At 33.0% G+C, this 57,671-nt stretch carries 41 protein-coding genes (1 of these 41 running past the window's edge); 7 read left to right on the forward strand and 34 right to left on the reverse strand.

Going from position 1 to position 57,671, the window contains the following annotated elements; translation table 11 throughout:
* The coding region (locus Z053_RS28405) for a T9SS type A sorting domain-containing protein (RefSeq protein ID WP_035095977.1) at nt 1–292 on the forward strand (292 nt) is incomplete at its 5' end.
* 440 nt (nt 293–732) lie between these two features.
* Here the strand turns inward: Z053_RS28405 and Z053_RS0111720 are convergent.
* The 8 genes from Z053_RS0111720 to hemB form a co-directional block, all read right to left on the reverse strand.
* Nucleotides 733–1,446, reverse strand: a complete 714-nt coding sequence (locus Z053_RS0111720) for a 3'-5' exonuclease (RefSeq protein WP_025665200.1) — start codon at nt 1,444–1,446, stop codon at nt 733–735.
* Nucleotides 1,436–2,602: a serine hydrolase domain-containing protein gene (locus Z053_RS0111725; RefSeq protein ID WP_025665201.1), complete on the reverse strand. Its 1,167-nt coding sequence runs from the start codon at nt 2,600–2,602 to the stop codon at nt 1,436–1,438. Before Z053_RS0111725 ends, Z053_RS0111720 begins: the two co-directional genes overlap by 11 nt.
* A 217-nt stretch (nt 2,603–2,819) precedes the next feature.
* Nucleotides 2,820–3,296, reverse strand: a complete 477-nt coding sequence (locus Z053_RS0111730; RefSeq protein WP_025665202.1) for a methylated-DNA--[protein]-cysteine S-methyltransferase — start codon at nt 3,294–3,296, stop codon at nt 2,820–2,822.
* Nucleotides 3,296–4,381: a CNNM domain-containing protein gene (locus tag Z053_RS0111735; RefSeq protein ID WP_025665203.1), complete on the reverse strand. Its 1,086-nt coding sequence runs from the start codon at nt 4,379–4,381 to the stop codon at nt 3,296–3,298. Before Z053_RS0111735 ends, Z053_RS0111730 begins: the two co-directional genes overlap by 1 nt.
* Nucleotides 4,382–4,536: 155 nt before the next feature.
* Nucleotides 4,537–5,055: a DinB family protein gene (locus Z053_RS0111740; RefSeq protein ID WP_035095980.1), complete on the reverse strand. Its 519-nt coding sequence runs from the start codon at nt 5,053–5,055 to the stop codon at nt 4,537–4,539.
* On the reverse strand, nt 5,052–5,453 hold the full coding sequence (locus Z053_RS0111745; RefSeq protein WP_025665205.1) for a c-type cytochrome: 402 nt from the start codon (nt 5,451–5,453) through the stop codon (nt 5,052–5,054). Before Z053_RS0111745 ends, Z053_RS0111740 begins: the two co-directional genes overlap by 4 nt.
* 75 nt (nt 5,454–5,528) lie before the next feature.
* A complete protein-coding gene (locus Z053_RS0111750) occupies nt 5,529–5,915 on the reverse strand; it encodes a tellurite resistance TerB family protein (protein ID WP_025665206.1) in 387 nt (128 codons plus the stop codon).
* Nucleotides 5,916–6,055: 140 nt separating this feature from the next.
* A complete protein-coding gene (gene hemB / locus Z053_RS0111755) occupies nt 6,056–7,030 on the reverse strand; it encodes a porphobilinogen synthase (protein ID WP_025665207.1) in 975 nt (324 codons plus the stop codon).
* 302 nt (nt 7,031–7,332) lie between these two features.
* Between hemB and Z053_RS0111760 the strand changes: the two genes are divergently transcribed.
* The 3 genes from Z053_RS0111760 (at nt 7,333) to Z053_RS0111770 (ending at nt 13,850) form a co-directional block, all read left to right on the forward strand.
* A complete protein-coding gene (locus Z053_RS0111760; protein ID WP_025665208.1) occupies nt 7,333–8,217 on the forward strand; it encodes an ABC transporter ATP-binding protein in 885 nt (294 codons plus the stop codon).
* A complete protein-coding gene (locus tag Z053_RS0111765) occupies nt 8,214–11,816 on the forward strand; it encodes a M1 family aminopeptidase (RefSeq protein ID WP_025665209.1) in 3,603 nt (1,200 codons plus the stop codon). Before Z053_RS0111760 ends, Z053_RS0111765 begins: the two co-directional genes overlap by 4 nt.
* 504 nt (nt 11,817–12,320) lie before the next feature.
* The gene (locus Z053_RS0111770; protein WP_025665210.1) at nt 12,321–13,850 is read left to right on the forward strand and encodes a carboxypeptidase-like regulatory domain-containing protein; all 1,530 of its coding nucleotides are present in this window, start codon (nt 12,321–12,323) and stop codon (nt 13,848–13,850) included.
* 107 nt (nt 13,851–13,957) lie between these two features.
* Here Z053_RS0111770 and Z053_RS0111775 read toward each other — a convergent pair whose 3' ends face one another.
* From Z053_RS0111775 to Z053_RS0111850, 16 genes are all read right to left on the reverse strand, one after another.
* Nucleotides 13,958–14,620, reverse strand: a complete 663-nt coding sequence (locus tag Z053_RS0111775) for an ABC transporter ATP-binding protein (RefSeq protein ID WP_025665211.1) — start codon at nt 14,618–14,620, stop codon at nt 13,958–13,960.
* 263 nt (nt 14,621–14,883) lie between these two features.
* Nucleotides 14,884–17,391 (reverse strand): ABC transporter permease, encoded by a 2,508-nt coding sequence (locus tag Z053_RS0111780; protein WP_025665212.1) that lies wholly within the window; start codon nt 17,389–17,391, stop codon nt 14,884–14,886.
* A gap of 31 nt (nt 17,392–17,422) precedes the next feature.
* Nucleotides 17,423–19,747 carry an ABC transporter permease gene (locus tag Z053_RS0111785; RefSeq protein WP_206539211.1) on the reverse strand — a complete coding sequence of 775 codons (2,325 nt, stop codon included), beginning with the start codon at nt 19,745–19,747 and terminating at the stop codon, nt 17,423–17,425.
* A 73-nt stretch (nt 19,748–19,820) separates the two neighbouring features.
* Nucleotides 19,821–22,226 carry an ABC transporter permease gene (locus Z053_RS0111790; protein WP_025665214.1) on the reverse strand — a complete coding sequence of 802 codons (2,406 nt, stop codon included), beginning with the start codon at nt 22,224–22,226 and terminating at the stop codon, nt 19,821–19,823.
* A gap of 55 nt (nt 22,227–22,281) precedes the next feature.
* Nucleotides 22,282–24,708, reverse strand: coding sequence for an ABC transporter permease (locus Z053_RS0111795; protein WP_025665215.1), 2,427 nt, complete (start codon nt 24,706–24,708; stop codon nt 22,282–22,284).
* Nucleotides 24,709–24,742: 34 nt separating this feature from the next.
* On the reverse strand, nt 24,743–27,163 hold the full coding sequence (locus tag Z053_RS0111800; protein ID WP_025665216.1) for an ABC transporter permease: 2,421 nt from the start codon (nt 27,161–27,163) through the stop codon (nt 24,743–24,745).
* A 60-nt stretch (nt 27,164–27,223) separates the two neighbouring features.
* Nucleotides 27,224–29,653, reverse strand: coding sequence for an ABC transporter permease (locus Z053_RS0111805; RefSeq protein ID WP_025665217.1), 2,430 nt, complete (start codon nt 29,651–29,653; stop codon nt 27,224–27,226).
* Nucleotides 29,654–29,676: 23 nt separating this feature from the next.
* Nucleotides 29,677–32,055: an ABC transporter permease gene (locus Z053_RS0111810; protein ID WP_025665218.1), complete on the reverse strand. Its 2,379-nt coding sequence runs from the start codon at nt 32,053–32,055 to the stop codon at nt 29,677–29,679.
* 49 nt (nt 32,056–32,104) lie between these two features.
* Entirely contained in the window at nt 32,105–34,534 is a 2,430-nt protein-coding gene (locus Z053_RS0111815) for an ABC transporter permease (RefSeq protein WP_025665219.1), read from the reverse strand.
* A gap of 23 nt (nt 34,535–34,557) precedes the next feature.
* Nucleotides 34,558–36,993 carry an ABC transporter permease gene (locus Z053_RS0111820; RefSeq protein ID WP_025665220.1) on the reverse strand — a complete coding sequence of 812 codons (2,436 nt, stop codon included), beginning with the start codon at nt 36,991–36,993 and terminating at the stop codon, nt 34,558–34,560.
* Nucleotides 36,994–37,016: 23 nt separating this feature from the next.
* Nucleotides 37,017–39,419, reverse strand: coding sequence for an ABC transporter permease (locus Z053_RS0111825; protein WP_025665221.1), 2,403 nt, complete (start codon nt 39,417–39,419; stop codon nt 37,017–37,019).
* A 60-nt stretch (nt 39,420–39,479) separates the two neighbouring features.
* Nucleotides 39,480–41,864 carry an ABC transporter permease gene (locus tag Z053_RS0111830; protein WP_025665222.1) on the reverse strand — a complete coding sequence of 795 codons (2,385 nt, stop codon included), beginning with the start codon at nt 41,862–41,864 and terminating at the stop codon, nt 39,480–39,482.
* A gap of 41 nt (nt 41,865–41,905) precedes the next feature.
* Complete coding sequence (locus tag Z053_RS0111835) at nt 41,906–42,655, reverse strand: head GIN domain-containing protein (RefSeq protein WP_035095984.1); 750 nt, start codon at nt 42,653–42,655, stop codon at nt 41,906–41,908.
* Between the two features lie 30 nt (nt 42,656–42,685).
* Nucleotides 42,686–43,381: an ABC transporter ATP-binding protein gene (locus tag Z053_RS0111840; protein ID WP_025665224.1), complete on the reverse strand. Its 696-nt coding sequence runs from the start codon at nt 43,379–43,381 to the stop codon at nt 42,686–42,688.
* Between the two features lie 31 nt (nt 43,382–43,412).
* A complete protein-coding gene (locus tag Z053_RS0111845; RefSeq protein ID WP_025665225.1) occupies nt 43,413–44,663 on the reverse strand; it encodes an efflux RND transporter periplasmic adaptor subunit in 1,251 nt (416 codons plus the stop codon).
* Nucleotide 44,664: 1 nt separating this feature from the next.
* Nucleotides 44,665–45,969: a TolC family protein gene (locus Z053_RS0111850; protein WP_025665226.1), complete on the reverse strand. Its 1,305-nt coding sequence runs from the start codon at nt 45,967–45,969 to the stop codon at nt 44,665–44,667.
* A 273-nt stretch (nt 45,970–46,242) separates the two neighbouring features.
* Between Z053_RS0111850 and Z053_RS0111855 the strand changes: the two genes are divergently transcribed.
* Both Z053_RS0111855 and Z053_RS0111860 read left to right on the forward strand, forming a co-directional pair.
* Nucleotides 46,243–47,607, forward strand: a complete 1,365-nt coding sequence (locus Z053_RS0111855; protein ID WP_025665227.1) for a sigma-54-dependent transcriptional regulator — start codon at nt 46,243–46,245, stop codon at nt 47,605–47,607.
* Nucleotides 47,607–48,959: a sensor histidine kinase gene (locus tag Z053_RS0111860; RefSeq protein WP_025665228.1), complete on the forward strand. Its 1,353-nt coding sequence runs from the start codon at nt 47,607–47,609 to the stop codon at nt 48,957–48,959. Before Z053_RS0111855 ends, Z053_RS0111860 begins: the two co-directional genes overlap by 1 nt.
* 6 nt (nt 48,960–48,965) lie before the next feature.
* Here the strand turns inward: Z053_RS0111860 and Z053_RS0111865 are convergent, their stop codons facing one another.
* The 9 genes from Z053_RS0111865 to hemA form a co-directional block, all read right to left on the reverse strand.
* Nucleotides 48,966–49,373: a hypothetical protein gene (locus Z053_RS0111865; protein ID WP_025665229.1), complete on the reverse strand. Its 408-nt coding sequence runs from the start codon at nt 49,371–49,373 to the stop codon at nt 48,966–48,968.
* A gap of 46 nt (nt 49,374–49,419) precedes the next feature.
* Complete coding sequence (locus Z053_RS0111870) at nt 49,420–50,022, reverse strand: hypothetical protein (RefSeq protein ID WP_025665230.1); 603 nt, start codon at nt 50,020–50,022, stop codon at nt 49,420–49,422.
* Between the two features lie 307 nt (nt 50,023–50,329).
* Entirely contained in the window at nt 50,330–51,232 is a 903-nt protein-coding gene (gene hemF / locus Z053_RS0111875) for an oxygen-dependent coproporphyrinogen oxidase (protein ID WP_025665231.1), read from the reverse strand.
* A 58-nt stretch (nt 51,233–51,290) separates the two neighbouring features.
* Nucleotides 51,291–52,079 carry an EI24 domain-containing protein gene (locus Z053_RS0111880; RefSeq protein ID WP_025665232.1) on the reverse strand — a complete coding sequence of 263 codons (789 nt, stop codon included), beginning with the start codon at nt 52,077–52,079 and terminating at the stop codon, nt 51,291–51,293.
* 85 nt (nt 52,080–52,164) lie between these two features.
* A complete protein-coding gene (locus tag Z053_RS28410; protein WP_051476042.1) occupies nt 52,165–52,662 on the reverse strand; it encodes a DUF6973 domain-containing protein in 498 nt (165 codons plus the stop codon).
* 2 nt (nt 52,663–52,664) lie between these two features.
* The gene (hemE, locus tag Z053_RS0111890; RefSeq protein ID WP_025665234.1) at nt 52,665–53,696 is read right to left on the reverse strand and encodes a uroporphyrinogen decarboxylase; all 1,032 of its coding nucleotides are present in this window, start codon (nt 53,694–53,696) and stop codon (nt 52,665–52,667) included.
* 42 nt (nt 53,697–53,738) lie between these two features.
* Nucleotides 53,739–54,398: a uroporphyrinogen-III synthase gene (locus Z053_RS0111895; protein ID WP_025665235.1), complete on the reverse strand. Its 660-nt coding sequence runs from the start codon at nt 54,396–54,398 to the stop codon at nt 53,739–53,741.
* Nucleotide 54,399: 1 nt separating this feature from the next.
* Complete coding sequence (hemC, locus tag Z053_RS0111900; RefSeq protein WP_025665236.1) at nt 54,400–55,311, reverse strand: hydroxymethylbilane synthase; 912 nt, start codon at nt 55,309–55,311, stop codon at nt 54,400–54,402.
* A gap of 2 nt (nt 55,312–55,313) precedes the next feature.
* Nucleotides 55,314–56,564, reverse strand: coding sequence for a glutamyl-tRNA reductase (gene hemA / locus Z053_RS0111905; protein ID WP_025665237.1), 1,251 nt, complete (start codon nt 56,562–56,564; stop codon nt 55,314–55,316).
* Nucleotides 56,565–56,767: 203 nt separating this feature from the next.
* Here hemA and Z053_RS0111910 point away from each other — a divergent pair, with 203 nt between their 5' ends.
* Entirely contained in the window at nt 56,768–57,658 is an 891-nt protein-coding gene (locus Z053_RS0111910; RefSeq protein WP_025665238.1) for an AraC family transcriptional regulator, read from the forward strand.
* A 7-nt stretch (nt 57,659–57,665) separates the two neighbouring features.
* Here Z053_RS0111910 and Z053_RS0111915 read toward each other — a convergent pair whose 3' ends face one another.
* Nucleotides 57,666–57,671, reverse strand: the final stretch of a protein-coding gene (locus Z053_RS0111915; protein ID WP_025665239.1) for a hypothetical protein. It continues 174 nt past the right edge of the window; the window shows 6 of its 180 coding nt (coding positions 175–180); its start codon lies off the right edge, out of view; the stop codon is at nt 57,666–57,668.

Below are 57,671 nucleotides of genomic sequence, written 5' to 3' on the forward strand. Positions count from 1 at the left end.
AAACTTCTGTGTAGGAAATGCTGCAATGCATAACTTTAATAGAGATGTGAAAACAGATTTAGAAAGCTCTGACATTGTTATTCATCCAATTCCTGCAAAAGATTTCATTATAATCAAAATGAATAATTTTAATGGGTCTACATACAGAATCGTCAACAAGGCAGGTCAAACAGTAAGACGCGGTAAAATGTCTGCAGACAAAATAGAATTGAACAATTTACCATCTGGAATGTATTTTGTATCGGTTAAATCAGATACTAAAACCATAACCAAAAAGCTTATTTTAAAATAGATAAAATCAAATACATTGTACAAAACCACCTTTTACAAGGTGGTTTTTTGTTTACTATTCAGGAGTGCCATCTATATGATCAATTATATGACTTAAAAATAACATAAGAAAAATTTTATCTCAAAAAAGGTTTGCACATATTAATAGAATCTGTATCTTAGATATATACTTCGTAAACACTCTTTTCACCACGTCATAATTAGAGAGAACAATAACATAAAAGATATGTTGCTTTTTTATGTTTTAAAAGTGATTCTGTAGGCTTCAGAAAGATTAAAAATTCAAACCCTGATTAAAATAAATGAGTTGTTACTCCTGTTCGGCTCGACTTTGTAAACGTTTCGTCAAAATTAGTAGTATTATGGAACAAGAAAGGACTCGTTTCCTTTCTTTTCCATATCAGAAAACAAATTGATCAAAAGGCTAAGTTTTTGTCGAAATCATACAGATATAACCTCATCTTCATCTAATAATTCTTCTTGTCGCAACCGAAGTAAGATCTGGGCAACAGCAATTGTATCTTTCTCACAATAAATGATGATACGATCAATATCCTGTTCTTCATAAAAAACTTGTCGTACCTGGCTTCCATCAATATCATCTTTTGGCGATGGAATGCCTAAAATATTGGTAAGTAGTTTTAGAGACGTATAGTGTTTATAGTCTCCAAATTTCCATAAATCCAAAGTATCTAAATGAGGTACTTCCCAGGGTTTTTTACCAAATAAATTCAATTTATGAGGCAATCCTATATTATGAATAATCATTCTACGGGCGATATAAGGAAAATCAAACTCTTTTCCATTATGGGCACAAAGCAAATGATATGGTCTTCCAAAATGGGTTTCGATTAAGTTTTTAAAATCTACCAGTAACTGTTTTTCTTCTCCATAAAAGGATTTGGTCCTAAAGGATCTCGTTTCACCTTTGAATGCAAAATATCCAACAGATATACATACTATTTTACCAAATTCGGCCCATATTCCTGCTCTTTCATAAAACTCTTCGGGAGAGAATTCTTCTTTACGTTGATATTTGGTTTTATCGGCCCACAGATATTTTGTTTCTTCACTAAGGTTTTCAAAATGTTCATGTTCGGGAACAGTTTCTATATCCAGAAACAAGATATGTTCTAGATTAAGTTTATGAAGCATTTTTAAGCATTTTATAAGCTTCTTCAATGAAGACAAAGAAATCCTCTGTAAATGATTCTCCGGGTACAAACTGACCGCGATTATGCCCTAATCGTACAATCATAATATTATCCTCTGGGATACAAATTACATATTGCCCTAAAATACCTCGCATAGCAAAAATTTTCTTATCCAGATGATCCGACAACCAAAAGCCATATCCATACATTTGCCCATCTTCAAATCTTGGTTTTGTTGCTAATTCTGTAAACTCTGCGGGTAGTATTTGTTCGCCTGCAAACATTCCTTTGTTTTTAAACAACATTCCAAAACGAGCAAAGTCCCTGGCATTACTTGCGATACAACAATATGCTTTTTCCATACCACTATCTTCACTATCCAATTGCCATATGGCTTCATGTTCCATCCCCAAAGGTTTCCAAAAACTATCACTTAAATAGGTTGCTAACTTTTTACCGGTAGCTTTTTCAATAACCATCCCTAATAATTGAGTATTTCCGCTTAAGTATTCAAACCTTTGCCCTGGCTCCTCGACAATATCCAGTCCTAACATTACATCTCTGATATTGGGATCATAATAAGCCCTGGCTGTAATAGAAAACGGACTGGTATAATGTTCGGTCCAGTTTAAACCAGAAGACATAGAAGAAAGGTCTCCTACAGTGGTTTTTGCCGCAAGACCTTGCGAAAACTCAGGAAGAAAATCTCCAACTGGCTGATCAAGGTTTTTAATATAACCATCCATAATTGCTTTTCCCAGCATACCAGTTACCATACTTTTTGCCATAGAAAAAGAATTGGTTTTAGAATCGATCCCAAATCCTTCAGCATAGTTTTCGTACCAAATACTATCATTCTTAATAATCATAAAGGCAACAGTACCTAGTTCTTTATTAATAGCATTAAGCCTATCTGTGCTTTGCGTTTTATTATATTCTGGATGAGTAGCCCAGGCAAGGGTGGCATTTCCTTTTTCTATTGTACGATTATCAAAATACGAATAATCATCTATATATGCAGTGGTATGGCCCGTCATATAAACCACTCTAACTCCTTTTAGGATATAATCATAATCAAAAATATACAGTAGTGCTACACAGAGTACAATAATAATAAGTAAACTTTTAAAGAAAAATTTGAGTATCCGTTTTACCATTTCTATGTAAGTTTTGAGTTAATATAATAGTATTACAAACAAATAACTTGTTTAGCTAATGTATGAAAATTAATTACAGATAAATAAAGGGTTTTAAAATTTGATAACTCCTATACTTATCATCACTATTATGATAAAAAAACAATAATAAGATATCTCAGTTTCATTTTTTGAAACTGGAAATTTTAAAATAGATAACTAAGCAATTTTTATGAAATTAAAATAATGATTGTTGTTTTACTGGGTTTTCATGATCGAGCAACCATTTTTTTCGCCATAATCCGCCTGCATATCCGGTAAGTGATCCATCGCTACCAATAACCCGATGGCAAGGTACAATGATCCACAATGGGTTTTTACCATTGGCACTTGCTGCAGCTCGTATTGTTTTTGGATCTCCAAGTTTCTTGGCAATATCAAGATAGGATACGGTTTTTCCAAAAGGAATTTTGAGTAATTCGGCCCAAACTTTTTTCTGAAAATCAGTTCCTGACGGGTTCAAAGTAAGCTCAAAATCGGTACGCTGACCATCAAAATATTCTTTGAGTTGTAAGACTGCATTTTGTAAATGTAAAGGAATAGTTTTTGAAGGAGTATTAGTAGCCTCTTTAGTAACAGAAACGCTTGCAATACCATCTTCATCTCCTGATATAGTGGCGATCCCTAAAGGGGTTTCTACATATACCTCATCCATTATTCTTCTTTTTTGTCATCCAAAATCCCAAGTCGCCTTGCGCGATTTTCCCAATTTTTTCGAGCTAGAATTTGCATATCAGTTTCGGTATCACTTTCATCTACTATCTCCAGACCTAATAATGTCTCTATAACATCTTCCATAGTTACCAGTCCACTTATAGAACCATACTCATCAACTACCAAAGCTAAGTGGTTTTTGGTTTGAATCAGTTCATTAAACAAATCAGGTATTGGCAAATTTCTTGTCGTAAAAAGTATAGGCCTTTTTATTTCTCCAATCTTTTTATGCCCATTCTGATTTGCCATTTCTTTAAAAATATCATCCTTTAATACCTGACCGGTTATATTGTCTGCATTCTCTTTATAGACAGGTATTCTAGAAAAACGAAGATTTTGATTTTCATTAAAAAACTCTTCAAGTGTTGTATCTTCTGAAGCGATTTTCATTACTGTTCTGGGAGTCATCACGTCTTTAGTAAAAACTTCTTTGAAAGATAATAAGTTTTTAATCACCTTAGATTCAGACTCTTCAAAAACGCCCTCCTCATGAGCAATATCTGCCATCGCAGAAAAATCCTCTCTACTCAACACAGATCCATGATGACCTTTGCCTCCTATCAATTTGGTTGTAAGGCGTAATATCCATAGGATACCTGTATATTTTAAAGGTGCTATTAAAATCACAAGTGCTTTGGATGTAAAATTTGCCAATTGTTTCCAAAAGGTTGCTCCAATTGTTTTGGGAATAATTTCTGACAATACGAGAATTAACAGCGTCATAATTGTAGATACAATACCCACCATATTAACACCAAGGATTTCAAGTTTATACGGTAATTGCTCTGCTTGCACACCCACCAGAATTGCACCTACAGTGTGAGCAATTGTATTTAATGTAAGGATTGCAATCAGAGGTTGGTCTACATCTTTTTTTAAGTTTTCTAATGTGGTTGCATATGCTTTGCCCTCTTTTTTCTTGACATTGATAAAAGTTGGAGTCACACTAAGCAAAACTGCTTCTAGTATCGAACATAAAAACGAAAAGAAAATAGAAAGTACGGCGTAAATAATTAATAGAGTCATTGTATTTTAAGTATGGTACTAAAGTACGGAATTTGAAATGTTTTTTTTAATTAAAACTACTACATAAATATTGCTTTATACACCGAAATATTAACAGTAATCTAAAAAGACACTTATGCAATATGGATTTTGATGTAGATCATAGTGTTAAATAATTACCACCCTACATATCGAGGTGGTTCAATATTGTTTAAATTGAGGTAAACAATAAGTTGCCCACGGTGATGGGTAACATGGTCTTGTAATAAATTAAGAATTTGAAGTTTTGATTTTCGCCCTGCAAAAAAATCAACCTCAAACTTCAAGTCCTCTTCATCGGTTTCCTGAATATACGTATCTACTTTATCAAATGCTTTAGTAAGCAAAGTGATGATTTCGGTTTTGGTTTCGGGAAGGTTTTCTTTTAGTTTTTCTCGATCAAATTCTTTTGAAGAAAAATATGTCGTTCCTAACCAGAGCATATTTCCACGAATGTGAAATAATTGTTCCTTAAAACTCATTTCTCGTTCTGTAGGTTTAAATCCAAATTTATCTTCTGGCATCTGCTCTGCAATTTTTAAAAGATAATCTTTAGAGTTTTTCCATTTCTCGAGAAAAGCGTTTTTTGGGGTGTCTTGCTGCGCCATAATTGTACCCGAAATCAAAAAAATAAGTACTAAGAGTCTGTATATCATTCTGCTTTATTGGTCTTTACTTCGGTCATATACACTTCTACAGCTTTAAGCTCTTCTTCTGTAAATGTTTTGATAATCGCAAAATTGGTTTTCATTACAGTAAAGGTTTCTGGATCTACAATAGGATCTGCTTCTTGTTTCAAAAATGAAATCAGGTCTTTATTTTGATCTTTGTAAACCTTCATAATCTCAATAACTCCAGGGCCGATAGATTTTTTATCAATTTTATGGCAAGTATAACATTTTCCTTTACCGTTAAATATCTTTTTCCCTAAATCATATGGAGAGAGTTTTTCTTTCTTGGTTCCTATATTAATGTTAGAGTTTTCCTTTTTTTCAGATTGGCAGCTTGCACATAACAAAACTGTTGCCATAAGGAATAAAACTATTTTTTGCATATAAATAATGAATAGTATTATTAGTCTCTAATTGGAAATATATCATTATTAGATTAGTTTCTTTCTATCCAGAGACTATTTATATTTTTCTTTGATTTTTTCGATATCTTTTTTAAAACGTTCTAGCAAATCCCTAGAGAAATTGGTAATCATTTTTTCTTCCTTAGGATTCATCCCTTCACTAGCATCTGCAATTTTGGCTAATGCATACATCATAAATTCATATTCTTGATCAGGACCGTTATCAGAAAACACTTCGATAATCTTTTTATATAAGGTTTCGACATCATTTTGATTTTCGTTTTCATAATCAAAAGACCACTTGATTTCTTTTGCTTTGGGATGTCCTTTTAAAATATCTTCAAGTGTTTCGACCTCTTTTTTTTGTATCACCCCATCACTCATTGCAATTACATATAGTAACTCTCCAAATGTCTGATATATCCTATCTCTGCTGACCATAAACTTATGATTTTATTAAATTCTATTGTTAAACTAAGATTTTTAGCGTCACTAATACATAAACTTTCTTAATTAAAAGATACTTATATCAATTTAATTATTGTCTTTTTATCATTGCAGATCTTAGTCAGGTTACAAAATTAACTCAAAAGCTTAACCACATCTTTAGCAAAATAGCTTGCAATAATTTGTGCTCCTGCTCTTTTAAAAGCCATTATTTGCTCTAACATTACAGCATCATGATCTAACCATCCTTTTTCTGCAGCTGCTTTTATCATCGCATACTCACCACTTACCTGGTATACGGCAACAGGCACATCTACCGCATCTCTAATATCTCTTACGATATCAAGATAACACAATCCAGGTTTTACCATTACTATATCTGCTCCTTCTTCGATATCTATGAGCGTTTCTTTAATTGCTTCATCACGATTAGCAAAGTCCATCTGGTATGTTTTTTTATCTCCAAATCCTGGAGCAGAATCCAAAGCATCTCTAAAGGGCCCATAAAAAGCAGAAGCATACTTGGCACTATAGCTCATGATACCAGTATTTTTATAGTTTTCTTTTTCGAGCAGTTCCCGCATACTTAAAATTCGACCATCCATCATATCACTAGGCGCTACAAAATCAGCCCCTGCCTGCGCATGTGATAATGACATTTCTGCCAGAATTTTACAGGTTTCATCATTAATAATCTGGCCATCTTCTACAATACCATCATGGCCATATGATGAATACGGATCTAACGCTACATCGGTCATCACTAACATTTCGGGAACAGCTTCTTTAACAGTTTTTATTGCGCGTTGCATCAATCCATCAGAATTTAATGCTTCTGTACCTTTATTATCTTTAAGATGATCGGGTACTTTTACAAAAAGTAGTACCGATTTTAATCCCAACGACCATAGCTCTTTAACTTCGTTACCTAGTAAATCTAAACTATATCTATAGTAATCAGGCATAGAAGATATTTCTTCTTTTACACCTTTTCCTTCCACAATAAAAAGGGGAACCAAAAAATCATGGGGAGTTATTATGTTTTCTCTTACCAAAGAACGAATAGCATCATTTGTTCTTAGTCTTCTGTTTCTTCGAATTTGTTGCATTCTTAATTGTAAAAATTTAATCTCGTAAAGATACTCATATATCTATTACTAACCGATCATTAATAATTAGGTACCTAAAGGTAATTTTACTTAAAAATATATCAAATCATGTAACAAAATCTTAACAAAGATTACTAATATTGAAATGAATTCATCCTGGCTTTTTTTCCTTGTTATTAAGCAGAACAACCATAACACCCTAATAAAGAGGCTATAAAACAATTAAGTAGCAAAGTGATAAATTTGCAACAAATAGAACAGGACAGAAAGAGTTTAATAATTTAACTGGCAAATTTGTAAATATGCTTACCATAAAGAATCTTAATAAAACGTATCCCAATGGGACACAAGCATTAAATGATGTTAATCTCACTTTGGCGAAGGGAATGTTTGGCCTATTAGGTCCCAATGGCGCAGGAAAATCAACATTAATGAGGACCATTGCAACATTACAACTAGCAGATTCGGGAACGATTGATTTTGATGGAATTGATGTTTTTAAACAACCGGGGGAATTAAGAAAAGTATTAGGATATCTACCTCAGGATTTTGGAGTATACCCAAAGGTTTCTGCAGAAATGATGCTTAATCATATCGCAAAAGTAAAAGGTATTACCAATAGCCAGGAACGTAAAGGTTATGTTGCAGATTTATTAAACAAAGTAAATCTATATAAGTTTAGAAATCGCAATCTGGGTGATTTTTCGGGAGGAATGAGACAGCGTTTTGGTATAGCTCAAGCCCTTTTAGGGAACCCTAAACTAATTATTGTTGATGAGCCTACAGCAGGACTGGATCCCCTGGAACGTAACCGTTTTCATAACCTATTAAGTGAGTTAGGTGAGAATGCTGTTGTTATTTTAAGTACGCATATTGTAGACGATGTCACCAATCTATGTCAAAACATGGCTGTATTTAATGAAGGTAAAATCCTGGTACAAGGTAATCCTCAAACATTGTCTGACACTCTAAATGGAAAAGTATATAGAAAACATATCGACAAATCTGAATTAGAGGCTTTTGAAAACGAATTTACTGTGCTATCGAATTACCTAAGAGGCGGGCAATTTTATGTAAACGTATATAGTGATGCTAATCCGGGAGAAGGATTTGAAGCGGTAAATAATGACTTAGAAGATTTCTATTTCTACTGTATTAACAGAAAAGAACAGGAGGCAATGATATGATAGAAATATTCTTATTCGAATTAAAGTATCGTTTAAAACGACCTGCCACCTGGATATATGTTGCTCTGGGATTTACGATAGCTGTTTTAATGTCTGTTTTCGAAAAATCGGTAACTGCTCAATTTGTCAATAGTCCCAATACGATAGCAGAAATCATTGGGCCTATATCGGTTATCTGTATTTTCTTTTATGCTGCGATTATGGGGGTTCCCATTTTTAGAGATAAAGATCACAAAACAGCACAAACGTATTTTACGTTTCCGATTACTCAAAAATCATATGTATTAGGTCGGTTTTTAGGCAGCTATGCTATGGTTACTTTACTCAATCTATCTATTGTATTAGGCACTATGATAGGGTTTGGCTTCGGTGAGTATCTGGCACGTGCCGATTACGGAAATTATACCGATTTTAACCTGTCGTCATATCTTTTACCTTTCATATTCTTATTACAAATCAATGCATTAGTAATTGGCTCTTTGTTTTTTTGCTTAATGGCCTTTTTTAAGAAAATGCCTATTATCTATCTAGGCGGAATTTGCTTGTTTTTGTTATATAGTATTTCGGGAGATTTTGTATCCAGTCTCGACAACCAATGGTTAACTCCTTATCTAGATCCTTTTGGAAACAGAGCTTTTACTTTTGTTAAGAAATACTGGTCAATTAATGAACTGAATACAAACCAACTACCAATATATGGTAGCTTTTTATTAAATAGAATGTTCTGGTTAGCCATAGGCTTACTATTCTTTCTTATTACCCTTTTTAGATTTGACTATAAGAAATTTTTACTTTCTGGTAAAAAAAGTAGTAAAACAGAGAACAGTGAGTATACACCTTCATTAATTGCTTCGGTAAAACAAACTTTTACTAAAAAAACAGAATGGAATAATCTTTTTTCTCTTAGTAAAATTGAATTTCTATCTATTTTTAAAAGCCCAATTTTTATCATACTGCTCATTATAGGAATTATCTTTTCTATATTCAGTATTTATAATCTTAATGAAAAATATGGCACTCCTAATTTACCATTAACCCGATATGTGGTAACTTATATTAATGGAGTTATTTCTTTCTTTTCTATTATAATATTAGTGATCTATTCTGGAGAAGCTGTGCACAGGACAAGAAAAAATAAAACCTTTGTTTTTTATGATGCCTTACCTATTAGTGATTCTAGTTTATATTTTTCAAAAATAATATCGCTTATTGGGATAGCTCTTGTTCTTACCATTGCAAACATTATCATTGGTATTTTGTTCCAAACCTTTAATGGATATTTTCAATATGACCTGGGCATGTATTTTATCTATAATTTTGCTCTGGTATTTCCTGGTTTTTTAATGACTATACTACTCTCTTTCTTTGTTCATGTACTAGTGAATAATAAGTTTCTGGGGCATTTTATTGTTATCTTAATTTATTTTGGATTACCACTTCTGGTGGCACTTGCTTTTAAAAGTACGAATCCAATGTATATGTTTACTGGCACTACACCTGTTTTTTTAAGCGATCTTAATGGTTTTGGTCATTATCTTACAGGAATAACCTGGTTAAATACCTACTGGATCTTATGTACTGCTATTTTAATGATCATAGGAAAAGTATTTTGGACCCGTGGTTTTTTTGCTACTGCCAAAGAACGGTTATCATTGGCAAAACAAAGATTCACTCCCAAAACCATAGGAGTATTTACAGTTATCGTATTAGCCTTTATATCTGTTGCCGGCTACAGCTATTATAATCTTAAAATACTTAATACGATGGTCGACGGGAACCATTCTGAAAAAATAGATGCCGATGCAGAAAAAAAATATGCAAAATATATTGGTCAGGCTCATCCACAAGTAACCGATCTAAAAGCATATATCGATATTTTTCCAGAAAAACGTAATATAAAAGCAAAAGGAGACTTTAAAATCATAAATAATTACGATACTCCTATAGACACCTTATTACTCGAAGTACAATACCCTGGTGCACATACCAATTTACAAAAAGTGATTTATAACGGTAGTCCCCTTACACCAGTAGTTACAGATTCTGTATACAGAATGTACTTTTATAAGCTTCCTAAAGCAATGCAGCCTAATGAGAAAGCTGATCTTACCATAGAAGTGTTTTCAGAAACCAAAGGCTTCTCCAATCATTTAGAATCCGAAGTATTGTATAATGGGTCTTTTCTTAATAATATTATATTCCCCAGGTTTCATTACGAACGAAACCTGGTCGAAAATGGAGTGCGTGTAAAACATGGGTTAAAAAAACTCGATTATCTATACCCTCCTCGAACGGACAGTCTGGCATTAAAGAAAAATCTGTTTAATGAAGATGCCAATTACATTAATTTTGAGGCGATACTTAGTACGTCTGCAAATCAGACTGCTCTCGCTCCTGGTAAATTGGTAAGACAATGGCAGGAAAACAACAGAGCCTATTATCATTATGCTTTAGAGTCAAAGACTGATCTGTTTTTTAATGTAGTATCTGCGAGATATGATGTAGAAAAATCCAGTTGGACTGCACCAAGTGGAAAAAAAGTGAATATCGAGATTTACCATTCTCCAAAACACAAACGCAATCTGGAGCATTTTATCAAAGGGGTTAAGGTAGCTTTAGACTACTGCTCAACTAATTTTTATGAATATCCCAACTCGGTGATCAGAATAGTAGAATTTCCTGCGCATTCGACTTTTGCACAATCTTTTGTAACTACTATTCCTTATTCTGAAGATTTTGGGTTTGCTGCTAATTTTGATAAGGCCGAAGATTTTAACTATGCATTTAGAGTTACCACTCACGAGGTAGCACACCAATGGTGGGGTCACCTCGTTACTCCTAGTAAAACATCTGGTGCCAATATTATTTCTGAGACTTTGGCAGAATATTCCTCTCTTATGACTATGAAACATGAATATGGTGAAAACGGAATCAAAAACTTTCTTAAATATTCTTTAGATCGGTATTTACAAAGTAGAGCTTTTAGTTTTAAACCAGAACGATCTCTAATAAATGTAGAAACGGGGCCACATATCTGGTATGAAAAAGGATCTATGGTGATGTACGAGCTTCAGGATCTTCTTGGTGAAGACAACGTGAATGAAGCCCTTAAAGGTTTTCTTAATGAGTATAGAGAATATAAAAAAGGAGTTTATCCTACTTCAGAAAATCTATATGATGCCATTTATAAAATAGCTCCAGATTCTTTAAAATACGCTGTAGAAGATGGGTTTACAAAAATAGTACTTTATGAAAATCGTGTTACTAGCGCTAAGACCAAAGCACTGGATAACGGCACGTATGAAACCACTTTTACAGTAGATTCAAAAAAAATCTATTATGATGATACGGGCAAAGAAGAACGTACCGATGACACCACTAATTATATCGAGGTTGGATTATTTGGCGAAGATAGTATTGACGAACAGGAAATACCTCTTAAAACCCCGTATTATTTAGAAAGAAAATGGTTGCGACCCGGCGAAAATACGTTTACTATTGTTACCGATAAAAAACCGGTAAAAGCAGGTATTGACCCTTATAATAAATTAATCGACAGAAATTCTGGAGATAACTTAAGGCCGATAGAAGAAGAGTAATCTTTATCTATCTGCTCATTTAAAATCACGATCTGGAAGCGCTGTCTTGATCGTGATTTTTTATTTGAGGCACCTCTTGCTATATTTTTAAATAAAAAAAATGATGCAGTAAATACTGCATCATTTTTGTGTTTACTCCAAGTCCTCCCTTTGACTTTACAATTTTGACATCATAAATTTACGGTTTTACCGTAAATTATGCAAATTAAGCTTATCATTTTTTTAAGAAATATAGTATTCAGGATCTAAAGATGATTAATATAACTCTTACTATACAGGCTTTTAGGGCAATGCAACAAATATCTCCACTTAAGAGTATATTTCAATACTTAAAAAAATCACAATCAAGATACTAGTATCTTGATTGTGATTTTTTTAATTTGTAAATTCCTTTGTAACAAATGGTTCTTGTTTCAGTCTTCCTTTTGTTGGATGTATCAGGCAACTTTATACACCAACATAGCGTCTTATATATAGGAACTTTATTGATCTAAATATCAAATTATGAACTATAATCAGGTAGTAGCAGCTTTACTTTTATTCTTATCCATAGGTACTATGGTAACCGCTCAAACCATTACTTCTAAGGTAGTGGACAAAAAAACTAACGAGCCCATCCCCTATGCCACCATACAACTATCAGAAAATCAAGGAGTTATCACTAACGAAGAAGGAAGATTTAGCCTAAATCTAAATGGTGATCTTGCCAAAATTGACTCTATTTATATTTCCTCTATGGGGTATGAAAAAGTAGGTGTGTCGGTAAAGAATGTAACCGATAGTATCATTTATATTCAACCTAAAGCAATAGAGTTAAAAGGTGTTTTTATTTCAAATAAAAATCTAACCGTAGACGAAATTATTGATAATGTTAAAGAACGAGTAGATCAAAATTATAATTTTGGGCTATCTAAAAGACGATTGTTTTTTAGAGAATCCGAGTTTAATACCGTAAAAAAGTTCGATGTCAAATTTAAAAAATCTACGATCAAAGAGCTTAATAAAAAATTGATCGATAGTGTAACCTCTATTCTTCCCAAAAGAGCAGAATATTACACCGAAATTTTATGCGATCTGTATGGCAATTTCGATAAGAGGAAACTTCACATTATAAAGGCCGCAGAACTCTATGATAAAAATAATAGAGTGTCTATGGAAGCTGTAGCCGAACGTATGGAAACTATATTTAAGAAAAATGTAAAACCCAATTCTTACCTTAAAATAAAATCTGGTCTGTTTGGTACCAAGGTACAGGTAGATTCTTTGCTAGAAAATACAGAAGAAGCGTCGGTTGTTAAAGATGAAATAGATAATCAAAAGAAAAAAGACGACAAGAGTGAATTTTTAACACATCGAAAATCTGGATTAGAAAGTTTGATGTCGAGCCTTTTCTTTAACGAAGATGTGATGTCTAATTTTTTGAACAAATCAGGCAGATATAATTTTGAACTTATCGATTACACCTATATGGATGATAATAGTGTATATATTATTAATTTTTCACCAAAATGGAGAGCAGATTTTAAAGGTACATTATATGTTAACACTGAAGATTTTGCTATTGTTAGAGCCGATTATGAAAATGTAAAAAATCTTAAAAGTTTTAAACTTCTGGGAGTTATGTTTCAGGATAATTTATATCGTAATAAAGTGATTTTTTCTAAAGGACAAAACAACAAATACGACCTGAAATATCTTGAAATGCGTAGAGGAAATCGTTTTGGTTTTGACCGTCCTCTAAAAGTGATCGAGAAAAATAAACATGTAAAAGGAAGACGTAAACAAAATGAGCTGTCTCTGGCACTCGATGTGATCATGGCAAATGTAAGTAAGTTCGAGATTGTTGTTTTTGACTCTAGCCCATTATCCGAAGCTGATTACAAGGCCAGCACCGAAAACAAGGGTATTAAACCACAATACCTATCCAGGTACAATCCAGAATTCTGGAAAGGATACAACATCATAGAACCAAATTCTGCTATAAAACAATTTACAGTTGCTCCTGATGCCGATACAGAAGCTGGACAAGAATAATATATCATATAATATTGTATGTCATTCTAGCCCTTTAGACTTACCCCGTTAAAATTCCAGACCTCACAGGTCTTAGAGATCTGTGAAGTCTGATCAAAATAAAATATTTACTCAATTTTACCATCTAATAAATTGATGACTCGAGAACCATATGCCATATTTTTTTCTGAGTGAGTTACCTGTATAATCGTCACCCCATCTTTATTTAATTGCGTAAAAATTTCCATGATTTCTTCTCCTTGCTTAGAATTAAGATTCCCGGTAGGTTCATCGGCAAGGATTAGTTTTGGACTAGCAATAAGTGCTCTGGCAACACCTACCAATTGTTGTTGTCCTCCACTTAACTGAGATGGAAAAAGATCTTTCTTTCCCACAATATTAAAGCGATCCAACATATCTGCCACCAAAGATTTTCTTTCTGAAGCACTGTGTTTTTTATATAATAATGGCATCTCAAGATTTTCTTTTACTGTTAATTCATCGATCAGATGATAGGCCTGAAATACAAATCCTATATATTGCTTATACAGATTCGCGCGGTGTTTTTCTTTAAGTGAATGTACTTTTTCTTCCAGAAATGTATATTCTCCTTCATTAAAATCATCAAGCATCCCGATGATATTGAGCAAAGTAGATTTTCCTGAACCAGAAGGCCCCATAATTGAGATAAAATCTCCTTCGTTCACCCAAAAATTAATGTCTTTTAGTAAGAACACCTTTTGTCCTCCTGAGTGTACCCACTTTGATACATTTTTTAGTTGTAATAACATGTTTTATTTTTTTAGTTGTTTATGATATTTTAATCTGGATTTAAAATAGGGTATCTAAAAAGTCCTGCTTTTCGTTTCTACAAAGTACAAAGTAATCTGTGTTTTTTAAGAATCAGGCGTTAGAATACTTTGCGCTGTCTATCATTACGTTTTATTGTTCTTTTTAGATACCCAGGTTTTAATTAGATTTATTTTTTAATTTTTAAAATAGTCCTTGCTCTAGACCTCACAGGTCTTAGAGACCTGTGAGGTCTGAAATAATTTTATTCTGCCCTTAAATTTTTTACAGGATTTGTTGATGCTGCTTTAATGGTTTGAAAACTTACTGTTACTAATGTAATTACAAATGCGCTTATCGCTGCTACTATAAACACCCAACTATCTATTGGGGTTCTATACGCAAAATCTTTAAGCCACTCATCTACCAAAAAGTATGCGATAGGTGAAGCAAGAATAATAGAAATAAGAACCAGTTTTGTAAATTCTGAAGAGAACAAAAAAGCTAATTCTGATACCTTGGCACCCAGTACTTTTCTAATACTTAATTCTTTGATACGTTGCTCTGCCGTAAAAGCAGCCAGGCCAAACAACCCAAGACATGCTATAAGCAAAGCCATAATGGTAAATATACTAAGTATTACTCCCATTCTTTGTTCTGACACAAAAGTGTTTTCAAAATCCTGATCCATAAAACTATATTCAAACGGAACCGAAGGATCTATTTGTGCAATATCATTTTTAACTCTATCAATCAATGTTTGAAGTTCACCAGGGTTTTTAACCACTGCAGGATTAAGTTTCATCGAATAATAAGATAAACCTGCACCATAATCCCAAACCTTATCATTTTGATGATGAATGATGACCAATGGTGCTATTTCTTGTTGTACGCTATTAATATTAAAATCTTTAACTACGCCCATCACTTCAAATTCATCTTCACTTCCAGAGGCTAAAGCCAGTATTTTTCCTATAGGAGAATCTGCATTATAAGATTCTTGATTACCCCACCCCAGGGTTTTAACTGCTTTTTCATTTAATATCACTTTATATTTATCATTGGGTCTTGACGAATCAAAATTTCTTCCGGCAACAAATTCTACTCCCAATACATCAAGATAATCTTCTTCTGTTCTTACATTTCTAAGTTGAACCACCTGGTCATTAGCACCCAGTGTTTTGTATCGATCTCCAGACCATATATTTGGTGGTAGCCCAAATGATTTTCCAACTTTTGAGAAAGCAGGATTTGACGAAAGCTTTGTCTTAAGTGCTTCAGTATCAAAACCGATTTGCTCGATATTATGAATTTGTAGAATATTATCTTTTTCGAATCCTAGATCTAACGAAGAAGTATATACCAATTGCTTTTGTACAAATAAGGTACAAATTACCAGAGCAATAGAAATAGTAAACTGAAAGACAACTAATCCATTTCTAATTCCTTTTCCTTTAAATTTTGTGCTTATTTTTCCCTTAAGGGTTTCTATAGGTTGAAACATTGAAAGGTAAAACGCAGGGTAGCTTCCAGAAATTAAACCTAATCCTAATACAAATAATAGCACAATTGCTAGAAATATTGGGTTTCCTAAATATGGAATCAGTTCGAGCTTTACATCTGCAATTGTACTAAATATGCCCAAAGAAAGTTGTACGAATATCAAGGCAAAAACAGTACCTATCAAAACAAAGAGTGTAGATTCTATAACGAACTGTTTGATTAATGCTTTTCGTTTGGATCCCAAAACTTTCCTCACTCCTATTTCTTTTGCTCTCTTTGATGATCTTGCGGTAGAGAGGTTCATGAAATTGATACTGGATAATATAAGTACCAGTACACCTATTGCTCCGAATATTTTAACAAACATTGGATTTCCAGTTGGTCCAAAGGAGTGAATAGCAGGAGCTTCAGATAAGTATATTTCTCTAAGAGGTTGCAGGTATAGTGTCCAATCATGTCCTGCTGTAAATTCTTTAAATGTTTGATTAAAAATACGTTCTGTTGTAGGTGGCGCCCATTTTGGGGGAATAGCCTGAATTTTTTTGGTAAATGCTGCTATATCGGTTCCTTCTTTCACTAATCCATAGGTCGAAAATGCTGTCCAAATCCATTTCCAACCGTTTCTTTGCATCATTTCAGAATAACTTTTTAAGGAAACCAACATATCAAATTGAATATGTGATTTATAAGGAACATCGGCAAGTACTCCTTTTACTGTATAGGTTTTCCATGAGTTATCATAATCTTTTACTTCTACTGTTTTTCCTATTGGGTTTTCTGTACCAAAATAACGTTCTGCCGTTTTTTTTGTCATCACCATACTCATAGGTTCACTAAGTGCTGTATTAGAATCACCTTGTAAAAATTTAAAAGAAAACACGTCAAAAAAGTTTTCTTCGACAGCAAAATATTGCTCTTCGCTATATAAACTTGCCTCTTCGTTATGATTAGATTTTACAATCTGTGTACCGGTCCTTAAAAGTCTTGTTACTTCTTCAAACTCTGGGGCATCTTCTCGTAATGCAATAGCTACATTAGGTCCTGTATTAGAGGCTATTTCATTCCAATCGTCCCAAATATTAGGTTGATTAACTCTATAAATACGATCTGCCTTGTCATGAAAAGTATCATAAGTCATTTCACTATGGATATATAATCCAATAATAAAGCATGTTCCTATCCCAATACTAAGTCCAAGTATATTGAGAATAGTAAATTGTTTTTGTCGAAGAGCATTTCTCCATGCTATTTTGATATAATTTTTAAACATAACTTTTTGTTTTTTGATATTGTGATTCTCCTTATTCTTCTTTTAATCCATTTACAGGGTTTTTATTTGCCGCACCTATTGCTTGTGATCCAACAGTAAGCAAGGCAACAAATAAAGCCATACAACCAGCACCTATAAAATACCATCCTTTTAAAGGAATTCTATATGCAAAACCTGAAAGCCAATTACTCCCCAGTAGATATGCTACTGGGACTGCAATACCTATTGCTATCAAAACTAACTTTGTAAACTCCATAGATAACATCATAGTAATCTGGGAAGCGCTTTGTCCTAATACTTTTCTAATACTAATCTCTTTTCGTCTTCGCTCTGTCATATACCTAGCCAAACCAAACAGACCTAAACAGGAGATTAAAATGGCTAAACCAGCAAAATATTTTGATAAGGAAGCTACCCGTTGTTCTGCTGCATATTGCGCTTGAAAATCTGTATCTAAAAAATTATATTCAAATACATATCCAGGATTAAACTTAGCATAAGAATCTTTAAGTTTAGCTAAGGTTTCTTTTTCTGTTCCACCAGCAATTCGAACTACAAATTCTAAATTGGATCTATTATTATTTAATCTAAAAAACATAGGACGTACTACTTCTCGAAAAGATTGAAAGTGAAAATCATTTAAGATTCCAATAATACTATATTGTGTTGATCCGTAGCGTACCGTTTTTCCAATTGGATTTTTGATACCCATCATCTTTATGGCAGTTTCGTTAAATACTATTGCAGCACTGTCTGCGAGAAACTGTCTAGAAAATGATCTTCCTTCTTTAAGTTTCATATCCATTGTCTCTATAAAATCATGACCAATACGAAGTTCTTTAAAACGAGATCGACGCTCTTCTTCATTCCCTGTCCAAACTAATCCTCCGGTTGTATTAATATTTGTTCCTATGATATTTTGACTAGTCATGGCAGCATTGACTACGTTTGGGACCTCTTTTAATTCTTTTAAAAAAGCCTCTGCATTTTGTCTTAAATGGCCTTCTTGCTTAAAATAAACAACGTTATCCTTATCCATTCCTAGGTTTTTGGATTGTACATAAACCACTTGTTGAGAAACTAATAGGACTGCTATAATTAAAATAATCGATAATGAAAATTGAAATATCACTAAACCTTTTCTAACCCAAATTTCTCCCCATGAATTTTTTAATTGACCTCTTAAAATAGTTACTGGTTTAAAACGTGAAAGGTGTAATGCAGGATAACTTCCTGCCAATATTCCTGTAAAAAGAGCAATCAATAAGAATAAACCAAAAATCAAAGGGTCAAAACTTAAGGATAGTACTTTACCTGTAATTATATTAAATTGTGGGATAAAAAGAAATACTATTAAAAGTGCCAACAATAAAGAAATAAACGCAGTCATCACTGATTCTCCAAAATACTGTGTGATAAGTGTAGTTCTTTTGGACCCTAATGCCCTTTTAACTCCTATTTCTTTTAAACGCCTTGATGCATTTGACGTAGAAAGATTCATAAAATTGATACAGGCTATGATCAAAATAAATAATGCAATACATGAAAACAGGTATACATAATTCATCCGTCCAGAAACTTGCTGTCCATTTTCAAAATTACCGTAGAGATAATTAGATGAATATTTGGTCATTATAAGGTCTGCTGTAACATCTTCGTCCTGTAGCTTCGAGAAGTTTTCTATTTTAGCAGCAAATTCTTCTACATTTGTTTCTTCATTTAATAAAATATACGTTATCGGATTATTATTAACCCAATCATTTTTTCCGCCATTATGTATAATTCCTTTTTTATATGTAGCTAAGGGTAATATAAAATCGAACTGAGTTGTTGAATTAGCAGGGATATCTTTAAAAACACCGCTCACTTGATGTTTTTCTAACATGCCCATTGCATCCCATTCGATTACTTTTCCCACAACTCCATTTAGTGAACCAAAAAGTTGATTCGCCAGAGATTCTGAAATCACAATCGAATTCATCCCTTCAAGTACCTGATCTTTATCTCCTTCTATCAAATGATAGGAAAATATATTGAAGTAGTCTTTGCCTGCAAATACACCATCAGTCTTTATAACTTTGTTATTTACATGAAGTGGTACTTTAGCAAATTGTGCAGGTATTGTTTGAGATACTGCATATTTTACCTCGGGTAATTTATCAGCCATTGTTTCTGCCAAAATACTTGGAGTCCAATTAAGAACTCTAGGACCTTCTTGGCTTTCAAACTTATTCCAAACCTGATACAGATACTCATCATTTTCATGAAATCTATCTACTTGAACCTCATCTAACACCCAAAGTGCAATCAAAAATACACAAGCCAATCCTGAAGACAATCCTATGATGTTAATCAAAAAAGTACTTTTATATTTTTTGATATTTCTAAGAAAGAGTATAAGGTTATGTCTTAACATAGTAGCTTTTTATTTATTCTGTTCTTAAACTTTTTATTGGATTAATTGATGCTGCTTTAATAATTTGAAAACTTACTGTTAATAAGGTTAATAGTAATGCTCCAATAATAGCAACACCATAAATCCACCATGAAATTTCCATTCGATAGTTATAATTTTGCAACCATTGTTCCATGAAATGATGGATAATAGGGATTCCTATCAAACAGGAAAGTAAAACAAGTACTATTGATCCGCTAGATAGGGTTTTCCAAATATTAAATTTAGAAGCACCTAATACTCTGCGAATACCTATTTGCTTAGTACGTCTTTCTACAGCAAAAGAAGTTAAACCAAATAAACCAAGGCAACTTATTAAAATAGCCAATAGTGTAAAAACACTAGCCAGGTTTCCTAAACGTTGTTCAGATCTAAACTTGAGGTTATAATCTTGATTCACAAAACGGTAATCAAAATTTGCAGAAGGGATTACTTTTGCAAACACTCTTTTAGTCTCAGTAATAGCAGTATTTATATCAATATCAGATTTTAATTTTATATGCATAAAATTGACATTGCTATAACTAATGTAATAAATAGCAGGACTAGTAGATTTATAAGGTGATTCCATAACCATATTTTTGGCAACTGCTATGATTTTTAGAGGTTCACTTTTCCCATAGGTAATATAGGTTCCTACGGGCTTCTTCAATTTCATATATTTTACAGCTGCTTCATTAACAATAAGGGCTGACGAATCAGTAGGCATTTCTCTAGAGAAATCCCTTCCTTCTATTAACTTCCATCCTACGGTTTTTCCATAATCATGGGTTATGGCCATAAGACCAAACTCGTCTTCCATTTCTGGATCTTTGCCTGGCCAATTAAACCCTCCGCCTCTATTATATATAGCAGTCTGAGGAGAAAAAGATTGAGCGATTTCCTCAACTACTCCAGCATTTTTTAACTCATCACGAAGTAAATTATATTTTCCAAAATAATCAGGATTGTTCATATTTAAGTATATAAGATCATTCCCATCATACCCAATAGGCCTGTCTTTGGTAAACTGGATCTGTTCAAATACAATAAAAGTACCTACAGCAAGCATAATCGATATACTGAACTGGAATATTACCAAAACTTTTCTAGGAGTTTCTGCATACTTACCTATTCTAAAGGTTCCCTTGATTACTTTTATAGGGTTAAAAGAAGAAAGAATAAAAGCTGGGTAGATTCCAGAAAAAAGACCTGTAAACACTGTAAAAAACAATACGACACTCCAAAACAGCGCATTACCCCAAGGTATACTCATGTCTTTTTGAGAAAGCTCATTGAACCATGGTAACGAAACCGATATCAATATTAACGCAAATAATAGTGCAATAAAAGATACTATAAGGGACTCAATCAAAAATTGATAGACAAGCTGGTTTTTCTTGGATCCCATTGTTTTTCGTACGCCTACTTCTTTAGCTCTCTTATCTGAACGAGCTGTACTAAGGCTTATAAAGTTAATACAGGCAAGTAATAAGACAAATATTGCGATATAAATAAAAAGCCAGACAAAAGTAATACGCCCTTTTGCAGGTATACCTTGCTCAAATTCTGAATACAAATGCCATTTATTCATTGGGTATACAAATGGATAAAGGTTAGATTCTTTATAACTATCTACTAAATCATGCGGCCCATATTGGATATAAAAATTCTGTAAGCTTTTATTTACTTCTTCAATATCAACATCTGGCTTTAATTCTACATACATATTAAAATACCAACCATCCCATACATCTTTTACCCATTCAAATAATTTATCATTTGCTTCAAACAAATTCCAATTTGCAAAAAATTGTACATGACGAAATCTTGTGTTTTTTGGTAAATCTTCAAAGACACCTTTAACAACAGCATCCATCTCATTATTAATCTTTATACTTTTTCCTATAGGATTTTCTTGACCAAAAATGGCTAATGCAGCAGATTCTGACAAAACAATGGCATTCAATTCATCCAAGCTAGCATTCGTTCCCTTTATCATCTGTAATGAAAACATTTCTATAGCGCCACTCTCAATAAATGTTCCTGTTTTTGTAGAAATTTTTCCATCGTTAGAAAGGGTATGATCTTTGACCCAATCTGACCTTAAAACGTATTTGAAATATTCTGGGTATTTTTCTTTTAAGACACTCCCAAATGTATATAACACAGAAGGATCAGTATTAATTTCATTAGTTTCAAAATTCGTCGTGTTATGATAAATCTGTCCTATCCGATCATAATTTTTATGATACTGATTAAAAGTAAAATCATCCAATACCCATAAACCAATTATAATAACGACTGTCATTCCTAAAGCTAGTCCACCAATATTTATGAAAGAAAACCATCCGTTTCTTTTTAGATTTCTCCACGTAATTTTGATATAGTTTCTAATCATGATTTTACTTTTTATATTATCCCTACTAGTTTTTAAAGACCCATAAGGACTTAAATCATTCTGTTCTTAAGCTTTTTATAGGATTCATTGACGCTGCTCTGAAACTTTTCCAACCTATAGTCATAAATGCAACTAATAGAGTTATACAACCGGCCAGAATAAATACCCACCACTGTATTTGTATACGGTAAGCAAAATCTTGAAGCCATGTATTCATGAGATAAAATCCAAGAGGAAATGCTATCAAAAAAGAAATACATACCAGTTTCATAAAATCAAATGAGAGCATAGTGATAATTTGAGGTATTGTAGATCCTAATACTTTACGAATTCCTATTTCCTTAAATCGTTGCTCTGCTGTAAAAGTTACCAGGCCAAATAATCCCAGGCATGCCACAAAAATGGTGAGCAAAGCAAATATTCTAAGGATAGTTCCCATTTTTTGCTCTTTCAGATAGGTTTGATTGTACAACTCATCGAGCAAGGCATAGTTAAAGGGTTCATTTACTTTAAAGTCGTTCCATATATTTTCTGCTGTGGCAATTAACCCTTTCATGTCAGAAGTTTTTGCTCTTACAATAAGCCCCGAACTTGGTTCATTAATCATTATTAGAGGATCTATAGTTTGATGTAATGATTTGAAATGAAAATCTTTTACCACTCCGATCACAGAATATTGTCTTGTACCTCCTTCATTATCTATAGACATTGTTACTGCCTGACCAATTGCATTATCGGTAAATCCTAAAATCCTGGCAGATGTTTCGTTAATAATCAAATTTGTGGTCTCTGATCCTTCGCCTATGGTAAAATTTCTTCCTGCAATCAATTCCATTCCCATCGTTGGGATATAGTGTTCATCAATATTGTATACAACGGTTCTTCTAATAGCATCAGAATCCTGATCTGGATAAATACTCGACATATGATTATAAGATGGTCCTGCAGGAATATGGCCAGACATTGTAATGTTGGATACTCTTGGGTCTTTAAATAACTGTTCCTTAAAAACTTCTTCATTGTTCTTTAACATCCATGAATCCCTTAATACCAGTATTTGATCTTTTTCATAACCTATATCTTTATTTTGAATGAAAGACATCTGTTGATCTACTACTATAGTTGCCAGAATAAGACCTACCGATATCGCAAATTGAAAAATCACCAATCCACTTCTTAATCCCTTACTATTACCTGTGTTGGTAAATTTGTTTTTAAGTGCAGTGATGGGGGCAAATGATGAAAGAAAAAAAGCAGGGTAACCCCCGGCCAAAAAACTAATAATGATTCCTAATATTAATAAATACATTAGTACCTGGGGACGAAGAATATAAGTTATATCTAATGCTTTTGCAGACAGGTCATTAAATAATGGTAATGAAATCATAACCAGAATTAAAGCCAAAACCATAGCTACCATAGTTGCAATAAAAGATTCTATCAAAAATTGTTTAATTAATTGACTTTTTGGTGATCCCAATACCTTTTTTACTCCTACTTCTTTAGCCCTTTTTGATGCTGCTGCTGTAGAAAGGTTCATAAAATTGATACAGGCAATAATTAAGATAAATATGGCTATTGCTCCAAAAATGTATACTGTTTTTATCTCACCACCAGGCTCTAGATTGGTAGCATCTGCAAAATCTGAGTGAAGATGAATATCGGTCAAAGGTTGTAGAAATAATCCAATGTCATTTCCTTTTCCATTAAACTCTTCAAAAGTCATCCCCATAGATTTTTTTATCTGCGGCCCCATATACTTACGCACAATTTTTGGTAGTTTTTCTTCTACATTTTTATAATCTATACGCTTATCAAGAACAAGATAACTATGGTAACCAGATTCTATCCATTTGTGTTCTTTTGCAGCTGCAAATCCTTCCATAGACCCAAAAGCATCAAAATGAAAGTGAGAATTTGCAGGCACATCGTTAATTACTCCTGTAACCGTATAGCGTTGATTCCATTCTTTAAACTCCAAAACTTTTCCCAGAGGGTTTTCATTTCCAAAATACTTTGATGCTAATTTTTGAGTAATAACGACAGTATTAGGTTCTTGTAATGCTGTTACAAGATCTCCTTTAATGAGTGGCAACGTAAATACCTGAAAAAAATTAGGGTCTACATATGCAAACTTTTGATCTCTAAATGTGTTGTTTTTATAGGTAATTTGGGGTGTTCCGCTTGATTTAATACGAGTTGCCTGTAAAACCTCTGGAAACTCTTCTTGTAATGTATATGCAACAGGGCCTGGTGTAACAGCTTCTTTTATTAGTTCGCCATTCATCTTTCCTTTTAGCACTACTCTAACAATTTGATCTGCTTTTTTATAGTGGCGATCATAACTTAATTCGTCTACCACAAAAAGAAATATAACAAGAGCAGTAGCAATCCCTATGGCAAGACCCAGAATATTAATGGTAAACAAACCTTTGTGTTTCAAAAGGGTTCTCCAGGCTACTTTGATATGGTTTTTTAACATAATGGTTGTTTCTTAATTGATTTAAAATCACATATTATTCATCTCTTAGCACATCAACGGGGTTTCCGTTGGCTGCCATAAAACTCTGCCAACTTACCGTAAGCAATGTAATACCAAGTGCCATTATACCTGCAAGTACAAATATCCACCAGCTAAGATTTGTTTTTAATGCAAAGTTTTCTAACCACGAATTCATCGTATACCAGGCCACAGGAATCGCAATTATAAATGCAATCCCAACCCATTTGATAAAATCAATGTTTAATAATTTCAGAATCTTAAAAATACTTGCTCCATTTACTTTTCTAATCCCTATTTCTTTTTTACGTTGTACGCAGGTATACGATGTTAACCCAAACAAGCCTAATGCTGCGATAAATATTGCCAGAAGCGTAAACATCCTGAAAGCAGCACTAAACTCTTTATCATCATTATATTGTGCTTCAAACTTTTTATCTAAAAATGTATAGCCAAAAGTACGTTGTGGTAGTATTTGTTTCCATTTTTCTTCTATCTGGGTAATCGCTTTATTGTATCCCAAAGTAGAAGCAACAGTGTCATCAAATTTTACTAATAAATTATTACTGCTATTACCGTGTAAAATAATCATAGGATGTATTCCTTTTTTTAATCCAAAATGATGGTAATTTTCAATAACCCCAGAAATTACCCATTCTCTTCCAAAAAAGCTTACCGTTTTATTGATTGCATCATCTGGATTAAAAATTTCCATTTCGCGCATACAAGCTTCATTAATTATAACCGTATTGCTATTTCCTTTGGGATTGTTTATAAAGTTATTTCCGGCAAGAAATTGAATATCTAATACATCAAGATAATTACTATCTGCTGTATAATTATAAAATATTTTTTTGCTATCCTCTGTTCCGTTGGGGTATTTCATTCCTATGAATGATGATAAATTATCATAACCATCCCCAGGATAGGTTTGAGTTCTTGCTGTACCGTATACAAAAGGAAATTTTTGTAGCTCTGTTTCAAGAATTTTACATTTTCTTCTAGCCAGAGAATCTGTCATATTGTTTAAAAATTCACCATGAAAAGAAATAGTTTGATTTAATTCTGCGCCAATCGGTTGCTTTTGCATAAAATCTATTTGTTTAGTAATAACTAACGTACCAATAAGCAAAACGATAGTGGCTAGAAATTGCAAAACAATCAATCCTTTTCTAATGTTTAATCCACTGGCAGAAGTGCGTATTTTTCCTTTTAATGCTTTTGAAGGTGAATATCCGCTTAATAAAATAGCTGGATATAGCCCTGCCAGAACTACCCCTATTACAATAAAACCAATGATAGGTAATAACTGAGTAATAGTTGAAGTCTGTATTACCAGTTCTTTTCCTGTAATATTATTATATAACGAAAGCATACTTATAGTAAGTAAAATGGCGATCACAATAGCAATACCATTTAGAACAATCGATTCTGTTAACGATTGTAAGATAAGTTGTAAGCGTTGTGCCCCAGCCACTTTACGAACACCTACTTCTTTGGCACGCTCTAGAGATTTGGTTGTAGATAAGTTAATATAGTTAAGCCATGATAATAACAATACTATAAAAGCGATTGCTGTTAAGAATTTTACTCTGCTGATACTTCCATTGGCTTCAGCTTCATAAGGTTTATTAGAATATAGGTGAATATCTTCTAGAGGTTCTATATTATACCTTTCATCTTCATCATCTTCAAAATCACTAGCAATCACTTTACTTTTCAGAAGGGCTTTATCAGCATTTTTATCAATTTTTAAGTAGGTGAAAAAATTACAATGTCCCCAGTTTAATTCTTTTTCTGCATCTGATGCAAACCAGGTTGCATAAGTATTTAAAGAAATCAGGAAATTGGTTTTCATATGGGTATTTTCGGGAATATCTTTTAAGACCCCGGTTACCGTTAATAGCACTTCTTCACCCGCATAAAATCCTGATAACGTATTTTTTATAGGGTTTTGTGTTCCAAATATTTTTTTAGCAAAAGACTCTGTAAGTACAATGGTATTAGGTTCTTTTAATACATTTTGTTTATCTCCTTTTAAAAGTGGGTAATTAAATACTTCAAAGTAGGTTTCATCTGCCATGGCACCTTTGGATTCTTCAATGATTTTTTCTTCATATTTAAAAGTCACTTTATCAAAACGGTAGAGACGTACCTGCTCTATCACTTCAGGAAATTCTTGTTTTAATGTAGGACCAATAAGATTAGCAGTTTGTGCATCAGATACTTCAAAAACATCACCTTTAAGAGCATCCATATATACACGGTATACATTCTCTGATCCCTCAAAAGTATCATAGCTACGTTCGTAATTCACATAAACCATGATCAAAATAAAAGAAGCGATTCCTATGGCTAATCCCAAAATATTAATAAAAGAATAGAGCTTATTCTTTAACAGATATCTAATTGCTATTTTAAAATATAAGGTGCGCATAATATCGTGATATTTAAGCCTCACAGGTTTTAAAAACCTGTGAGGTCTGTGATGTTTTTATTATTCTGTTCGTAAACTTTTTAAAGGTTTAATAAATACTGCTCCGATAGATTGGTAGCTTATGGTTAAAATAGCTACTACTATTGCCAGAGTTCCTGCTATCAAAAATATTCCCCAACCCATGTTAATACGATATGCAAAATCTTCTAGCCATCGGCTCATCAAATACCAACCAATAGGAATGGCAATACCTATTGAAATTATAATCAGTTTTAAAAAATCTAATGTCAATAACTTATATATACTCTTAAAAGGGGCTCCCAAAACCAGGCGGATACTAATCTCCTTTTTACGTTGCTCTACCATAAAGGCAGAAAGAGCAAATAAACCAAGGCATGCCACAAGGATTGCAAACAAAGCAAAGCTGACAAAGATTTTGCCCATACGTTGTACATCTTCGTGCATTTTAGAAAAATCCTGATTTAGAAAACTGTATCTAAAGGATTGGTTAGGAACATTTGTATCCCAAATTGTAGCAATTGATTTTAATACTTCATTTATATGATCTGTTCTTAAACGTACAGAAATCATCCCTGGACTATTATTTACTGCCATTGCCAATGGCTCAATGTCATTTTTTAAGGTTTCGAAATGAAAATCTTCTACCACACCAATTATGGTCCAGGAGTGTCTTCCATTAGTTATTTTTTTTCCTAAAGGATTCTCAAAACCAAAACTCTTAGCCATGACCTCATTAATGACCATAGCGTCGGTAGAGTCTGAAGCTAATTCTCTTGAAAAATCTCGTCCTTTTTTTATACGTATACCCAAGGTATTAATGTAGTCGTGATCTACTTCCCATCTTTGTGCAGGAACAGCTATACCATCATTTTCTTTCCCTTTTTCTTTAAAAGTATTTCCGTTTCTTTTGGTTCCTTCGATAGGTAAATAATCACTAACAGAAACTTGTTTTACTTCGGGTAATTTTAAGAGTTGATCCTTAAAGTTTTGTGTCTTATTTTCCAAACTTTCTGTGCCTTGAATAACCAGAACTTGTTCTTTATCATAACCCAGTTTTTTGTTCATAATATAATTCATCTGTTGGTATATGATTAATGTGCCGATGATAAGAACAATGGATGTAGTAAATTGAAAAATAACCAGGCTACTTCTTAGTTTACCACTTTTACTACCTGTACTTAAACTTCCTTTCAATACATTTACTGGTCTAAAAGCAGAGAGGTAAAAAGCAGGATATAATCCGGCCAAAATCCCAATGCATAATGCCGAAAACAGTAATACGGATAAAAACCACCATTGACCCCATGGTACAATCAAAGTTTTTGAGGCAATCGTATTAAAATACGGCAGTAATACCCATGCCAGTAATACTCCCAAAACAAATGAAATGATACTAAACAAGACTGACTCGGTGATGAACTGAGAAATTAAATTTCTCCTAAAAGCTCCTACCGTTTTTCGCAGCCCTACTTCTTTAGCACGATTTGCTGATTTGGCTGTAGATAGGTTGATAAAGTTAATACATGCCAATAGCAGAATAAATATTGCAATGGCACCAAACAACCATACAAAACGAATATCACCATGTTTTAGCCCATCACTAATATCTGTTGATTTTAGGTGGATATCGCTCACAGGTTGTAGCTTGAATTGATAGCTTTTTAGAAAATCAATTTTATCAAACCTGTTAGATTCTCTAGCTGTAGGAATCATATAATCTTCAACAATAGAGAACATTTTTTGTTCTAATTCTTGTATATTGGTATTATCATTCACCAAAACATAAGTGTGATAATTCTGCGCACCCCAATTATGTTTTTCATAAGGATAAAAATCCCTGCCCACCATTGTCATCAGAAAGTTGTACTTAAAATGGGTGTTTTCTGGTGAATCTTTCATTACACCAGTGATTTTATAAGGTTTCTCTGTATTATTATCTAAAATCAATGTTTTGCCAATAGCATCTCCGTTAGGGAAATATTTATCAGCTTTTGCTTGAGAGATTACTATAGTTCCTGGTTGGGATAAAACACTCTTGGTACTTCCTTGTGCAAGTGGTATTTCTAAGATTTCTAATAACTCCTGATCGGCAAAAATAAATCCATTTTCAAAAATGTTTTCTGTTTCTCCTTCTATTCGAAGCTCTTTGTTTCCGGTACCAAAAAGTTCGCTTGTAAGAAACCTCCCTGACTTTTCTATTTCAGGAAAGTCCTTTTTTAGTGCTTTAGCAAAAGGTGCAGGATAATGGGTCCATTTAATAAGTTCACCCTTATGTATTACTTCTGTATACACCCTGAAAATTTGTTTTTCAGAAACATAATGCTTGTCATAGCTCAATTCATCTTTGATAAAAAGTGCGATCAATACACACGCCATTATCCCAACAGCAAAACCTCCTATTTTGATGAACGTAAACATCTTGTCTTTTAAGATACTTCTCCAGGCTATTTTTAAATGATTTTTTAACATAACTGTTGTTTTTAAATGATGATTTATTCTTTTCGTAAGCTTTTTATGGGATTCTGTAATACAGCAGAAACTATTTTGCTGCTCACCGAAAAAAGCACTACAAATAAGGCTAGTAATCCTGCCATAATTAGATAGACGAATTTGACACCTTCATGATATACAAAAACATGTATTATTTTATTTGCTATGAAATAAACCGTAATAAGCCCTAATGTTGCGGCAATACAGAATAATATCATGTACTCTCTAAGTAGTATTAGAAAAATACTTTTCGCATTGGCTCCCAGTACTTTTCGTATTGCTATCATTTTTTGTTGAGTTTTTAACGAAAAGGATACCAGACTATATAACCCAAGTACTGCCAATAGTATAGCTAACACCGAGAAAAAAATGAAAATATTGATTGTACCTTTTAATGAGTTCAAATAACTGCTGTCAAGATTGTCATCCAAAAAGCTGAACTCAATGGGGTTTTCTGGAAAATTATTGTTAAAAAGTGTATTGACCAATGTTTGGGCTTCTGCCCTTTTATTTGAAGCTACTTTTATGGTTACATACGAACTACCCGAGCCTTGATCCATAAAAAGAATCATAGGTGGAATTTTCTTGAATGCAGTATAATCATTAAAATCTTTTACTACACCAATCACTTTTAAACGACCATTATCGATTTTCTTACCCAGGGCATTATTCCAGCCAAACAATTCTAATGCAGTTTGGTTTATGATACATGCACTTTGGATATCTGTAGCATAATCTTCAGAAAAATCTCTTCCTTCTATTAGCTTCATTTGGTAGGTTTTCAAGAAATTGTAATCCACACTGTGTGACCTAATCACAGCCTTTTCATTAGTTTCATTATCCTCCCAATCCATACTTTGTTGCCTTCCGCCACCAAATGGACCCGAATCTGATATAGAATAATTAAGAATATTAGGGTCTTGTAATAATCGTTCTCCTATTGTTTTAAGTACCTCTCTGTCTTCTTTATTGGTAACATCTATAAATGATACTAATAAATCTTCTTTTACAAATCCAATATATCGTTGTTCTATATATTTAAACTGCTCTATAATAAGTATTGAAATAAATACCAGTGGTATCACTAATACTAATTGAAAAACAACCAGAGCTTTTCTTAAACCAGCACGGCGTTTAATAGACGAATTACCTTGAAGAAAAGAAGAAATCTTTAAGGATGTAAGAAAGAAAACAGGATATAAACCAGCCAAAATACCTGCCAGAAGTGAGCCAAGCATAGCATATACAAAAAATGGCCAATCCTGACTAAAAACAATAGATAAATTCTTTCCGACAATCTTATTAAACAGTGGAAGAAACAATAGCACCAAACCTATAGCAATAATAAAAGAAATAGATACCATAACCAATGACTCGGTAATAAACTGATATCTTAAATGGCTCTTTGTACTGCCCATAACCTTTTTGATTCCTATTTCTAATTCTCTCTTCATAACCTGGGCAGTGGATGAATTTATATAATTTAACAAGCTGATTAAAGCAGTAAAAATTACAACTGCAAGAAAAAGATACAGTGTAGTAATCTCACTCCTATTTCCTCCTCCTCCTCTTACCTTAGACGTTTTCATATAAATATCTCTAATAGGTCTAAGACTAAGTAGTTCTTGAATTCCATCTTCCAGCTTAAGATGATTTGTTAAAAACCCTCTTATTTTTTCCGATACCTTGCCGATTTCTGCATTATTCCTTAGCTGAACATAAGTAGATGCATTATTTGCACCCCACCCCGCATCGAGTGTATTTCTTGTAATGGTTTCATATGAGCTAAAAGATAGTAGGTAATCAATCTTTAAATGAGAATTATCGGGATAATCAGCAAATACACCAGTAACTACACAGTCATGTTTTTTATCGATACGTATTGTTTTTCCGATAATATTACTTTCTGGGGAGAGTTTTTTGGCTAATGATTCTGAAAGTACTATGCTCATTGGGTTTTCTAAAGAGCTGTTCTGGTCACCTTCTACAAATTTTAAAGTAAATAGTTTTAAAAATTCATTATCTGCAAACAATCCATTCTTTTCATGATACATTGCATCATTAACGCCCAGGTAGTTAGCAGTAATTCTTATACTGGTAGCATTAGTAATTTCAGGAATAGAGCTTTGCAATTCATCTGATAATATATAAGGTGTACTATCCCAAATATCACTTTGAATACTACTTACATATGTTCTTTCTATTCTAAAAAGTCTATCATAATCGGTATGAAATACATCATAACTATTCTCATGATTTATATAAAAAAGCATAAAAATCACCGCCGATAAACCTATGGTGAGTCCACCAATATTTACCACCGAATACCCTTTGTTTCTTTTTAGGTTTCGCCAAGCGATTTTGATATAGTTTTTAAACATAACTGTTGTTTTTTGATATTGATTAGCACCTTTAGCACTAGATGATGATTTATTCTGTTCGCAAGCTTTTTACCGGATTGGCAGTTGCTGCTTTAAATGCCTGTACACAGACAGTTAATATTGTAATACCCATAGTAATAGCACCTGCTAAGGCAAAAATCCACCAGCTAATCGAAATTCTATATGCAAAACCTTGTAACCAGTCTTCCATATAATAATATGCAAGAGGAGTAGCTATGAGTAATGCTATAAGTACCAGTTGTACAAAATCTTTAGTAAGCATATTAATCACATTCCCTACGCTCGCACCTAATACTTTTCGAATTCCTATTTCTTTTTTCTTCTGCTCTGCCATAAAGGAAATCAGTCCAAATAAACCTAAACAACTGATTAAAATAGCCAAACAGGTAAATACAATTGATATTTGACTTAGTCGTTTTTCTTCAACAAATAATTTTCCGACTTCCTTATCAACAAAGGTGTACACAAAGGGTGTACTAGGATTTATCGATGTCCAGCTACGATCTAGATTAGCTAACAAGGTTTTAAAATCTGTAGTTTCTGTTTTAACGATAAGCCATCCTGGTTCACTATCATTGAAAAGTAAGATCGGAGCTATTGATTCTTTTAACGAGGCAAAATGATAATCGGCTACAACCCCTACAATTTCAAACACAGAAGTTTCTCCTTCATATGTTTGTATCAATTTAGAAGTTAATGCGTTATCGATATCGATATCAAATGCATCAATAGTAGCTTTATTAACGATAACCTGAGTACTATCATTAGCCCGTAAATCACGACCAACAAGCAGAGGTGTTCCTACGGTTTTAAAATAATTATCACTAACGCCATTGTATTTAACCAATGTTTGATTTGCAGGATTTTCTCCTGGAAGGTGCAATCCCAAATCGTTCATTATATATTCTGATGGATAGTGATTACTCCCCGCAACATCGGTAACTCCTGATACTGTTGATATTTGAGATCGCAGTGCATCAAATTTTCCTATCGCCTCATCAGTTCCTAAACGAATTGCAATAAGGTTTTCTTTGTCAAACCCCATATCTTTAGTTTGTGAATACTCTACTTGCTTATTCACTATTATTACTGCAGCTATCAAGGCAATTGATACAATAAATTGAAAGACAACTAATGCCTTACGGAAGTTCCCGCTACCTGTTGATACATTAATGGTTCCTTTAAGTACCTTAACTGGTTTAATGGCCGATAGAATCAAAGCTGGATATGCTCCGGCAAATAACCCACTAAATATGCTTAATGCCAGTAAAGGCATTAAAATTTTCAAATCAAACAAAGCAGTGTAGTGTATGTTTCCCTTGGTAAGTATATTAACAAAAGGTAATACTAAGGCTGTTATAGGAATACTTATCACTAAAGCAAATAGAGATAGTACTATTGATTCTCCTAAAAATTGACGTATTAAGGATCCTCTATTTGCACCTACCGCTTTTCTTACTCCAATTTCTTTGGCACGTTTATTTGCCCGTGCCGTACTTAGATTAATAAAGTTAATACATGCTACTATCTGGATAAATAGAGCAAGAATAAGTAGTAAGTATAAATATTGAATATTCGAGACGGTATCAATCTGATTAGAAATTCCCTTAGAGTAAAGGTGAATGTCTTTAACTTTTTGTAATAATAACGCTTTATCAAAGCCTACCGCTGCCAAATTTTGTGCTCCACGATTTTGCAAAAATGCAGGTAATTTTGCTTGCAGTTGCTTCTCATTAGACCCAGGCAACAATTTTACATAACTATGCACAAAATTCTGAGTTGCAAAGTTTTGTTCATTTCTTACAAACTCTCCCAACCCAGGAGAATTCATACTTAAAATATAATTTGGATTAAGATGAGATTTTGTGATGTTATCTTCAAAAACCCCTGTAATGGTCAAAATTGATTCATCCTCACCACTGCCTAAAACCAAATTTTTGTGTAACGCTTGCTCAGCACCAAATAATTTTTTAGCTAATGTAGCAGAAAGGACAACAGTATTAGGATTTACCAGTGCACCAGTAGCGTTACCTTCTTTAAAAGAATAACTGAATAGATTAAAAAACGTTGGATCTGCCAAATACCCACGAGATTCATAATAGCTTTCTTTACTATCCTGAACTCGCAATAACGCATCATTACCTTCACCAAAATATACAATACGACAAGCTTCTTGTACTTCTGGAAAATCTTCCTTTAAAGCAAAAGCTATAGGAGGAGAACTTGTAGCTGCATTAAAATCTGCACCACCATTACCATTACCCGTAATTACAGTTCTTATTCTATAAAGAGATTCGGCATTTTCATGATGTGTATCATAACCCAATTGAGCAAATACATATACTATGATACTTAGACAGCAAACGGTACCTACAGTAAGGCCTAGTAGGTTTATACTTGTCTGAAGTTTATTTTTTGTAAGACTTCTCCAGGCTATTTTTAAGTGATTTTTTAGCATAACTATCGTTTTTTGATGATGATTTATTCTGTACGCAAGCTTTTTACTGGATTTGCAATTGCTGCTTTAATGCTTTGATAGCTTACAGTCAATATCGAAATCCCAACAGCGAGAAAAGCCGCCATGACTAATACCCACCCACTAATCTCTATTCGGTATGAAAAATCTTCTAGCCACTTACTCATAGCAAACCATCCTAACGGTAGTGATACCAATATTGCTATTCCAACAAGTTTAAGAAAATCAATAGTAAGTCTATACGTAATCTGACTTACACTAGCCCCCATCACTTTTCTAACCCCAATCTCTTTGGTTCGTTTTTCTGCATTAAATGCAGCCAGACCAAATAGCCCAAGGCAAGCAATTAGGATGGATAGAATGGTAAATATGATAAAGATCCTACCCAATCGTTGTTCTGCCTGATAGGTCGTATTGAAAGATTCATCCATGAAATAATAATCAAAAGGCTGACCTGGAGATATTTTGTTCCAGATAGTTTCAATTTGCGCTATGGTATTAGAGAAATCTCCTGCATTAAGTTTTACTGCCATTGATCCAGGACTATTATTCAGCGAAAGGCTCAACGCATCAATATCCCTTCTTAAAGATTCATAATGAAAATCCTTAACTACTCCTACTACGGTTCTAAATATAACTTCATCTTCTTCATAATCCGATGATAATCGCATCCCAAGTGCTTCTTCTGGTGTAACTCCTAAAACAGCTACGGCCGATTCATTAAGAATTATAGCTGTAGAATCTGTACTAAATTGTCGATTAAAGTCTCGTCCTGCAATAATTTCTAAGTTTAGAGTTGATACATAATCAAAATCAACATTCCAATCATTCATATTGATTGCTTTTTCATGATCATCTTTGAGCCCTTCTCTATAAAATGTACTATTGCTTCGAAATGAAGGTGTTGGTAAAAAACCACTTACCGATGTGCTTTTTACCTGACTTAATTGCTGTACTTCTTCTTTAAAAGAAGCTATTTTGTTTTCCGCAGCATATACATCATCTATAATTAAAACCTGATCTTTTGTAAATCCTAAATCCTTATTTTGGATAAATTGTAATTGTTGAAAAACAACCAGAGTACTTATAATCAAAAACACAGAAATGGCAAACTGAAAAACAACCAGAGAATTTCTGATTTTTCCTCCTCCTATACCATTTTCGGTTATACCTTTTAATGCCTGGATAGGTTTAAATTTTGACATAAAGAATGCTGGATAACTCCCTGAAAAAAGGCTTAATATTATTACTGAAGCCAACAAAATCATCCAGAAAAATGGGTTGGCAAATGGTATAGAAATCTCTTTTCCTGAAAGCTCATTAAAAAAAGGAACCGAAATTGAAGCCATTGTAATGGCTAATACTAATGACATAAAAGAAATCACTCCAGATTCTACCAAAAACTGTCTGATAAGCTCTGATTTATTAGAACCTAATGTTTTACGAACTCCTACCTCTTTTGCTCTCTTAAGGGAATGAGCAGTAGATAGATTCATGAAATTAACACTTGCCAGAATAATCAAAAATAATGCGATAAAAGAAAGAATATAAACGTTTTGAATATCGCCATTAGCACTTAATTCTGGATATCTACCAGAATGTAGATGAATATCTGTTAAGGCTATGGTGCTAAAATTAAGATAATTTCCTGAAGCCAAAAATTGCTCTTCTGTTATCCCTGGCGCATATTTTTGTACTCCGGGAATTACATAGTCTCTTAATGCAGATTCTAAAAAAGTATCAAAATCTTTGATATCTGCGCCCGGTTTCAACTTAATAAAAGTTGGATAATTATGGTTTCCCCATTCGGTAGAGGCAGCATCTTCATTTCCGGCCATCGCAATAAAAATAGTATGGTTTCTAATGAAAGAGTTCTCTGGCATATCATCTATCACACCCACCACTGTATATGTATTGCTATTATCTAATATCATATTTTGTCCCAAAGCCTGGTTCATCCCAAAATGTTTTTCTGCAGCAGTTTTGGTTAGGATCAAAGTATTAGGTTCTTTTAGAGCTGTCTTCGGATTTCCTATCAACAAATCAAGGCCGAACATTTCGAAAAAAGTGGTATCTACATAAGTAGCTCCTACTTCTTTTATATTTAACTCGGTATCACTTTTTCTGATAAACACACTCCCCAGATTCCTAAATCGTGTGGCCAGTTCTATCTGTGGATAATCTCTTTTCATGGCTTCGGCCATAGGAGCCGATACTTCGGCATATTCTTCGGCATTTCCTCCAAATTTTACATCTACATTTATCCTATAGATACGATCAGCATCTGCAAACATTTTATCAAAACTCAATTCATCGTAGATATACAATGAAATCAATAGTCCTCCTACCATACCAATAGCAAGACCAAATGTATTTAGGAAAGTAAAAAAGGGTTGCTTTTTAAGACTTCTCCAGGCTATTTTTAAATGATTTTTTAGCATAACTGTCGTTTTTTGATGATGATTTATTCTGTTCTCAAGCTTTTGATTGGGTTTGTTCTAGCTGCTTTAATAGCGTGAAAACTAACTGTTAGTAATGCTATTGTTAAAGCCAGAAATCCTGCTAAGGCAAAAACCCACCAATTTACTTCAACTCTATAAGCATACACATTAAGCCATTTATTCATCGCATACCAGGAAAAAGGTGTAGCAATAACAATTGCAATACCTACCAATTTTATAAAGTCTTTAGATAAAAGCGTTACTATACTTGTAACTTCTGCACCTAATACTTTTCGAACGCCTATTTCTTTAGTTCTTTGCATAGCACTATAAATGGCTAAGCCTAATAATCCTAAACAAGCTATTAGAATAGCTAGAAATGAAAATATGGTAAATAGTTTCTTAAACTTAAAATCAGCTTCATACTGTGCATTAAAAGAGTCATCTAAAAAACTATATAAGAACGGACGATGAGGAACTAAGGCAGACCATTTATCTTCTATATCTTTAATAGTTGCCTGAAGATTTTGAGATTTTATTTGTAAAGAAAAATACCTACTACTACCGGGTTCTAATCGTAATGCTAAGGGGGCTACTTCTTGGTGTAAGGATAAATAATTAAAATCTTTTACTACCCCTATGATTGTACCTTCTTTACCCCATTGTTCAAAACGTTTTCCTATAATTTCTAATGGATCTGCATATCCAAAACTTTTAGCTGCTGCTTCATTAATAATCATAGAAGAAACAGTATCTGTTGCGAAGTCTCTAGAATAAGCTCTACCGGCAACTACTTCAATATCATAATGAGGTATAAAATCAACATCAACTTCATATAAAAAAGGGCTAAAAGATTTCATTGGACCCTCTTTTGTTTCTATATCGGTTCCTGCTGCTGGGAAATGACCTCCAGGGACTGTTCTTGAAGCTGAAACTGAACTAATATCTGGATGATTTAAAAATTCACTTTTAATGGTTTCTATGTTATCACGTACTTGACCATCCCAATTGAAATCAATAACCAACTGTTGCTCTCTATCAAAACCCAGATTCTTATTTAGCATATAATCCAATTGAGAATATACTATTACGGTACTAGCTATTAAAGCAATAGAAAGGCTAAATTGAAATACTACAAGCCCTTTTCTTAGGTTAACTCCTTTTTTTGAAGTTCTAAAAACCCCTTTAAGTACACTTGATGGTTTAAAATTAGATAATATAAAAGCGGGGTAACTTCCTGCTAATATTCCTGTAACCAATGCCGTTCCAAAATACAGTGAAAGTGTAATACCATTAAAAATATCGTTGACTAAAAATTGCTTTCCTGTTATAGTATTCATCCATGGAAGACATATAATAACCAATACCAAACCAATTATTGCAGATAAAAAAACCATAAGCAATGACTCTCCTAAAAACTGATAAATCAAGCTTTTTTTATCTGCTCCTATTACTTTTCTTACTCCAACTTCTTTTGCGCGTTCTAGCGAACGGGCTGTAGCTAGGTTCATAAAATTAATACAAGCAATTATAAGTATGAAAAATCCAATAATCACAAAAATGTAAATATTTGATAAATTACCTGTTATCCCTGGTTGACGAGCAGCTTCAGAATTTAAATATGTATCTTTTAAGGGTTCGAATGAAATGTTATAGTAATATTCGGCTTGTTCAGAAGGTCTGTTTTTTTTCAAAAAGCCAGGTATCTTGGCTTGAAACGCTGCTTGATCAAAATTATCAGCTACCAAAAAATAGGTGTAAAAATCTACATATCCCCAAGCATCAAAAACATCGGGTCTAGTTTGATGAAAAGAACTCATAGACATGAGTATATCAAAAGAAAAATGTGAATTGGAAGGCACATCTTTCATTATACCAGTAACTGTGTAGATACCATCACTAGCTCTACCACCAAAGCCATTAATGCTTTTACCCATCGGATCCTCATTACCAAAGTATTTTTTTGCTATACTTTCGGTTAACACTATAGAATGTGGTGCCTTTAAAGCTGTCTTTGGGTTTCCTGAAACTAAAGGCCAACTAAATACATCAAATACTGTTGGATCTACATAAAAACAGTTAGCTTCTTGAAAAGAACGTTCGTTATAATTTAATAAAACATCAGACCTTCCTGAAAACTGAACTTTTTCAACAACTTCTGAAAAATCATTTTTTAATGCTGGCCCAACTGGTGCATTCCCCCATATCCATCTATCTTCTATATTATCTTTACTACTATGGTGAACTACTCTATATATATTATCTGCATTTTCATGATAGCTATCATAGGAAAGTTCGTTCCTTATAAACAACGTTATAAGCAAAAAGCAAGTCATTCCTATAGCGAGACCTCCAATATTTATAGCAGAATATCCCTTGTTTTTTAATAGGTTTCTCCAAGCAATTTTTAAATAATTCTTTAACATAATATATCATCTATTTTCAAAAACTGTCGGGTACAAAAAACCAAACAGGTTATTAATTGTTTATTCTATTCGTAAACTTTTTATAGGGTTAACAGTAGCAGCTTTTATGGCTTGATAGCTAATAGTAACCATAGTAATTGTAGCAATTGCTCCTATGGCCAGTGCAAAAACCCACCAATCAATTGTTATTCTATATTTATAATTTTCAAGCCAATTATTCATAACATACCAAGCAAGCGGCGATGCTACTATGCCTGCAATAAAAATTAGTTTTAAGAAGTCCTGTGTGAACAATAATAAAATGTCTCCAACTTTACCTCCAAGGACTTTTCTAATTCCAATTTCTTTCCTTCTTTGAGCTACAAAAAAAGAAATCAACCCATAAAGTCCCAGGCAACTAATAAAGATAGCTAATCCTGAAAATAATTTTGACATTAGTAAAAAGCGTTGTTCATTTTCATATTGCCGAGCTACATGCTCATCCAAAAAACTAAATTCATATATATATTTAGGAAATATTTCTTTCCAACGCTGTTCTATCTCGGCCAATAATACATCTGTATTTTGGCTGTCAATTTTAATTGCTATTTCGTTAAAAGCATTTGATTGGGGAGCTATAAAAACTGGACTAATATCTTTATGAAAGTTTTGATCATGAAAATTCGCTAGCACTCCAACTATCGTAGCTTTAATATTTCCTCCATTAAGTTCGACCTGTTTACCGATAAGTTCTTCTGATGACGCAAGACCTAATTTTTGCGCAACCATTTCATTTACTACTACCTCGGTAATAGAATCATGAACATAAAAATTGCGACCTCTTACCAATTTAAGGCCAAAAGTGTTTATATAATTTTCATCAGCCAGTTTTGCAGAAATATAAAATTCTTCATACTCTGCTCTGTTGTTGTATCGAATACCTGTAGTCCAATTACTATCTGTTCCTCCCGGGCTTGTTAAACACGCAGTGCTACCTTTAACCCCAGAGATTTTTCCAATACGTTCCATCAAACCTTCTAATTTGATAGTTTCTATCTTTTCTGGGATATCTACCATAACAATAGCGTCTTTATCAAAACCTAAATCTGCATTGATGGCGTAGCTAATCTGCTTTCCTATAATAATAGTTGACACAATTAATACTATAGAAATCGAAAATTGCATGGTTACCAAAACTTTACGAGTCAGTTTACCTCCAGTATCTTTTTGAGTCAGTTTTCCTTTAAGTGCTAATGTTGGTAGAATACGTGCCAGTAAAATACCTGGGTAGCTTCCTGCAAAAAGAGAGACAAAAATCAGTAGTACTAACACAAAACCAATAACCTTAATATCGAGTAATGATGTTATAGAAAGGTTAAGCATAAAAAGCTCATTAAAAGATGGTAACACTGCTATCGCAATCGCTAAGCTAACTATGAGCGCAAACAGACTGATAATAAATGTTTCTGAAATGAATTGCCAAAAAAGATGTTGCTTAAAACTTCCTAGTACTTTTCTAATTCCTATTTCCTTAGAACGAGTAAATGCCTGAGCTGCAGAAATATTAATAAAGTTAATACATGCTATTGTAATAATAAAAAATCCTATTAATGCAAAAGTCCAGAGTAGACTTACATTAACACCTCCATATCTATTATCAAAATGAATATTATCTAGTGATTGAAGCTTATAGCGATGTACATTTTTGCTTGTTGGGCGATGTTTTGTGACCAGTTGAATTAAGCTTTTTTCGATCTGGGCTATATTCTGGTTTGGATGAAGTAAAGCAAAACACATCAGGCTACCACTAATTCCTCCCCAGGATTCACTATAAATAAAATTATCATAGTGTTTTAGTGTTTTATACGAGAGGAATATTTCTCCCTGAATCACCGTATTTTTTGGTAAATTTTTAAGTATACCTATGACCTGAATAGTTTCTTTATTTTTTACTACTAATGTTTTTCCCAGTGCATTTTCATCGCCAAACATTTTTTTTGAAAAGCTTTCTGTAATGTATGCTGTATTTGGTTGATTCAAGGTCTGATCTCCGAGTTTTTCAAGTAATGGAAAATTTAAAATCTCAAAAAAATCAGGTTCTGCGAAAACAACATTTTCTCGAAACCGTAATGATTTTTTATTAGCTGTACCGTTAATCTGCCAATCTTCTCTGGTATAAATATTTGCAACTTTATCAGCATAGTCATAATCGGCTTTAAAACCCTTTGCAAATCCTGGTGGTACACTTGATTCATAATCAACATCATCTCGATGTTCTTCAGTTACTATTCTGTAAATTCGATCTGAATTTTTGTGAAAATTATCAAACTGCAAATGATAATTTACAAATAGAAAAATCAAAATAACACAGCTAAAACCAAGGGATAATCCCAAAATATTGATACTAGCAAAGATTTTTCGCTTTTTAAGGTTTCTCCAAGCAATTTTTAAATAATTCTTTAACATAACTGTTGTTTTCTGATGTCAGGTTTTGATTGATCTGATGTTTAATTTATTTTATGAATAGTTGCTTCACCTAAAATTATTCCTTTATTTATAGAAGGGTTCCCATTATAAGCCACAGTTGCCTCTCCGTATGCAGTAACTTTTAAATGATCTGAGACTCTTACTCTAAAATTACTTTCGCCATATGCTGTGATCTTAGTATTTTCGTTAATCATCCCTAAAGTGTTCACTTTTCCTTCTCCATACACTGTATATTTTTGATCGTTTACACTACCTTCTTTAATTTCCAGGTAACTTTCTCCGTAAATAGAAACACGTAATGAGTTTACTTTTAATGAATTCATCGTCATTTTAGATTCTCCATAGATTTTTAATCTGAAGTCATCTCTTTTTATTGGGCTTTTACATTCAATTATTTCTTCTCCTCTTATTGAAAGTTCTCTGAGTTGGGTATATGTTATGACAGCAGTTACCATGGTTCCCTTATAGATAGGTTTCTTTCTTTCCCAACCATTTTCGTTTGTTTTCACTGTTTTGGTTGTTGTTTTGGCTCCATCCAAATACATACGAAGTGTATTTCCAGCTACCTCGATATTAATTTTTTCCTGTGGTACCCGTGTGTTTTCGATCATAACACTTTCTTTTTCACCTTCAATAAAAGTCACCTGGATATGCGGACTTATAATTACTTTATCAAAATGTTGTACAGCTATTGCTTCTGATTGAGCCTGGCATAGATTGATACAAAAAAGTAATATTGCGATTGCTATGTGGTATAAATATTTTATCATGACTTTGGTTTTAATGGTTTATTTAATGAGTTACCCATTAACCTTAAAAGGTTTGTTTTGGCTTTCGGTTACAATTTGTCCATCAAACAGATTAATAACTCTATGCGCATAATGCGAATCTCTGTCTGAGTGCGTTACCATAACAATGGTAGTTCCTTCCTGATTAAGTTCGGTAAGCAAATTCATAACCTCGATACCATTTTTAGAATCAAGATTTCCTGTAGGTTCATCGGCCAGAATAAGCTTGGCATTAGTTACTACGGCTCTGGCTATAGCAACTCGTTGCTGCTGCCCTCCTGATAATTGCTGAGGGAAATGTTTTTCGCGATGCGCAATTTTCATTCGCTCTAGTACCTGTTTTACTTTTTGCTCTCGTTCGCTCTTTTTCATGTTAAGATAAATCAAAGGGAGCTCTACGTTTTCAAAAACGGTAAGTTCATCAATCAAATTAAAGCTCTGAAATACAAATCCAAGGTTTCCTTTTCTAATTTTGGTACGTTGATTTTCTTTCAATCCACCTACTTCCTCACCATTAAAGTGATAATACCCTTCATTAGGGTTATCCAACATACCAATGATGTTAAGTAAAGTAGATTTCCCGCAACCTGATGGTCCCATTATGGCTACAAATTCTCCTGCTTCAACTTTTAGATTTACATTATTTAATGCCAGAGTTTCGACTTCCTCGGTTCTAAAACTCTTTTTTATGTTCTCTATCTGTATCATTTTTTGATTGATTTTATTTTCTAAATGCTATTTATTTTAAAATTATTTTTTCGGCGTCTCCAAAACTATCATAGTTTGAAGTAATTACTTTTTCTCCTGCTTCTAGTCCTTCGAGTAATTCATAATATCTCGAGTTTTGTTTCCCTATACGTATGGCTCTTTTCCATGCTACTTCGCCCGAAGCATCCACAACAAAAATCCATTGCCCTCCGGTACTCTGGAAAAAACTTCCTCGAGGTAGTAAAAGTGCATCATTTGATGCTCCTAGTTGCAGTTTTATATTATAGCTCTGTCCAGTTCGTATAGTCTCGGGTTTTTGATCTGCAAAGACCAGGTCTACTTTAAATTTCCCGTTGCGTACCTCGGGATATACTTTACGAAGACGAAGTTGATATTCTTTACCATTACGATCTAACACTGCGGTTAAATCTCTTTTTACTCTATCTATATAATGCTCGTCTATTGTTGCTTCTATTTTATAATCTGTTAATACATTTATCTGCCCTATACGTTGTCCCTGTCTTATATTTTGACCTATTTCTGCATCTAAAAACCCTAATTGACCATCGGCAGGAGCTCTTACATTTAGATGATCCAAACGTTCATATACCATAGAAAGTGTTTTTTGCATACGCTCCAGATCGGTATCTAACCCTGATAAAGAAGTAGCTCGAAGAGATTTATCTTGTTCTGTTTGAATTTTAATTATTTCATATCGTTTTTTGGATAGCTCATAGTTTTCTTTTGAAATTAGATATTCTTCCCGAGAAATCAATTCATCATCAAACAAAGCCTTACTCTGTTCATAATTTCGCTTCAATTTTTGTAATTCATATTCTGAGCTTACCAGGTCTTTTTGGCCTTCTACTTGTCTAGAATCAAAAGTCAACTTTGTAGAACGTAGGTCATTCTGTTTTAATGCTAAATTACTTTCACTAGCCAAAATCTGTTCATAAAGAGCACTGTTTTCTAACTTTAATATAATATCTCCTTTTTTTACCATCGCTCCTTCTTCAATAAGCTTTTCTGTTACTCTACCTCCTTCATAAGCATCCATATAAATTGTACTTATTGGAGCTACCGCACCATTAATGGTAATATAATCATCAAATTTCCCAAAAGAAACTTCTGCTATCGACAATTTTTCTTTTTCTGTTCTAAATGTAGCTGCCGAGTTTCCGAATACCATTTTCCAACCTACAAAAAACAATACTATACCTATAGCAATGTATCCATAATGTTTAGGTCTTAATCCTTTTTTCTTTTCAATTTTTATATCCATTTTATTGTGCTCTATTTATATTAAAAACAGGTAATCCATTATAAAAATCCAATGTGCTTTCGTTTACTTTTAAACGTAATTGTACCTGTAGGTTTTCATTTTGTGAGTTCGCTAATAAGTTTTTAGATTGGTTGAGTTCTATAGCGCTTATCAATCCTTTTTCATATCTCTTTTGAGCTATCTTAAAAGTTAATACCTGTGCGTTCATTTTTTGCGAACTCTGTTGATATTCAAAACGTAGTGCATCTCCTTCCTGAACAAGTTGTTGTATTAGTTTAAACAGTTCTTGTTTTTGAATATCAAAATTATTGTCTGCTCTCATCATTTCCACCTTTTGCTGTTTTACACGTGACCGATTTGACCATCCATTACTGATAGGAATGTTAAGCGAAACTCCAACATATTTTGAGACATTATCTTTAATCTGATTTTTAAAAGAAATAACTCTTCCTGTATTGTCATTAACATTGGTTTCATAAAATCCTGTTTGATAACCTGCAAAAAAAGACAGAGAGGGGTACAAGCCCCCTCTGGCTATGGCTAATTGCTTTTTGGCTGCTTTTGCTTTTAACTCTTGTGCTTTTATGATAGGAACAAAAGTTGTCGCTTTACTGTAAATAGAATCTCTATTTGCTTTAAAAACATCCACATTATCATCGGCTTCTATAGGAGAAGATTGAATAGAAATAGTAGTAACATCTTCTAAGTTCATTTCTTGTATAAGTTTAAGTTTTGCAGCTGCTACATTATTCTCATTTTGAGTAACCAATAATTGATCGGCTAATAATGCAGATTCTGCTTCGTACAAATCAGCTTTTGCTTTTTGACCAAGTTCTACTTGTCTTTTTACAAGTGTATAATTAGTAGAGGATACTTCTTCTTGTTCTTTAGAAATGGTTAAAAGTCCCTCCATAAACTGAATATCATAAAAAGCAGACATTACTCTAAATGCCAGTAGATATTTTTGATGCAGTACTTCTTCATTTGCTGCTTTATTCAAAAATTTTGAAGCTTTGATTGTGTTTATTTTTTGAAAACCTCTAAACAAATCAATTTCTGCATTCAACCTATAATTATTAGAGAAAAAATCAGTGTTTACAATATTGTTATTATTGGGATCTACCGATCTTCCATATCGAATATTATAATCTGAAAATGCATTGATACTTGGCAATAAATTTCTTACCGATTGCCGATATGTTTCCTTGTTAGCATCCTGATTGTATTTAAAATCCTTGAGCTGTAGATTATGACCTATAGCATAGGTTACACAGTCATCTAATGACCATGATTCTTGAGAATACATCGTATTTGATATCAAGATCAAGAGAAAATATAAGATTTTGTTTTTAGATTTTATCATTTATAAACACTTAAATAACGTTTTGATGCCAAACCATAACCTAATGCCGTGCCAAAAACACAAATCACTCCATACCAGCGTATTAATACAAAAAACATTTATATTGAATTTTTAAAATGTAAAATTATTATACAAATAGTGTCAAATAATTTTACACCTCTATAGGAGTACTGTCTCAAATTTGTAGTTTTACTATGATAACTTAAATAATAAATAATGCAGGATGGAAAAATTTTAATCATTGATGATAATAAGAGTGTTTTAAGCGCATTAGAAATTTTATTGCAGTTTGAGTACAAACACATTAAAACAATTTCTAATCCCAATCAAATTTCCTCATTACACAATCTAAGTGATTATGATATTGTGGCATTAGATATGAATTTTTCTGCCGGTGTCAATACAGGAAATGAAGGTTTATTCTGGCTTAGAGAAATAAAGAAAAAAGCTCCTCATACTTCGGTAATTATGATGACGGCTTATGGTGCTGTCGATCTTGCTGTAAAAGCGTTAAAAGAAGGAGCTACCGATTTTATATTAAAACCCTGGAATAATGAAAAGCTATTGGCTACAATAAAGTCTGCTTTTCTACTTCGTAAATCCAGAAAAGAAGTACAAGAACTAAAGCAGAAAGAAAACCACCTAAAACAGGTTATCAATCAAGACAGCAACTATATTATTGGTAACTCTAAAGCACTAACTGCTGTCTTAAACCTAGTTAGAAAAGTGGCAAAAACAGATGTTAACGTTTTAATCACAGGTGAAAACGGAACAGGAAAAGAACTAATTGCCAGAGAATTACATAGAATGTCTCCCCGAAAAAACGAAGTTTTTATTGGAGTAGATATGGGCTCAATATCAGAAACATTATTTGAAAGTGAACTTTTTGGTCATACCAAAGGAGCTTTTACAGATGCAAAAGAAGATCGCGCAGGAAAGTTTGAAGCAGCAAACAACGGTTCTTTGTTTCTTGATGAAATCGGAAACTTATCACTACAAACACAAGCCAAACTATTATCTGCAATACAAAACAGAACAGTTGTAAGGGTTGGTTCTAATAAACCTATCCCCGTAAACATACGCCTGGTTTGTGCCACTAATTGCAACCTTAATCAAATGGTAGATGAAGGTATTTTTCGTGAAGATTTATTATATAGAATAAATACGATTCATATTGAAGTACCTCCATTGCGAGAACGAGATAATGATATCCTGATACTTGCAGATTTTTATTTAAAAAAATTCGCGACAAAATATGGCAAACCGTCGCTTCGAATAAATACTGCTGCCGAAGAAAAATTAATGGGATATCGTTGGCCAGGAAATGTAAGAGAGTTACAACACACAATAGAGAGAGCAGTAATTTTATGTGAAGGAAATGTATTGAAACCAACAGATTTTTTATTGAGTAACAGCCCGGGGATTTCTTTGGACAAAGGTCCTGAGACTCTTGATGAAATGGAACGACTCATGATTGCCAAAGCACTTGACAAACATAATGGAAACTATAGTGCTGCTGCAAATCAACTTGGTATTTCGAGACAGACTTTATATAACAAAATAAAAAAATCAGAAAACTAATGGTAAGCCAAAATCTCTATACAAAATTAATCCTAAGAGTAGTAATGCTTTCCTTAACTGCACTGATATTAGCCTTTGCGTTTTTTAAAGAATTGTATATTTTGTCTTTTTTTGTTCTATTATTACTTTCATTACAAACGATATTTTTAATCAAATATCTAAACCATAATAATAGAAAGATTGCCTACTTTTTTAATTCAATTAAAAATGAAGATTTCACACTTCGATTTCCCGAAAAAGGAGGCCCAAAATCATTTAACGAATTAAATCAGAGCCTTAATAGTCTTAATGATGTAATTCGAAAAGTACACTTAAAAAACCAGACACAGGAACAGTATTACCAAGAAATACTAAAGCAAGCAGAAATTGGTATTTTGACTTTTAATCATAAAGGGCATATTCTTTTTAACAATCCTAAAGTCGAAAAATTACTAAATTATACTCCTCTAAACCATATAAAACAGCTAGTGCAGGTTGATAAAAAATTGTATGACTTATTTAATAATATTAAACCATTCGAACGAAAACTCTTTCAACTTACCAACGAGCGAGAGACGATACAGTTGTCTATTAAATCTTCAGAAATAGTATTAAATAACGAAGTTTTAAGATTAATAACCATACAAGATATCCATAACGAATTAGACGAAAAAGAAACAGATTCGTGGATAAAACTCATTAGAGTTTTGACTCACGAAATTATGAACTCTGTTACTCCCATTACTTCAATATCAGAATCTATTTTGGGATATTATAAGGATAAAAGCGGGATCATACCGGTTACAGCAATTGATGAAAATAAAATTCATAATACTGCAAAAGGACTAGAAGTAATCAAAAATCAGGGAAATGATTTAATGAGTTTTGTACAGTCGTATCGTAGCTTCTTAAATGTACCTGTACCCGATAAGAAAATAATTAAAGTAGATGAATTATTAGAGAAGGTAAAAGTTTTGATGAGCCAGGAGATTGATTTTAATGTCATTTCTTTTGATATTCTTAACAATACAGAAGATCTCGAAATTTATGCAGACGAAAAGCTAATTACTCAGATATTGCTAAACCTTTGTAAAAATGCAATTCAAGCTTTAAAAGATACCGAAAAAGCAACTCTAATGTTTATTGTTGGAATTACTACTGAAGGAAAAAAATATATAACAGTTAAAGACAATGGTCCGGGCATACATCCCGATATCATGAGCCAGATATTTATACCTTTTTATACCACAAAAAACGAAGGTACAGGTATAGGCTTAAGTCTTTCTAAACAAATTATGCATCTGCATGGAGGTAGTCTAACGGTTCATTCTATACCTAATAAGGAGACATCTTTTTCATTACTTTTTGAGTAATATTATTTATTTTACGGTATCAAGTTTTAATGTTTTAAGTAAAGCATCAAAGTAGTAATCTTCCTGATCTGGTATGATTACTACTTTATACGCTGTGTTTTTTATAATATAATGTGAGGTGGTCTCGGGGTCTAATATTTTAGAATGACGATTAACAATCTTTTGAATAAAGTCATTAATCAAAAGTACCTCATCGTAACTTATCTCTCTGCGATATGTAGGTTTATCGCTTTTATAAACTAGATAATCATTCCTAAAACTAAGAGATTTTTTATCGCCAGTATGGCTGTTAAACTCAAAAGTAAAATCTTTAGACGTAAATATTTTATTAATATTTTCTACCGTTGGCTCTACACTACGAGCACAACTCACAATGAAAATAATAACAAAAACTATCTTTATTCTATGTATCATCTTTAGAAATGAAGCAAGATAAAAGATATATTACTATCTCCTTATCTTATTTTGAAGCAAATCGCTTTATAGAACTTTCAAAATCAATATCCTCCAGGTTACTAATCAACAATCCAATTCCTCCGGATTTTGAAGCAACAATATATTCTGTCTGGAATTTTCTATCTTTTTTATAAGCTTTTAAATATTTAAGCTTAACTACTTTTGATGTTGGAGTAAAGAAAAAACGACCATGAATTCTTTTATATTTTACTTCCTGAATATTAGATTCATCTTGCAATTGATCATTAAGTGCGGCAACAACTCTAGCGGCTCTATGCTCATCAAACTGATAGAAATCACAAGTATAGATAAATACATAGTTTTCTACATTATTTTCATCTACGAATAGTTCGAAATCTACTTTTTTATCTTCTATTTTTTTTAATTCATGTAAAGCAACCTTTTTAAATTTTGGTTTATTTTCTAATGAATCTAATCTGCTTTTAAATTCTTCGGGAGATGTTTTAGAATAGGCACTGGTAAGCACAATAGTATTGTTTCTAAATTCGATTGTGTTTTTCGAAAATTTAGAAAACTTAGATTCTTTGGGTAAAAATTCGCATCCTACAATAAGGATTACGATTAGCAATAGTAGAATTTTTTTCATAAGGCATTTGTGTTAATTAATATAACATTATATAGATAAGCCCTAAATGATTGTCTTGCAAGTTAATAAAAAAAAACCACATAATTGTCATTCAGCCGAATTTTTAAACACTTTAACCGGTTTTTACTCTCTATTTTAAGTTTTAAGTAAGTATTATATGGCATTACACCATGTGATAAAACGGCCAATTATCATACTCTATAGTCTAAATTGGAAATAAAATTTTCTACATTAAAATTAAGATCTTCTTTCTCTTATTGATCAAGAAAAAATGCTTTTACTACAGTAAACTCAAGTTATAAAGGTATTATATCCAATCTACAGGGTTTGTTAATACTTCTACTAATCGCGCTTCTTCACTACCCGTTTCTGGGTGGTAATCATATCGCCATTGTACATGAGGAGGAAGACTCATTAAAATACTTTCTATTCTTCCATTAGTTTTTAGCCCAAATAGAGTTCCTTTATCATGTACCAGATTAAATTCTACATAACGTCCACGTCGAATTTCCTGCCAATCTCTATGTGTTTCTGTATATGGAAGCTCTTTTCTTTTTTCTACAATTGGAGTATACGCTTCTAAAAAACTATTCCCTACTTCGGTTACAAAATCATACCAGTTTGGCATCGACATCGCATCATTTGCTTTACAATAATCAAAAAATAAACCTCCTACTCCACGGCCTTCTCCTCGATGTGCATTATAGAAATACTCGTCACATTTCTTTTTGTAGGTAATATAAAAATCTGGATCATGTTTATCACAAGAATCTTTACATACCTTGTGAAAATGCCTTGCATCCTCATCAAACAAATAGTACGGTGTTAAATCCTGTCCTCCTCCAAACCAGCTATCTACAATTGTTCCGTTTTTATCATACATTTCAAAATAACGCCAATTAGCATGTACCGTTGGTACCATTGGATTTTTGGGATGTAGTACTAATGACAAACCACAGGCAAAAAAGTCAACCTCGCCTACTTTAAAATAGCTTTGCATAGCTTTGGGAAGTGCCCCATGAACTCCAGAAATATTCACACCTCCTTTTTCGAATACATTTCCATTTTCGATCACACGGGTTCTTCCTCCACCTCCTTCAGAACGCTTCCATAGATCTTCCTCGAATTTAGCTTTACCATCTATTTCTTCCAATTTTGAGGTTATGGTATCTTGTAAGTCTTGTATGTATTGATAAAACTTATCTTTCATTATAATTATATAATTTTTTTATCAGATCTTAAAAATCCAATTGAATTTAGCTATGGTATTATGCTTCAATTTTGGAAATCTCCTCAGATGTACTTTTTAGTTCAATTAATCCTTTTTCTTTCAAAATTTTTACCGTTTCTGTAGAGGCTGCAACTACAGATATAGGTAGTGTGATAACAAATCCTATAACAGGTATAAAGAGCATCAATACAAATACAACTCCATTACCAATAGCAGTCCCTCTATTTTTTCTTACAAACTGGATACTTTCTTTATAATTAAAATGACGTTCCATAGTATAGTCCATATTACCAAAACCTACATAATATGCTTGTATCAGAAAAATTAATATTGTTGCTACAATACCAATAACCGGAATAAAACTTAAAATAATTAGCGGAATCATAAATAATAATTCTCTAAATAGATTTCGTATGTTAATACGGATACCTCTAGATAATTGTTGACTAAATGATGTATTACGGTGCGAATGATTTGTTTCTCCCAGAAGATGTGTTTCTACTTTTTCTGAAACCGGACTCATAAATGGAGCAGACAATGCCATTACAATGTGTTTATATAGTATTAATCCTATTACTAGGATTAATAACCCCCCGATATATGTGCTAATGGTCGCAAATGTTTCTGATCCCCATTCCCAAACCCAAATCCGAGAAATTAAAGCTCCCAAGTTATCTGAAAAGAAATATACTAATGCTACAAAAGATAATCCTGTGATTACGCTTATCAAAATAGGAATCGCAAAAAATTTCCATAATCCTAGTTTTGAAATAAGTTTAAAGGTTCCGAAATAAGCTTTGATCCCGTTAATGATATTTTTAAGCATTGGTCACTGTTTTTTTGATTGATTTACTCTCTTATATAAGTAGTCTTTTTATCATTTTTGTTTCAATTTTGGAAATATTTCATGATCAAGTATCGATTTCCAAAAGATAAACCAATTTATCTTTATGATCCAGTATTTCTTTAATATCTATTACTTTCTTAGCTTTTTGAGTATTATCCTTTAAAAAAGTGATTATTTCTTCTTCAAAAGAAGTAGTTAGTTCCAAAAAATGTTTTCTGCCAATTTCGTTGTTATGTAAATCCATTGCAGTTTCTAATGGTTTATTTGGAGCTAGTTTTTCATGTAAATCGGTTATTTTTTGTGCCCAGTTTACAGATTTTTCTTTGTTTTTGGTTATTCTAAAAGTAGTTTGACAAATCAATATATTCCATAACGCATGTCGAAAAGCATTAGCTTTTCCGTTTTTATGATGTGCTTTTCCATAATGCAAATCACAAATGATCATGGTTCTCCTTGTAGCTTTTAATGTTGGATAGATTAGTAAAGGATTCTGAAGCATTACCCCTGCTACCTTAAGGATTTGCCTAAAACTTAATCGTTTTAACAGATTCCCTATACTCATTCTTATGCTTGATATTCTTTTACTGCATCTACAAAGGCTTGAGCATTCTCTACAGGAATATTAGGTAAAATCCCATGTCCTAAATTAGCGATATAACGATCTTTACCAAAAGCGTCTATCATTTGTTTAACCATTTTTTTGATTTCTGCTGGTGGAGATAATAATCTCGAAGGATCAAAATTACCTTGTAGTGTTATATTTCCTCCGGTAAGATAACGAGCATTACGCGCAGAACATGTCCAATCTACTCCAAGAGCAGCAGCTCCCGATTGTGCCATTTCTTGTAATGCAAACCAGCATCCTTTTCCGAAAACGATCACTTCGGTTTCTTCTTTTAATGCATCTACAATTTGCTGGATATATTTCCATGAGAATTCCTGGTAATCTACTGGTGATAACATCCCTCCCCAGCTATCAAATACCTGAATTGCATTAACTCCTGCTGCAACTTTTGCTTTAAGATAAGTAATAGTAGTATCGGTAATCTTTTGCAATAATTGGTGTGCTGCTTCTGGTTGTGTAAAACACAATTCTTTGGCCTTATCAAAGTTTTTAGATCCTTGCCCCTGTACAGCATAACATAAAATTGTCCATGGTGAACCGGCAAAACCAATTAAAGGAACACGATTATCCAAACGTTCTTTGGTTAGTTTTATCGCATCCATTACATATCCTAATTCTTCGTAGACATCGGGAACAATTACTTGTTCTACATCTGCCAAAGATCGAATTGGATTAGGAAGCCAGGGACCAATTCCGTCTTTCATTTCGACCTCGATATTCATAGCCTGTGGGATCACCAAAATATCACTAAACAAAATTGCTGCATCGGGACCAATGATATCTATAGGCTGTACGGTTATCTCCGCAGCCAATTCTGGTGTTCTACAACGTGTAAAAAAATCATATTTTGCTTTTAGTGCACGAAATTCTGGTAAGTATCGCCCTGCCTGACGCATCATCCATACTGGTGGGCGTTCTACAGTTTCCCCTTTTAATGCTCTAAGAAATAAGTCGTTTTTAAGTTGTGTCATAGCTATTGTGAATTTTCGACTTTGCAAAAATTGCTTTATTATTTATTTTTTAGTAAAATGTTTTACGGCTTGAACAATTACGTTTTCTACCGTAGGTTTATTTGCAACAATAATATTATTTGTATGTTTTTTAGCTTCAGAAGCAGTTGTGTTTCCTATACAAAACGAAATACTTTCTCCTATTTTATTTTCTGAAGTATAGCTTTGAATTCCGGATGGACTAAAAAACAATATTCCATCAAACGAACGGATAAATTTATTCGATTTTAACTGTGTTTTATATACAATCTGCTCTTTTACCTCAACATTATTTTGTTTCAAAAGATCTGGTAATTCATCTCTTCTTAAGTTTCCGCAAAAAAACAAAAAAGAGTGATTTTTGTGTTTTTTTATAATGATTTTAGCTAAATCTGATGCATTTTGAGCAGTTTCTACCACATTGAAGTCATTTTCCTCTAAAAGCTTTTTAGTATTATCTCCTACACAAAAACAGTTTGAAATGACCATTCCAGAGTTTTTAATTGCTTTCACAGCGTTCTTGCTTGTAAAAATTGCATTCTGGATTGTATGCTTATTTGTAATTTCTAAAAGTTCAATAGTTATGGCTTCATACTCGACAAATCCAAGACCAGTATTTAGCAACAACTCTTTTTGAGCTGTAGAAAGTTTTTTGGTTGAGAGTATTGTTGGTGAAGTATCCAATCTATCCGATTTCTGCTTTTATCTCTTTCATCAATTCATGTCCTCCGTTATTCAATATTTCCTGAGCACATATCGTTCCCAGGTTTTCTACATTACCTATTTTTATTTCTTTATTGACTTCAATCTTATCATTTCCGTCAAGACTAAACAAAGCTCCGGTAAAGTAGATAATATCTTCTTTAATTTCTGCTAGTGCTCCTATTGGTGCTGTACAACCTCCTTCTAATTCTCGTAAAAACTCGCGTTCGATATGTACACATATTTCAGATGGGCTATCATTTAAATTTGATAATGCCTTTCTGCAATACTCATCTTCTTCTTTTGCAACAACTAACATTGCTCCTTGTGCTGGTGCAGGAATCATCCAATCCAGATCAATATAATTATCAGGTTTTAGATCAATGCGTTCTAATCCGGCAGCTGCAAATATGGCACCATTCCAATCATTCTCGGTTAGTTTTTGCATACGTGTATTTACATTACCTCGCAGATCAACTACTGTATGCGTTGGGTATTTATGTAACCATTGTGCTTTTCTTCGAAGACTTCCGGTAGCAATTGTTCCTTCATTTTCTAAAAAACCCAACCCTTTATGAACCAGAATATCATTTACATTAGCGCGTTTTAAAATGGCTGCTTCTATAATTCCTTTTGGTAGAATCGTCGGAACATCCTTCATCGAATGTACTGCAATATCTATATCGCCTTGTAACATCGCTATATCCAATGTTTTAGTAAAAATCCCGGTAATCCCTAACTCATACAATGGTTTATCCAATATAATATCCCCAGTTGATTTAACTGGGATCAAGTGAGTTTTATATCCTAGTTCTTCTAATTTTTTTTGTACGGTATTTGCTTGCCAAAGTGCTAATTCACTATCTCTGGTACCTATGCGAATCGTTTTTGCCAAAGCTATTTGTTTTGTAATTGAAATACTTTCTGAATCAATTCTATGCTTTCATCTGCCGAAGTGTTATCATCCTTAAGATGATTGGCAAAATGATTCGTGATTTTCTGAATGATTCGGCTACTAATAATATCTGCCTGTTCTTCATCAAAATCTGCATACTTTTTTCGTTGTAGATTAATTTCTGCATCTTTTAATGTAGATAATTTATTTTTAAGTGCCTTAATAGTGGGAGCAAACTTTCTGGTTTCTAACCAACTATCAAATTCTGTTTTTACTTCTTCTATAATAATCTCGGCTTGCGGGATGTATTGTTTTCTCCTTTGTAATGTATCATCTGTCATTTTTGACAAATGATCCAGGTGTACCAAAGTTACATTGGGTAACTCAACTACATCATCTGATACATTTTTTGGAATAGACAGATCTAAAATCAATAATGGCTTTTGCGAATGAATTAGTTGTTTAGAAATAGTAGGATTCTGCGCTCCCGTAGCCACAATAAGAATATCTGTATTTGTTATTTCTGACTGAATATTAGCATAATCTTTTACAATAAGATTAAATTTTCCTGCTACTCTTTCTGCTTTATCTTTTGTTCGGTTAATTAGTGTGATATGATCGTTCTTGGTATGTTTTATTAAATTTTCACAGGTGTTTCTACCTATTTTACCAGTTCCGAAAAGCACAATTTTTTTATCCGAAATATGTTCCACATTCCTAAGAATGTATTGAACCGATGCAAAAGAAACTGAAGTTGCTCCAGAAGAAATCTCAGTCTCATTCTTGATACGTTTGCTTGCCTGGATTACCGCATTTATAAGTCTTTCTAAAAAAGGATTGGTAACTTCTGCTTTTTTGGAAGCTTTAAAACTTTGTTTTAGTTGACTTATAATTTCAAAATCCCCTAATATCTGACTGTCCAGACCTGTACCTACTTTAAATAAATGTGATACTGCTTTACTATTTTTATGTACATATGCTACTTTTTCGAACTCTTCTATGGTTCCGTGAGTATGCTCGCAAAGTAATTTGATTAATTGAAATGGATGTTGAGCAAAACCATGTAATTCGGTTCGATTACAGGTAGAAGTAACTAGTAAGGCTTCAATGCCTTCTTTTTTTGCCTGTTGTAGTATTCCTTCTTTGGCTTCTTCGTTTACACTAAAATGACCTCTGATCTCTGCATCAGCTTTTTTATAACTAAGTCCAATAGTGTAAAAATTTGTTCCTTTTGCTCTTGAGTGAGACTCCATGCAGTCAATTCTATTATATTCCATAACAAAAGTATTTTAGATATATCAGAAAAAATAACGCCAGAAGAATTTTAAGTGTCGAAAAACGTTGTTTAAGATATTTTTTGTAAAAAAATGGGTAAAAACCCTTATTTTTGTATAGGTACCAGAGATTCTTACATCGACAGTTTAGACTCATTCTAAATAAATAAAATTTTACAACTATGGAAATTGAACTAAAAAATAACGCTCCAGGGATTCTAGAAGAAACCCAAATCGAAGATGGTTTTCATATCCTAAAATTTCAAAACGAAACCAATGAAAATCAACGAGTTGTAAGAGATATCGACAGTAGTCTTATCCAGTTTCATTTCTGTATTAAGGGGGGGATTAAATTTAACTTTAATAACGGAAGCTATGCTATAAACCTTTCTGAAGAAAATTCGCTTCTTCTCTATAATCCACAACGCGATCTTCCAATGAATCTCGAAATGAAAAAGGATTCCTGGTTGATCACTATCCTTATTTCTATAAAAAAGTTTCACTCTTTATTTTCTAAAGAAGCAGATTATATTCCTTTTCTCGGAGAAGGAAACCGTGATAAAAAATATTATACCGATGCCAAAATTTCTCCTTCAATGGCTGTGGTACTAAATCAAATTATGAACTACAACCTTCATCAATCGATTAAACTGTTATACTTTAAAGGAAAAGCATATGAATTATTAAGTCTCTATTTTAATAGACCTGGGGACGCAGATGTAGAGCAATGTCCGTTTTTGGTAGATGAAGAAAATGTATTAAAAATCCGAAAAGCTAAAGAAATTATTATCGCCCGTATGGCAGAACCTCCTACACTTCAGGAGCTATCTAATGAGATTGGATTGCCTCTTAAAAAACTTAAAGACGGATTTAAACAAATTTATGGTGAACCGGTATATACATTCTTGTTTGATTACAAAATGGAGGTAGCCCGACAACTATTAGCTTCAGGAAGTCATAATGTAAATGAAGTAGGTTTAAAAGTTGGATATAGCACTGCTAGCCATTTTATAGCTGCATTTAAAAAGAAATTTGGCACTACTCCAAAAAAATATGTGATGAGCTTAAACTAAAACTCATTTAATC

It is taken from the genome of Aquimarina megaterium XH134 (assembly GCF_000520975.1).
GTDB lineage: Bacteria > Bacteroidota > Bacteroidia > Flavobacteriales > Flavobacteriaceae > Aquimarina > Aquimarina megaterium.

What these genes read in the sequence shown, in the direction of transcription:
- Z053_RS0111720 (WP_025665200.1), bottom strand. Translation starts at nt 1,446, where the DNA reads ATGCTTCATAAACTTAATCTAGAACATATCTTGTTTCTGGATATAGAA.
- Z053_RS0111725 (WP_025665201.1), bottom strand. Translation starts at nt 2,602, where the DNA reads ATGGTAAAACGGATACTCAAATTTTTCTTTAAAAGTTTACTTATTATT.
- Z053_RS0111730 (WP_025665202.1), bottom strand. Translation starts at nt 3,296, where the DNA reads ATGGATGAGGTATATGTAGAAACCCCTTTAGGGATCGCCACTATATCA.
- Z053_RS0111735 (WP_025665203.1), bottom strand. Translation starts at nt 4,381, where the DNA reads ATGACTCTATTAATTATTTACGCCGTACTTTCTATTTTCTTTTCGTTT.
- Z053_RS0111740 (WP_035095980.1), bottom strand. Translation starts at nt 5,055, where the DNA reads ATGATATACAGACTCTTAGTACTTATTTTTTTGATTTCGGGTACAATT.
- Z053_RS0111745 (WP_025665205.1), bottom strand. Translation starts at nt 5,453, where the DNA reads ATGCAAAAAATAGTTTTATTCCTTATGGCAACAGTTTTGTTATGTGCA.
- Z053_RS0111750 (WP_025665206.1), bottom strand. Translation starts at nt 5,915, where the DNA reads ATGGTCAGCAGAGATAGGATATATCAGACATTTGGAGAGTTACTATAT.
- hemB (WP_025665207.1), bottom strand. Translation starts at nt 7,030, where the DNA reads ATGCAACAAATTCGAAGAAACAGAAGACTAAGAACAAATGATGCTATT.
- Z053_RS0111760 (WP_025665208.1), top strand. Translation starts at nt 7,333, where the DNA reads ATGCTTACCATAAAGAATCTTAATAAAACGTATCCCAATGGGACACAA.
- Z053_RS0111765 (WP_025665209.1), top strand. Translation starts at nt 8,214, where the DNA reads ATGATAGAAATATTCTTATTCGAATTAAAGTATCGTTTAAAACGACCT.
- Z053_RS0111770 (WP_025665210.1), top strand. Translation starts at nt 12,321, where the DNA reads ATGAACTATAATCAGGTAGTAGCAGCTTTACTTTTATTCTTATCCATA.
- Z053_RS0111775 (WP_025665211.1), bottom strand. Translation starts at nt 14,620, where the DNA reads ATGTTATTACAACTAAAAAATGTATCAAAGTGGGTACACTCAGGAGGA.
- Z053_RS0111780 (WP_025665212.1), bottom strand. Translation starts at nt 17,391, where the DNA reads ATGTTTAAAAATTATATCAAAATAGCATGGAGAAATGCTCTTCGACAA.
- Z053_RS0111790 (WP_025665214.1), bottom strand. Translation starts at nt 22,226, where the DNA reads ATGATTAGAAACTATATCAAAATTACGTGGAGAAATCTAAAAAGAAAC.
- Z053_RS0111795 (WP_025665215.1), bottom strand. Translation starts at nt 24,708, where the DNA reads ATGTTAAAAAACCATATCAAAGTAGCCTGGAGAACCCTTTTGAAACAC.
- Z053_RS0111800 (WP_025665216.1), bottom strand. Translation starts at nt 27,163, where the DNA reads ATGCGCACCTTATATTTTAAAATAGCAATTAGATATCTGTTAAAGAAT.
- Z053_RS0111805 (WP_025665217.1), bottom strand. Translation starts at nt 29,653, where the DNA reads ATGTTAAAAAATCATTTAAAAATAGCCTGGAGAAGTATCTTAAAAGAC.
- Z053_RS0111810 (WP_025665218.1), bottom strand. Translation starts at nt 32,055, where the DNA reads ATGTTTAAAAACTATATCAAAATCGCTTGGCGAAACCTAAAAAGAAAC.
- Z053_RS0111815 (WP_025665219.1), bottom strand. Translation starts at nt 34,534, where the DNA reads ATGCTAAAAAATCACTTAAAAATAGCCTGGAGAAGTCTTACAAAAAAT.
- Z053_RS0111820 (WP_025665220.1), bottom strand. Translation starts at nt 36,993, where the DNA reads ATGCTAAAAAATCATTTAAAAATAGCCTGGAGAAGTCTTAAAAAGCAA.
- Z053_RS0111825 (WP_025665221.1), bottom strand. Translation starts at nt 39,419, where the DNA reads ATGTTAAAGAATTATTTAAAAATTGCTTGGAGAAACCTATTAAAAAAC.
- Z053_RS0111830 (WP_025665222.1), bottom strand. Translation starts at nt 41,864, where the DNA reads ATGTTAAAGAATTATTTAAAAATTGCTTGGAGAAACCTTAAAAAGCGA.
- Z053_RS0111835 (WP_035095984.1), bottom strand. Translation starts at nt 42,655, where the DNA reads ATGATAAAATATTTATACCACATAGCAATCGCAATATTACTTTTTTGT.
- Z053_RS0111840 (WP_025665224.1), bottom strand. Translation starts at nt 43,381, where the DNA reads ATGATACAGATAGAGAACATAAAAAAGAGTTTTAGAACCGAGGAAGTC.
- Z053_RS0111845 (WP_025665225.1), bottom strand. Translation starts at nt 44,663, where the DNA reads ATGGATATAAAAATTGAAAAGAAAAAAGGATTAAGACCTAAACATTAT.
- Z053_RS0111850 (WP_025665226.1), bottom strand. Translation starts at nt 45,969, where the DNA reads ATGTATTCTCAAGAATCATGGTCATTAGATGACTGTGTAACCTATGCT.
- Z053_RS0111855 (WP_025665227.1), top strand. Translation starts at nt 46,243, where the DNA reads ATGCAGGATGGAAAAATTTTAATCATTGATGATAATAAGAGTGTTTTA.
- Z053_RS0111860 (WP_025665228.1), top strand. Translation starts at nt 47,607, where the DNA reads ATGGTAAGCCAAAATCTCTATACAAAATTAATCCTAAGAGTAGTAATG.
- Z053_RS0111865 (WP_025665229.1), bottom strand. Translation starts at nt 49,373, where the DNA reads ATGATACATAGAATAAAGATAGTTTTTGTTATTATTTTCATTGTGAGT.
- Z053_RS0111870 (WP_025665230.1), bottom strand. Translation starts at nt 50,022, where the DNA reads ATGAAAAAAATTCTACTATTGCTAATCGTAATCCTTATTGTAGGATGC.
- hemF (WP_025665231.1), bottom strand. Translation starts at nt 51,232, where the DNA reads ATGAAAGATAAGTTTTATCAATACATACAAGACTTACAAGATACCATA.
- Z053_RS0111880 (WP_025665232.1), bottom strand. Translation starts at nt 52,079, where the DNA reads ATGCTTAAAAATATCATTAACGGGATCAAAGCTTATTTCGGAACCTTT.
- Z053_RS28410 (WP_051476042.1), bottom strand. Translation starts at nt 52,662, where the DNA reads ATGAGTATAGGGAATCTGTTAAAACGATTAAGTTTTAGGCAAATCCTT.
- hemE (WP_025665234.1), bottom strand. Translation starts at nt 53,696, where the DNA reads ATGACACAACTTAAAAACGACTTATTTCTTAGAGCATTAAAAGGGGAA.
- hemA (WP_025665237.1), bottom strand. Translation starts at nt 56,564, where the DNA reads ATGGAGTCTCACTCAAGAGCAAAAGGAACAAATTTTTACACTATTGGA.
- Z053_RS0111910 (WP_025665238.1), top strand. Translation starts at nt 56,768, where the DNA reads ATGGAAATTGAACTAAAAAATAACGCTCCAGGGATTCTAGAAGAAACC.